Below are 53167 nucleotides of genomic sequence, written 5' to 3' on the forward strand. Positions count from 1 at the left end.
ATTGGCAAAAAGGTCAAGCTGTTATACTCCCGCACCATTGTAGAGATCTACTACAATTATGAGCGTATCGCTTTACACCCGCGCGAAAAGAACCCCTACGGTTATACGACCGACAAAGAACACATGGCCAGCGCTCACCGCTTTAAAAGTGACTGGACGCCAGACATGTTCCTCAATTGGGCGACCTCCATCCATGAGGATGTCAGGCTATATATCCATCAGATACTGGAACGTAAACAACACCCCGAGCAGGCTTACAAATCCTGCCTGGGGATACTTGGCTTTGCAAAAAAAGCAGGGAACGACCGGTTAATAATAGCCTGTCAGCGGGGGCTCAGTTACGGCCTTTATAGCTATAAAACGATACAAACCATATTGGAAAACAAGATGGACAACTATGAGGAAAGCATATTTGCCGATGAGCTGCCCATGCCTGACCATGGTAATATCCGGGGAAAAGACTATTACAAATAACCATTAACAACAATAACATGAACACAAGTACCTTAGAGAAACTGCGGAAGATGAAGTTCTTCGGCATGTTCCATGCCTTTAAAAGCAGCATGGAAACCGGTAAAACAAACGATTACACGGCAGATGAACTGCTGGCCCACCTGGTAGATGCAGAATGGGACGACCGCCAGAACAGGCGCATCGAACGCACGATCCTTTATGCCAGGTTCCGCTATAAAGCCGCTATAGAGGACGTTCACTACCATGCCGATCGAAGTATCGACCGCAACCAGATCATGCGCCTGGCGGATTGTACGTTTGTTGATCGCTTCGAGAACGTGCTGATCACCGGGAGTACCGGCATCGGTAAAAGCTATATTGCTTCTGCTGTGGGTTACCAGGCCTGTGTATTGGGCTACAGGGTATTGTATACCAGTACGCCCAAACTGTTCGCTAAACTGAAGATGGCCAAGGCGGATGGCTCCTACATGAAAGAGCTGGCTAAGATCGAACGCCAGCAACTGCTCATACTCGACGACTTTGGTATCCAGCCATTTGATGCACAAAGCAGGGCGGCACTAATGGAGATCATTGAAGACAGGCACGGAAAGACCTCGCTGATCATCACTTCGCAGCTACCAGTCAGTAAATGGTTTGAAGTGATCGGTGAAAAAACGATTGCTGATGCTATCCTCGACCGGATCGTTCATGATGCACATCGCATCGAGCTAAAGGGAGAATCTATGAGAAGAAAACGTAACGTAGAACCGGAAAACAGCCATTAATGAAATTACCTTTTAAATAACTATTTTTGTACGTGCTTTTATAGCATTTGCTGCAACCCAAAAGTCAGCTAACCCCTGGGTCAATTTGGCCCGAAACAGGGTGGTCAACATCTCCATAATATACACAAGGGCTGTTCCGTCGCGCAATGAGCAGGGCGAGATCACCAACTGGTTCGGCACCAAAACCGAGATCACGGAACAAATCGTCGCCCGTGAGAAACTGGAAACCGTGCAGGAGGAACTCCGGGGATCCCTCCACGAGATCGAACAGATCCGGGAACAGCAGCACATCGCCATATCCCAGGCCAAGCTCGGCACCTTCCGCATTGACGGCGAAAACAAGATCATGACCTCCTCGGAACGTTTGAAGGAAATCTTCGGTTACCGCCCGGATGAAGAAATGTCTTACGAGGCCGCAGTTGCCCAGATCAGCCCGGAACACCGTGACCGCATCGTACAGGCCGTAAAAGACGTCTTTGAAAAAGGTGCGGACTATGACGAGGAGTACACCATCATCAGCCATCATGACGGTAAAAAGCGCTGGGTTAAGGCGACCGGCAAGCTTTATACCTCAGAAGGTTCACCGATGGGCCATTTTTCAGGCACCCTGTTCGATATCACCGAGCAAAAAGAAGATGAATTGCGGAAAAACGACTTTATTGCCATGGTCAGCCATGAACTGAAGACGCCCCTGACTTCTTTAAGCGGCTTTATCCAAATGCTGGATTTGAAAGCCAGGAAAGGCGATCAAAGTCCCTCCGGGACGATCATCGAAAAAGCCATGAACCAGGTCCGGAAAATGACCACGATGATCAACGGATTCCTGAATGTATCCCGGCTCGAGTCCGGCAAGATACACATTGATTCTGTTCGTTTCGACATGAAAGATCTCGTCAGGGAGATCGAGGAAGAAACCGTAGCTGCCAACAGCAGCCATCACATTATCTTCCACCCCGTCCAGACCACCTGGGTCAACGGCGACCGCGACAAGATCGGCCAGGTCATCACCAATTTTCTCAGCAATGCCCTGAAATATTCCCCTGCCGGTACAACCGTCCAGGTAGCCTGCGTCTATAAGGAAGGCAACTCCCAGGTCAGCGTAAGCGATGAAGGCCAGGGTATAGCCCCTAATGATGCGGAAAAAATATTTGACCGGTATTACCGCGTAGAAAACCGCAGCATGCGGGAGATCGCCGGCTTCGGCATCGGCCTTTACCTCTGTGCAGAGATCGTCAGGAGGCACCATGGCAGGATCTGGGTAGCAAGTGAGCTGCAAAAAGGTTCCACCTTCTATTTCGCCATCCCGGTGACGGAATAACCACGTATGTGGCAGGCTGTCATAAAACAGCCTCTGCCAATTCCGGCAGCTCCCGGAACAGCAGCAGTTCAGCCGGCGAAACATCCAGTACCTTTGCGATCTGTAAAAAGCGGTCTACTGTGAGTTTAACATTCCCCAGCTCAATTTTACTAAATGTATTTTGAGATATATTGAGCTTATAAGCCACATAATAATGGCTATAATTTTTGGACTCCCGGATCGTCCGGATACGTAATGCAACGTCTTTTTCGCTGACCATAGATTTCTGCTGACCTGTATACAATAAACGGAAAAGACAGATCATCGGTTTTAGATGGAAACCCATAGCCCCTTTTCTTCCCCACACATCAATATTAAAAGCGGGGCCTTAACCCCGCATCTCATTTACCCGGATCCCTACATCTTCATGCTGGTATCCTTCATCATTTTTTTGTGTTTCATCTTCAGCGGCTTCTCAATCGTGCCGTCCATGTTGACACACTGGCCGTTTTTAAGCATCATGCTTTTACCGTCTTTCATTTTGACCATGCCCCCCGTGGTCACCATCGTACCGTTGGACATCGTCATATCCTTTTCCATCATCATGCTTTTGCCATCCTGCATGACCATCATTTTCCCATCTTTCATCATCACCCCGTCCTTCATTTTCATGTGCGTCTGGGCCATGACACCTGCGCTGAACAGCAGGGCCATCAATGCCATCAATAACTTTTTCAAAATTTTTGATTTACAGTTTTTAACACAACCGGAATCCGTGAGAAATGTTCACAAAATCAACACTCCTATTCAGGATAATTCACTGCAAATCAATTATTTTAAATTATAACTGATAGTTTAAAAAAGCGATAAAAAATGCTATCATGCGTAACTTGAAAGTAAATAAAATAGGTGTCTGCGTTTTATGCAATGGCACGCTTTCTGGAGAAATCAAGACTGAACAGCTTGCAATAAGAATTTGCGGGGTAAAGCGCCACAACAAAATGTAAATGATGATAAATTCGTTCAAAGAATATTTGCTCTTCGATCATCATTTACGCCCGTGCACGGCCGATATTCTGAGGATTGCCGATAAGTTCTCTGAGCGATCGTAAAAAAAGTTGTCGAATTTGTTGACAACTTGCCTAAAATAGTAATCAAACCCGATATCCACACGAACCAATTTTTAGATGACTTGAAACGTTTAGCGGCTTTACATGAGGATTAACGAGGATTTGGTGGATCAAACCCATTTTCGATTGAACCGTAGATTTAATGATTTTTAAAATACATTACTTTCAATCATTACCTTTACCATTAACTATAAATTCTAATGGAAAAGCGTGTAAATTTCGTTGTAACTGATCTCGACGACACAATATGGAATTGGCTTTCCATGAAATCAACGAAGCAGATCCTTATCATTGGATTTGGTACGGAGAAAGGATCGGACCAAAGTTTAGAATTTTAAACCGCGTACTTTATCAGCTTTACGCGAGTGAAGAGCAAATGCCTGATACTACTTTGCTTGACCTTTCAGGATTGGGTTTTCAAAAGATAGAAAATGAGTTTACAGAAATGCGTTACTCAGTTTTTGATGCAAACCACAATTTCGAGACAGCGCGGCGGCTTGCAGAATGGAAAGACCGAGCAGGTATTATGCTCGGCACGGTTATAGATAACATCCTGTCCAAACTTATCGATACAGCTCCAAACCTTGGAGACAAATTGTGGGCAATGCTCAATACCTACAACTCAAGTGAAACGACCGAGCAACTTGCCCAAGTAATGGCCACCTGCAGACGAACTTTTGAATATATCACAGATTGTATTTTCCCGGCAACTAACGATATCATTAACGGCCATTCTCTTAAACAAGATAAGTATAAAAATCGACTATACCAGTTCGCGAGCTCGTAGCTGCCAAAACCGTACCTTACACTTCCGTTGAAATTTCGTTTAAAGGTAATCTTATAAAAATCCAGCACGAACCAATTGCCGGCATCATCGAGCCTGATTGGTGTCTGGTCATAATTAACCAGCGCAATGAGCGGATGGGAAGGCCCGGGCAATCCGATCTGATGCAGCAAATCGCTGATACTGTTAAACCTGGTCGCTTTCTCCATCATCACAAAGGTAGCTATTAGCCCTGAACAGTTGGTCGGATCACAATATCACCGATATCCACATTATCCGGTTGAGCAATAGCATAGGCTACTGCCTCTGCAATGGCAGACGCCGGGATGGAAATTTCATCTGCTTTTTGCTGATTGGCATTTCTCAGCGCCTCATTTTTGATATTGCTCACAAATTCCGATTTAACGTAACCGGGCGAAATACCCGTCACGCGCCAGCTTCCCGCCGATTCCTGCCGCAAAGCTTCGTCAATGGTTCGAACCGCGTTTTTCGTTCCTGCGTATACGCCCATTTGAGGTACAATGGTGATTCCGGCCGTAGAAATGATATTGATGATATGACCGGAGCCCTGCTGTTTGAATATGGGTAAGGCGGCTGCAATGCCATAAAGTGTTCCTTTTAAGTTAACATCGATCATCTGTTCCCAACCGTCCACATCCAGATCTTCCATCGGGTACAACTGCGCTACACCGGCGTTATTGATCATTACGTCTAATCTACCGAACGTTTTTACAGCGAAATCGGCGAGATTTTTTACTTCATTCCGGCTGGTAACATCCACCTGGGCAAATTCTGCGATACCTCCGCTTTGATTGATTTCAGCAGATATGGTTTCCAAACGTTCGGTCCGCCTGGCTGCAAGTACGACTTTTGCACCCCGGGCGGCCAGTAATTCTGCTGTAGCCTGCCCGATGCCACTGCTGGCACCTGTAATAACGATCACTTTTCCTGCTATTCCGTTGTTCATGATATCCTTTTTGATTTGATACAAAGATCCTGAAGCTAAACGGGTTGAATGTAGCCGATATGGTTAAATGTGTAGCCAATCTGGCCGAAGTAAAAGTCAAACGGATTGAATTTTGGCTACAATAATCAGCCATTCGGTTAGCCCGCCTGGCTGGGATATCGACAATTTTGCAGTAACAAAAAATTAAAATTATGAAGATCGTATTAACAGGTTCAATAAGTAATGTAGGAAAACCACTTACCACGTTATTGACCAAGCAAGGGCATGACGTTACTGTAATTACCAGTAAAAAAGAAAGAGAACAAGAAATCGTAGCATTAGGTGCAAAGGCAGCGGTAGGTTCCATGTTCGATGTTAATTTTTTAGCGGACACTTTTAAAGGGGCTGATATCGTATATCTGATGGAAACCCTGGATGCAGTTGGCGGGGATATGATGGACCCAAATATTGATTTTATCGGCGGGATCAGCGTGATCGGCAACAATTACAAATCAGCTGTAGAACGCGCGAAGATCAAAAAGGTGATACACCTGAGCAGCATAGGCGCACATACCGATCAAGGAAATGGATTTTTGGTCTTTCACCATAATGTGGAACAAATTTTAGGGCAACTGCCCGATGATGTAGCTATCAAATTTATGCGCCCGGTCGGTTTTTACACCAATTTGTTCGCTTTTATGCATAGCATCAAAACTACCGGTGAAATCATTTCAAATAATCATGCCGGGAACCAATCTGAGCCATGGGTTTCGCCGGCTGATATCGCAGCTGTAATCGCTGAAGAAATGAACAAACCATTTGCAGACAGAACTGTCCGCTACATTGCTAGTGACGGAGTATCACCCAACCAGGTAGCAAAAGCATTGGGTGAGGCAATTGGCCTTCCTGACCTGAAATGGAAAGTCATATCTGACGAAGAACAATTAGCCATTTATTTGAAAATCGGTTTCAATCCGCAAATCGCCAGGGGCTTCGTGGAAATGCAGGCAAGCCAGGGCAGCGGTCATTTATACGAGGACTACTACAAACATCAGCCGGTATTGGGGAAAGTAAAACTGGCAGATTTTGCCCGTGACTTTGCCGCGGCTTACCAACAACCACAATAAAAAAATCACAGAAGTAATAGGTGAATAAAAAGGAATGATGTTCAAGTCCTTTTTATTCACCATTTTTAACATTCTGTCTAATTCAAGAGATATGCCCATTGAGAGAATTAAAACGATCAGTGAATTTCACCGCACCAGGAGTTTGCCGCCGCCAGAACAACCGCTGATCAGCGTGGTCAATTTCGCGGATGTGAGATTAACCCAGGACCATCAGGGTAATAGCTGGGTTTATGATTTTTATTCGATTTCCCTGAAAAGAAATATTGGCGGCAAAATCAGGTACGGTCAGCAGGAATATGATTTTGATGAAGGGATCATGTTTTTTATCGCGCCGGGCCAGGTCTTCAGTATTGAAAGAGACCCTGAAGTTAAAGGCGAACGCTCGGGCTGGATGCTGATGATCCATCCGGATTTCTTTTGGAATACGACGCTTGCCAAAACCATCAAACAGTACGATTATTTTGGCTATACCACCCACGAGGCGCTGTTTGTATCTAAAAAAGAAGAAGATATACTGAAAGGCATCATTGAGAATATTAAACAGGAGTACCATGCTAATATTGACAGGTACAGTCAGAACATCATTATTTCCCAGATCGAAACACTGCTGAATTATTCAGAGCGTTTCTACAACAGGCAATTTCTTACCCGTAAAAAATCCAATCACCAAATTCTCGACAACCTGGAAAATAAGCTAACCGCTTATTTTAACAGCGAATTGCTGGTGACGAAAGGCCTGCCTTCTGTACAGGATATTGCCGTATCCCTGAATACCTCACCCAAATACTTAAGCAGCGTCTTGAAAATGCTCACGGGACAAACGGCACAACAGCACATCCATGAAAAACTGCTTGATAAGGCCAAAGAGCGGTTAACGACGTCGGAATTGTCGGTCAGCGAAATTGCCTATGAACTTGGGTTTGAACATCCCCAATCGTTCAGTAAATTATTCAAAACAAAGACGGGACTTTCCCCAATGGAATTCCGGCAATCATTTCAATCCAACTGATCAGGATTCATAGCTGAAACCTAATATTTTATTGGAAATTGGATTTATACTAACGAATTACAACATAACATACAAGACACTTAATCAGTGCCCAATATTGTTATGATTGGACTGAACAGTCTCCTACCCTATCTTAATTGCAAAAAAATTATATTATCCGACGACCTTAAACTAAGTGACATTTGAAATGGGAAAATATTGAATTGCGTAATTAGTAGAGTTAAAAGCGTTAAGTCATTTAACTATTTAAACTTCAGATTCTCACAAGCGAAGTTCGGTACTCCCCCTCTCCTGTATTTCTTAAAATGTCGCTTAATGACTGTTAAATGAAAACTTAAGTTAACGAGCAATTTGTCGTCGATCAGTAAGCATTTTAATCAGATCATTGATCCAGGAATTATTGGAAGATAAACACTGATCTGTAATTAAATACATACCACCTGTGCTTTTGTTTTTGCGGCTTTATAACTCTATAAAAGGTAATTGTAATGCCTTTTGAGGATAAAGTCATCGAAGAAGGTTTTCGCCTTCGACGGTCGGACCATTGAATTGTAACCATATTGTCCGTTAATTTTAACAACACTTAAGTGCAGCTGACCGTGGTGAATTTCATATCGGTCAAGCAAATTAATTTAAAATGTTTTTCGGCCTCATTCGTCTTTAAGAGCATGAGCATAAAAGAACTAGCGATCGGTTTGATCGAGGGCCGGATCACGAAAAGCGCCTGGGTGCGAGCCGTACGGGCCTGGCCGGGTAGTGACTTTTACGAGATCGACCTGGAAGCGCCTGACGCGGATTTTAGCGCATTCAAAGGGACGGCGCATATGAAGTGCCGCGTCGCGCCACTGATTTTCCGGGATTACACGATCTGCCGCTGGGACGCGGCCAGCAAAACCTGCACGCTTATGATCGATGCCGGACACCAGGGGCCGGGCAGCAACTGGGCCAAGCAAGTGCAAAAAGCAGGTAGCCTGCCTTATGTGGGGATCGAAGCGCACCGCTGTCCCGTAGCCGCTTACCCGGACTTGTTCTTTTTCGGCGACCAAAGTGCATTGGGGCATTTCCTGGCACTACAGCAGCTTGCCGGCGCAGACAAGCAGATCGGCGGTGCGATCTTTATGCCAGACCATGCGCACCAGGATCATTTCCGGCAGCATTATCCCGCCCTGCCACTGACACCGGTGTATACCAAGGATAATTTATTTCAACGGTTGACGTTGCTGAAATCAAGCGGGCAAGCGCTGGTTTGCCTGGCGGGAAACAGCCGGCTGGTCGCGGACCTCCGCCGGAGCTTACGCAAGGCGGGTTTCGCGGGACAGATCCACGCACAGGGCTTCTGGTAAGGAATTCGTTAAAACCACCTGTGCGCTTGGTTGTTATAGGCTTACTACGTCGAGCCGAAACCGCCCCGTTTACCGGGGCTTTTTTGTCTTTAAACATTTATCATTATGAGCAGTGCATTTGTAAAAGAGGGTGAAAGTGAACAGTTGAAGGATGTGGCGCCAAACATGGCATCCCTGATCCAACACCTGACCCGCGAATACCGCGGGCCGGTCCGCGAGCTGCATACCCTTATGCATCCGAAGCATCAAAAAGAAGTGCATGAGATGAGCGATGGCCTGGGCTATATGCTCAATGATGACCAGCAGTGGCAGGTCATCCTGGATTGAGCCATGAAGATCGCGACCTACAATATCAACAATATTAACAGCCGCCTGGATGTGCTGCTGCGCTGGCTCAAAGAAGCCGGCCCTGATATCGTATGCCTGCAGGAACTCAAATGCGAGCAGAATAAATTCCCCGAGCAACAGTTGAAGAAAGCCGGCTACAATGCCATCTGGCAGGGTCAGAAAAGCTGGAACGGTGTTGCTATCTTGGCCAAAAGCGAGATCCAGCAATTACAGGACGACCTGCCGGGCGAGGATGACGAATTTACGCACAGCCGGTATATCGAAGCTTTCATCGATGGCATGATCATCGGCTGCATCTACCTGCCCAACGGTAACCCCTGGCCCGGCCCGAAATTTGATTACAAACTGCGCTGGTTTCAGCGCCTTACCGACCATGCTAACGGTCTGGTGGACCGTGACCTGCCGGTCATCCTGATCGGCGATTATAACGTCATACCGACCGATCTCGATACCTATAAGCCGGAAAAGTATGTGAATAATGCACTGTTCCGCCCGGAATCAAGAGAGGCTTACAAAAACCTGGTCGATCAAGGCTGGACGGATGCGATCCGCACGCTTTACTCTAATGAACGGGTCTATACCTTCTGGGATTATATGCGGGACGCTTATGGCCGCAATGCCGGCCTCCGCCTGGATCATTTCCTGCTGAATAAAGCGATCGCCAAAAGACTACAAAGCGCACAGGTGGACAGGCATGTGCGCGGCTGGGAACATGCGAGCGATCACGCGCCGGTGTGGATCGAGGTTGCTGACACCGACCTGCCTGAAAAAGAACCAAAGCATACAAGAGAACAGGTCGAAGCAAAACCAGCAAACAGCCAGCCTGCATCCCTGAACATGCTAATGGAAAAAGCACCCAAAGCCCCAATGCCCGCAAAATTGCAGCCGATGAAGGCGACGCTGGTACGCGAACCTTTTGACGATGCCGGCTGGCTGTATGAGATCAAATGGGATGGGTATCGCGCACTGGCCGTCATTGAAAATGATCACGCGGAATTGATCTCCCGCAACAACATTTCCTTCGACCAGTTCCACCCGATAGCAGATCTGCTGGCTAAATGGAAAGTAAATACCGTGATCGATGGGGAGATCGTAGCCTTGGGTGCCGATGGTAAATCCGACTTCAGCGCGATCCAGAACTGGCAGCGGCGCAAGAACGGGCAACTGGTTTATAATGTGTTCGATATTTTGTGGTACGAGGGCCACGATCTGCGGGGACTGGCTTTAACGGAACGCAAAAACATCTTGGAAGCCGTACTGCCGGTTGATGAAACGATCCGGCTTAGCAAAGCTTTTGCTGTGAACGGCATTGAATTCTTCCATGCCGCAGAAAAGGCGAGTATTGAGGGCATCATGGCGAAAAAAGCGGATAGTACTTATGTGGCGGGTGACCGTTCCAAAGAGTGGCTGAAGGTCAAAGTCGAACGCAGGCAGGAAGTCGTCATTGGCGCTTTTACCCGCAATGCCGGCACGGACAAACTGTTCAGCGCGCTGGCCATTGGTGTCTATGAAAAAGGTGTGCTGCGTTACATCGGCAAAGTGGGTACCGGCTGGTCAGAAAAAAAACAACAAGAAATGATGGCGGAATTCGAGCCGCTGATCACCGATGTCTGCCCCTTCGATGTAGAACCGGATGTGGACGAACCTTCGCAGTTCCGCCCGCGAAGGCTTGGGGCAAAGCCGTTCTGGCTGAAACCCGAACTGGTTTGCGAGGTCAACATCGCCGAGATCACCAGCGACGGCAAGGTGCGGCAGGCCTCCTTCAAGGGTATGCGCAAAGACAAAGATCCCAAAGACGTGGTACTTGAAGTGCCCGAGGACACCAGCGAAACGGTGGCCGAAGTCGATAAAAAACCAATGCTGATCAAAACTGAACCTAATCCAAAAAAAGCCATGAGCAAAAAAATCAAACCGGAAGCCAGCTTCCTGGATGCGGAGAAAGACAGCCAGACGGTCAAGGTTGACGGTTGCCCGCTGCAATTCAACCACCTGTCTAAAGTTTACTGGCCGGAAGACGGGATCACCAAGCGGGATATGTTCAACTATTACGACCAGGTCGCCGAATATATGGTACCCTATCTCAAGGACCGGCCTATGTCGCTTAACCGTTTTCCGAACGGCATTCACGGCCCGAGCTTTTACCAGAAAAACGTCAAAGATAAAGTGCCGGATTGTATGGCGACCATGCCGCATACCAATGATAAAGGCGAAGAAAAAGAGTACCTGGTAGCGACCAACAAGGCCAGTTTGCTCTGGATGGCTTCGCTGGGCTGTATCGAGATCAATCCCTGGTTCTCGCGCGTGCAGTCACCTGATAACCCGGATTTCTGCATCATCGATCTCGACCCGGATAAACAGCATTTCGACCAGGTGATCAGCGCAGCCCTGGAAGTAAAAAAGGTATTGGATGCTATTGGCGTAAAAGCTTTTCCTAAAACTTCGGGATCGACGGGGATGCATATTTATATCCCGCTCGGAGCAAAGTACACTTACGACCAGAGCCAGATGTTCGCCAAGATCATTGTGACGCTGGTGCATAAGCAAATACCGGAATACACCAGCCTGGAGCGCATGGTCAAAAACCGTGGCGGCAAAATGTACCTGGACTTTTTACAGAACCGGCCCGATGCCACTATCGCCGGTGTTTATTCCGTGCGGCCTAAACCGGGGGCTACAGTATCCATGCCCGTAACCTGGGACGAGGTAAAACCCGGGCTGACAATGCGGCATTTTACGATCCATAATTCCATTGCCCGGTTAAACGAAACCGGCGATCTGTTCAAAGGCGTTTTGGGTGAAGGGATTGACCTGGCCGCCACCATTAAAAAAGCGCAAAGTATATTTCAGTAATTATGAAGAAACACGGATTAATGATCGATATGGACGGCGTGATCTACGCCGGCGAAGAACTGATCAAAGGAGGTGACGTTTTTGTGCAGCGCCTGCTTGACGAAAATATCCCTTTTACTTTCCTGTCCAACAACAGCGCGCGCAGCCGGCGCCAGGCGGTGGAAAAGCTGGAAAAGCTCGGCATCCGTGGCGTAACCGAAGAACATATTTATACGAGCGCCATGGCCACCGCGGCATTCCTGAAAGATGAATTCCCCGGCTGCAGCGCTTATGTACTGGGTGAGGGCGGTTTGCTCAAGAGCCTGGAACATCACGGCATCCGGTTAGTGGAGGAGCGGCCTGACTTTGTGATCCTGGGTGAAGGCGATGATTTTGACCTGAAGAAGGTGCGTACCGCGATTGACATGATCCTGGACGGCGCGCGGTTTATCGCCACCAACCGCGACCCGACGCCGCGTAAGCCGGGCTGGAACAATTTAGGCATTGCCGCCACGGCCGCGATGATTGAGGAAGGCAGCGGCCGGGAGGCGTTCGTTATCGGCAAGCCGAGCCCGGTCATGATGCGTTCGGCCAGTATTTACATGGGCCTCAAACCGGAAGAAACGACGGTGATCGGCGATACGATGGAAACGGATATCATCGGCGGGCTGTATATGGGTTTCAAAACCATCCTGGTATTGTCGGGCATTGCCGACAAGGAACAGGTTAACCGCTATGCTTACAAACCCAGCCTGGTAGTCGACTCGGTGGATCAGATTAAATTCCCGCTGACCTGGTGGTGAACCAACAAAGTATCCGAAGCTGCAAACAATTAAACTGGAATGCCTTTTGTATTAAAGACATAAATCATCAACAAATGAGCTCTAACAATCAAAGCGATCAAACGACCGAAAAAGGCAAGCAGCCTGGCGTGCAGGATCAACCCGATGATCAGCGCATCAAAACAGTAACGCCCGATAATGACAACGGTGATCCGGGACCGCCGGCAGAAGAGGCTAAAGACAATAAAGATGAGCGAAAATAAATTGCAACGTTTTATCAGCGCGCAGGAAAAAGATTACGAGACCGCCTTGGCAGAGATTACAAGCGGCAAGAAGCGCAGCCATTGGATGTGGTATATCTTTCCGCAGATCGCCGGCCTTGGCTCGACCGATATCTCGAAGCATTATGCTATCCGAGATATTCAGGAAGCGACCGACTTCCTGATGGATCAAACGCTTGGCCTGCGTCTGACCAATATTTGTAAAGCGCTTTTACAACTGGAGACCAATGATGCTTTCGGAGTATTCGGAAGCCCGGACAACCTGAAACTCAGATCTTCCATGACCTTGTTTGATGCCGTGCCGGCTACTTTCCCGGTATTCGGACAGGTGCTCGATAAATTTTATAAGGGGGAGCGCGATCAGCGGACGCTGGAACTGCTCGGCATTAAAACATGAAACTTGGCGATGAAATATTGAAACTGCTCAACCAGACCTATGCGGCGGATTCCATGATCGAGCGCCAGGTAGGCCGCTATCACCTGAACTTTAAAACCGATGCATTCGGCCGGCCGGTATTACTTTTCCTGGGAAAACACAGCCGCAGCGGCAAGATTAAAGGCAAACGTTTCACCCGGCACATCGTTACCGATGCCGCCGGAAAGGTCATCAAGGATCACTGGGATAACAAAGGGAAAACTTAGTTTTCCCCGATCCCTAGAGATAACGACTATTTTTTAAATACCTTTATCCATAACAATAATTGCGATGTTTCCATCAAAATATGCCTTAAGAGTTTTAGAATGCGCGCCCAACAGGTATCTGGTGTTGTCGGTTGACCTTTTTATTCTCACTGCCAGTGACCTGTACCTGGAAGCCACCGAAACCACCCGCGAGACCATCGTGGGGAGGCATATATTTGACGCCTTTCCAGACAATCCTAATATTGCAGATATCGAAGGCGTGAATAATGTAAACTTTTCATTGCAGGAGGTTTTGCGTACTAAAAAGATGCACCAGCTCCCGGTGATCCGCTATGACGTTCCTGACCAGAACAAGCCGGGTGCCTTTATTGAGAAATACTGGCATGCCAGCCATACGCCGGTATTGACCGAAGACGGCGAGATCGAATTTATTATTCAGCTGGCCAATAATGTTACCGAGCAGGTGCTTACCGCCAAAGCCCTGAAAGTAATTGAACAGCAAAACAGCGATACGAAAGCCTTGCTGACGCGCGTCACTAAGGAAATGACCGAACAGGTTAAAGCGCGGCAGGAAACCGAACGGATGTCCAACCAGTTAAGGCTTGCCGTCGAGGCGGCTAAGATCGGCACCTGGTTCATCCGGCCGGAAACCAAAGCACTCACTTATAACGAAAACCTGGCCGTAATCTTCGGTTATGAAGGAACTGCACCGATGACCTATGAGCAAGCGATCGGCCAGGTAACCGAAGAATACCGTTCTCCCATCTTAAATGCAATCGAAGAAGCGATCGCCGGGGGTGGCGATTACGACTTTACTTACCAACAACGGCGGTTCAATGACGATGAACTGATCTGGTTAAGATCGCTGGGCCGGATCAGCCAGGACGAACAAGGTAACCATTCCATATTTTCGGGTGTGGTAATCGACATCACTGAGCAGAAGAAAGACGAACAGCGCAAAAATGACTTTATCGGCATGGTCAGCCACGAACTGAAGACGCCGCTCACCTCACTGACCGGGATCATCCAGATCTCCGGCCTTAAGTTAAAAGGGCATGAGGATGCTTTCCTAAGCGGCGCTATGAATAAAGCCGGGATCCTGGTCAAGCGAATGAGCACGATGATCAACGGCTTCCTGAATATCTCACGGCTGGAGTCCGGTAAGATCCTGATCCATAAGCAACCCTTTGCCATCGATGAACTAATCCGCGAGGTCATTGACGAAACGAATTTGAGCGCTTCACCGGATGTAGTTACGTTTGATCCCTGCGACCGCGTGGAAGTGCGGGCCGACCGCGACAAGATCGCTTCGGTGATGAGTAATTTGCTGAGCAACGCGATCAAGTATTCATTTAAAAGCCCCAAAATACAGGTAAACTGCCGGGCGAGCGCAACTGAGGTACAGGTCAGCGTAAAAGACGACGGAATGGGTATCAATGAAGAAGATGCCAGGCATATTTTTGACCGTTACTACCGTGTTCAAAGCCAGGATATGAAGCATATCTCCGGATTCGGCATCGGCTTATACCTGAGCGCGGAGATCATCGAAAGGCACCAAGGCAGGATCTGGGTGGAAAGCGCGGCCGGCCAAGGATCTACCTTTATTTTCACACTTCCTTTAATACCGGTGATCGATCATTAACAAATAATAAGTGCCGGAGGGATTAATTGAGTTTATTGGAATGCTTTTTGTAAAATTGTCGCAGAACCAACAGCTAAAAGGGATTACCCTAAAATGCGTAGGGTAATTTCATTATGGATCAACAGCACAACACGCAGGGTTTTCCTTTAAACCCTGACCATACCGTCAACCTGGAACTCATCAAAGCAGCATTGGATTCCAGCATTTCCGGCATTATCATTACCGATAACCAACTGCCGGACAATCCCATTATTTATTGCAACAAGTCTTTTGAGGACCTGACCGGGTACCGGCGTGATGAAATTATAGGTCATAACTGTCGTTTTTTACAGGCAAACGACCGAAATCAAGCCGAGCGGGAAATGATCCGAAACGGCATCCAAAAGGGCGAACATGTCGCCGTTGAGATCCGTAATTATCGCAAGGACGGCGAGTTGTTCTGGAATGAACTATTCATCTCGCCCATTCGCTCCGCAGAAGGCACGGTGACACATTTCGTGGGCGTGCAGCACGATATCACCAAAAAGAAAAAAGCGGAGGCCGATCTGCAGCAGGAAAAAGTCCAGCGCGAGCAAAAGATCGCTGACCGCACCGCCGAATTGCGCGAAAGCACGGAATACCTGGACAGCATATTTCAAACCGTCCGGGAAAGTCTGGTCGTATTGGATCCGAAATTTAATGTACTGAGCGTTAACCAGCATTTTCTCAACACCTTTAAAGTCAGCAGCTCCGAAACTGAGAACCTCAGTTTGTACGAGTTAGGGAACGGGCAATGGAATATCCCTAAGCTCAAAGAATTGCTGGAAACGATCCTGCCAACCAATAATCCGGTTTTAGATTTCGAAGTGGAGCATGACTTTCCGCATATCGGTAACAAGCTGATGCTGCTCAATGCGCACCGGATCGAACTGGAGGGCGCCTACAAGGACCGGGTGTTGCTGGCGATCGAAGATATCACCGACCGTCGCGCCATAGAACAGCGGAAGGATGACTTCTTATCGGTTGCCAGCCATGAATTGAAAACACCGCTGACTACGATCAAAGGCTATATTCAAGTGATGGAAAGGTTATTGCCACCGGAAGCGAGTGACAAGCTTAAAGAGGTGGTGAAGAAAAGCGCCACGCACGTGGACCGCCTAAATAACCTGATCAGTGAGTTGCTGGAAGTTTCGCGTATCCAGACCGGAAATATTGAACTGCACCGCGAGCCTTTCAACTTTGACGAGATGGTCAGCGAAACGGTGGAAAGCTTGAAAACCGCTTTACCGAGCCATCAGATCCATATTTCAGGCAAAAGCAACGCGACCTTCAGCGGCGATGAGTCGCAGATCAGCCAGGTGATCAGTAACCTGCTGTCGAACGCGGTCAAATATTCACCTGACGCCGACCGGGTCGAGGTCCAGCTGGCGAAGGTCAATCATCAGATCAAGTTCTCGGTTAAAGATTTTGGTGTGGGGATCAGCCTGGGTGACCAGAAAAAGATCTTCGAGCGTTTCTACCGCGCCAGCGATATTCAGCAACATTTTCCGGGCATGGGGATCGGCTTATATATCTGCGAGCAGATCATCAAGCACCATGGCGGTAATCTCTGGGTAGAGAGTGAATTCGGCAAAGGCTCCACTTTTAATTTTATACTTCCGGCTCAATAAACAGCGCTCATGAAAAAGAAAATTTTGATCTGTGACGATGACCAGGGCATCCTGGAGATGCTGGAACTGATCCTGGATGACGGGGAACACGAAGTGTTAACCGAAAGCAACAGCCTCAAGGTTTATGACCTTCTGAAAACGGAAAAGCCCGATTTGTTGATCCTTGATCTCTGGATGCCTGTGTTATCCGGCGACCAGATCACCCGCCATTTGAGGGCGAACGATACTTACAAAGAGTTGCCCGTACTGGTGATGTCTGCCAGCCGCGACGGTGAAGAGATCGCCCGTAGATCCGGTGCAGATGCTTACCTGGCTAAACCATTTGATATTAATGAACTGGTGGAAAAAGTGAGCAGCCTGACGCAGGCTGCTTAACTGTGTTCGCCTTTATCGGAAATTTCTTTGATGACCTGGTCCAGCTCGTTAGCGCTGGTATCCAGCATATTCAACAGTCGCTCTCTTTCCGTGTCGTCATCAGCTGCGCGCAGCAACTTGTTAAGTCCCATAATATTGGCCAGCGGTTTGCGCACCCCATGTGACTGCATAAAGCTGATCTCGTCCAGGTGTGTTTCAGCCTGGTCAAGGCGTTCCCGTGTATCGACAAATTCGGTGATGTTGTAACCGATACAGAAAATACCTTGCGGCTGGCCCTGTTCATCCAGCATGGCTTGCATCTCCCACTGGGTAACCACAAACCCGCCTTTACCGTCGTGTTTGCGTAAGGTAGCCGGAAATAGACGCCGCGGCTGTTCGAAACACTTCGGGCCAACTTCCTCACAGATGCGAATGTCCTCCGGATGCAGCGTTACCGAGAAAGCCTGTCCTTTCAGCGTGTCTTTACCGAAGCTAAAGTTACGGTCGTAGTTCGGGCTTACATAAATGTATACGCCGTCCATCCCTACAGCGATCGTATAAAAGAAGGCTGAGCTTTCTAAGAAATTATTGATCTGGTCGTATCTATGCATCCGTGCAGCATCAATTAATGCTAAGATTATTACATATAACGTGAGTAAATGTTTGAAAGAGTAGGATCTCCATCATCAGGCGGGCAGCATAAAGTAAACGGTGGTTCCCGGCGCGGGGTTATCTTCTATGCCGATCACGCCGCCATGGCGGACAATGATCTCTGAGCACAGGTACAGGCCGATACCGAGGCCGTCAATCGCGCGGCGTTCGCCCGAACGAAAGAATTTCTGGAAAACCTTGGTGCGGTCCTGCGGCGCGATCCCCAGGCCATGGTCAGTAAATTTTACGGTAACAGCCGAATGTGAAGTATTCAGGGTAATATCGATCTTCAACTGGCCCGGTGAATACTTGATCGCATTATTCAGGAGATTAGTCACCACCTGGCCGATACGAAAACGATCAGCGATAACCGGCGCTGTTTCCAGGTCGGCTTTGATCATAATTTCGTGTTCCGGGTGCAAAAGTGCCGCGTTGGCCGTGATCTCCCTGATCAGGGCCAGCAGGTCAAAAGCTGTTTTTTGTAAGAGAATGTCTCTTTCCTGTGCCAGTACGGGTTGAGCCATTTCATTTAATAAACGGGTGATCCGGTCGGCCGAACCCAGGGCGCGGGTCGCGATCCCCAGAATTTTCGCATCATCCTGTTTTTGCAGATGGCGTTCGAGCAGTTGCAGCGAACCTTTGACCGCCGATAACGGCGTCTTCAGCTCATGCATCGCCACACTTAACAATTCGTCCCGCAGGATTTCCAGGTCTTTCATCCGGGTGATGTCGATGGTCGTGCCAATGATCTTTACCGGAACCTGGGCGTCATAAATGACCTTACCCTGCGCTTCTATCCAACGGACGCTGCCATCCGGGTGCTTCACGCGGTATTGCGCGAAATAGGGTACCTGTTCCTGAATAGCGCGGGCAACGGCCGCCTGCATTGGCGCCTGGTCTTCGGGCACAATAGCAGCCAGCATTTCCTGGTAGCTAAAAGGGAGCTCCGTGTCACGTCCGAAATTACGCTTGCATTGTTCGGTGCAATTCATCTCATGGTCTTCGGACAGGCTCACCTCCCAAAAGCCCAAAGCCGCCTGGTCAAGCGCCACCGCCAGGTGCTCGTTGGAAAGCTGTAAAGACTGTTCGGTGAATGCTGATCTGGAGGCCATTGTTTCAAATTTAAGCAACCAGCCCCTCAAAGCCAAACTTTGTAGCGGATTATTTACCTGCGATCTTGTTCAGCATGCCGCGAAAAATGAAATAATGAAAAGGCAGCATGGCATACCAATACAATCGGCCACCGATGCCCAGGGGGCGAAAAGTGGCGGTTTGCGCTACGCAATTTTTGTCATCGATCTTAAATTCCAGCCAGGCCTCGCCGGGCAGCTTCATTTCAGCATAGAGCAATAAACGTTTTTCTTCTCTACTCGCGTAGATCACCCGCCAGAAATCCAGCGCGTCCCCTGGTGCTACTTCCGCGGCATTCTTGCGGCCGCGCCGAAGGCCGACACCACCGAACAAACGGTCGAGGAACCCGCGAAAACCCCAAAGCCAGTTAGCATAATACCAGCCGTTGCGGCCGCCGATGGAGAAGATCCGCTCCAGGGCCGTAGCCGGATCTTTGGCTTCCTGCGTCTGTCGGTTCGTAAAAACACCGAACTTCGGGATCTCGATATGCGTCGCCAGGCCTTTGGCAAAGATGCGGTTGTCCCCGGCATCGTTCCAGCTGGACAGCACCATGTTCTGCTCGATCTTTTCAAAAGCCATTTTGATGGCCTCTTTGTAAGGAATGAGTTCTATATGTAATCTTTTCGCCAGATCATTTTCCTCAGCGATCACATCGACCTTCATGCTATCCACTAGGTTCTTAGCCAGCGGGTAAGAAGTAGAGGTCACAAAGTAGAGCCAATACGATGACAGCCGGGGAGTAAATAAAGGAACCACGATCACCTTGCGTTTCAGCTTGCGAAGCTGGCCGAACTGCAGCAGCATTTGTTTATAGGTCAGCGTGTCCGGACCGTAAATATCAAAGTGTTTATCATAGGTGTATTTTTTATGCAGCACGCCGGAAAGGAACTGCACCACATTGCGGATGGCGATGGGCTGGCATTTGGTCTTTAGCCAGCGCGGCGCAACCATCACTGGTAGCTTTTCCACCAGATCCCGGATGATCTCGAAGGAGGCGCTGCCGGAACCGATCACAATACCGGCCCGCAAGGCGGTCACCGGCACCTTACTTTTTCGGAGTTCTTCCTCCACTGCTTTACGGCTCTCCAGGTGTTTGCTGAGCTGCTGTTCATTGGTGATCCCACCCATGTAAATGATCTGTTCGGCTTTCGTTCCATCCATAAATTCCACGAAGTGCTCCGCGGATCGCTTTTCCTCTTTGCTGAAATCACCGCCGCTCATGCTCATCGAATGCACGAGGTAATAAGCGGCATCGATGTCTTTCGGCAGCTGCTTCAGCGTTGCGGGCTTCATCAGGTCGGCTTCAACGATGGTCACCTGCTCGGGTTTATATTTTTTGATATCGAGGCGGTCTTTATCCCGCACCATGCAAACGACCTCGTGCCCGTTGTCCAGCAGGGCCGGCAGCAGTCTTTTCCCGATATAGCCGGTCGAACCGGTCAATAGTATTTTCATAGCATTTTAACAGCCTGAGCGCTTAATTGTTAGTGTTCAAATGGATAGTGACGGATCGGTTCCCAGGGACCGCCCAGATAGCGCCATAGGCTCAGTCCGGTGGCGTTCACCAGCACTGGATGAAAATCGGTTCTCAACATAGCAAATAATGCTTTAGCAGTTTCCGGCAGCACCTTATTTTGTATCGTTACATGGGGGCGGAAAGGCTGCCGGTCCTGGGGTATGAGGTTTGGCTGAAAATGACCGCTTAGCGCTTTATGCAAAGCCATTAATATTGGGCTTTCCAGGTGATAAGCCACCCCGGCGCCAAGGAACAAAAGGCCGGTCACCTCCAGCGGAAAAGGTTGCTGGCGGATACCATCTAAATACTCAAAGGTTGCCGGCTCATCGGGCAGTTGGTGAAACAGCGTCAGGTGAGCGGCCAGAAAATTACGTTCCGGTGGAAAGTATTTTTTTCGTTCCCCATCAAAGAAATCCTGGCCGGCTTCATCAAACCGGAGCGTCAGGATCAGTGGTTTTTTTTCTGCTGCCTGCATTTATCTGAACAATATTTTACCTCATTCCAATCTTTTTCCCATTTCTTTCGCCAGCTGAAAGCCCGTCCGCAGGCGGCGCAGCTCTTTTGCGGCAGATCCGTCTTTTTAACCCCTCGCATACTTCCAGTCTTTTTTTAACGCAGCATAGAGCTCATTCGATTCGGCTGCTTTCCAGCAGTCGTAGAATATGCTGGCAGCTTTCGCTTTCTCCGGATCGCCGGTGCCGCGTTCCAGCAGCTCGTAGCTTTTAGCGGCATCATATTTCTTGCCACCCCTATAGTTGGCGTAACGCCGTGCGCGGGTATAACCCATTTGCAGTTATTTGCGCGCTAGGTCTGCGCCGACAAAGTCGCCTGCTTTGAGGTAGGCTTCAAATAGTTCAAATATCTTTTTGCTGCTATCATCCGCAATAGCCGGCGTCCTGAACCGCCAGTGCTGCCCGATCTCGCTTTTGTAAGGTTCACAGATCAATACGCCCTGCTCGCCCTTACCCACGCGATATTCTTCCGGGTGCTGGCGGTAATCTATGTCCGGCTTCCAGGCGTAGCTTTTTACATCAAAATCCAGGTAGCTTGGCTTAGCAGGCATAACAGGTCAATAAAAAAGCCGCCTCAAAGAGACGGGTTTTATGATCAAATTATTCATTATAATTTCGCAGTGTCACGTAGTGCCTTGATCTGGTCATGCGCGGCATTGATCTCCTGCGCCTGGTTCTGCACGACTGCGATAGCCTCGGCAGACAGTTCCTGACCGGACAGCGCATCCTGGTAGGCCTTCTTGATCGCATCCTCGCCGCGTTCGGCTTCCGATAAAATGCTGGCGCGGTCGCTGCCGCCGAAGATCGACTTCAGATCGATCCAGGCACGGTGTAAAGTACCGCCCACACTGGTACCGGTTTCAACTTCACCGGCGTTGCCAACCAAAGCTGCCAGCTCCTGACCGTTTTTGCGGCTTTGCTCGGCATAACCCTGAAATAATTCCTTCAGGTCGATGTTCTCCTCTTTAATATCCGCGATCGCTTTTTCAAAACCGGCTACGCGGTCATTGTTGATCTCGATCAGGTCGTTCAAAACGCCTGCTTGATTTTCTGTAGTTGCCATACTGTTTTTTGTTTTTAAGATAGGTTTGGCATCAAACTAATATCATGCCAGTCTTCTGCACGGCGATCACTGATTTTACTTCTAATTGATAATTTTAATTAAATTTTAAATTTAACTTTGGCGGCTTTTAAATAACCGCTGATGCCCAAGAAGATCTTACTGGTCGAAGATGACGAGGATATTTTAGATATCATGAACTATATGCTGACCGATGAGGGTTATGAGGTACTGCGCTCGAACGGCGAGGATGCGCTGGCTCAGGCCATTAGCGAACAGCCTGACCTGGTGTTGCTGGATCACCGCCTGCAAACGGTCTGGGGCGCTGATATCTGCCGGGCACTGAAAGCGGACGAGCGTACCCGGCATATCCCCGTGATCATGGTCTCGGCCGCGATGAACGTAGAGGCGACCGCGCGTGAGGCCGGAGCCGACCGGGTGATGCTTAAGCCGTTCGGGCTGCTTGAAATGCTGGCTCTGGTGGCTGAAACCCTGCCGTAACGCACGGTACTTACTTTACCTGGCCACGATATATTTTGCAGCGATCAGCAGCATCAGCATACGGTCCGCACGGGCTTCATTGTAGCTTTCCTTCAGCATTTTTTTGATCTGCTTATCCGCAAGTTTCACCGACGCCATTTCCAGGATCTGGAAGGATGCCGTCTCCGCACTCTCTATCTGCTGCATATAATAGGCGATAGAAAGATCCTGTAAGCCATGGTCACGACCCGTGTTGTAATGGATGCTCTTAAAAGCCTCGTCGATCATGCCGATCATCCCTTCGCAGTGTGCCGTAGTGATCTCGCCGTCCAGCAGCGCCATAATGATCTCGATACGGGCGAGCTGCTTTTCGACATCGCTCACCGTTTCCAGGATACCTTCCCGCAGATCTTTATAATGGACATGGCCGGCGATCCCCGGCAGTTTAGCCACGAGGTGGCTTTTGGCGGCATGGATGATATTCAGGTGGCTGATCACGAAAGTCTTTAAATTCTCGGGACCCAGTTTGATGCGGTCAGATGGTTCAGGTTGATTTTCCATAGTTAATCCAGTATTCGGGTTATTTGCGTTAATACATGTTCAATATCAAAAGGCTTGGCAATATAGCCGTCGGCACCGCATTTTTTGGCGATATGGCTAATATCGGTTTCGCCGGAGATCAAAACAACCGGCAGCCGCGCGTTTTTGAACTTTTCTTTGATCTCCGCGCAGATCTGCCCGCCGGTTTTGTCTGAGCCCGTGATCCGGATATCCAGGATCACCAGGTCGGGCCCGATCTCATGGATATGTTCGGCGGTCTCGCTGTGGTTAGAAACCACGACATTATAACCGGCGTCCTGAAATATAATGTTAAAGATCTCCAAGATGTCTTCGTCGTCAATGATCAGGATCCGTTTCATTTTTTGCCCCTTTTTTTGACGCCAACAAAAAGTTTTCCAAACAAGAAAAACGCGGCGTATTTTTTTGATCTTCACTTAATATTCCCTTGAAATGGGAGTCTACTTGCAGGCTAAGACCACGAACACACCGCGGTGTGTTGACCTTTTTCGACGACAAAGTCTAAAAAACAGACAGCCATGGCAAGAGCGATCAACGGGAACGGGGCCGCAGCGCCCTTTTAACGCGGACACGGAAGTAGTCGTAAAATAATACGATCAGCAGCAGTGCGGCCGGAATAAAAAAAGCGCTAAATCGCAGGTTTACAAAGGCGAAACCGCCCCCCAGCCCGCCCAGCAAAAAGAAAATAATAATTACGAGCCGGAGCAGCATCCGGCGCCGGTGGGCCGGATTGAGGTTACGGCGGGAAAGCAGCGCTCCCGCCAGGTCGATGCCCAGATCGGTAAACATACCGGTCAGGTGCGTGGTGCGCACCTCTGCGCCCGACACGATGGAGACCAAAGCATTTTGCATGCCCATCGCAAAAAGCAGGCTCCCGGCGAAATACTCGGTTTGGGGTAAAGTGTGCTGGTAATCGTGTCCGAAAACAGCTACCGTTAGGACGATCAAAACAACGACCATAATCGGCGCGGTGTAGGCTAATGACTTATCCCGGCCAACCTTAGCGATGTACAGACTGGAAGTAAAAGCGCCTGCCAGGAAGAGCAGCAGCCACAATGCCACCATGCGTGCAGCGCGCCATTGACCGGTGCTCAGGTTAACCGCCAGCAAAGCTGCATGCCCGGTCACATTCGTGGTCAGCACCGCAAAGGACATAAACCCGGCGGCGTTGATAAAACCTGCGTTCAGGCATAGCAAAACGGCCAGGCGCAGGTTGTGCGCAAAACTTCTCCTTTCTCCCGTGTGTCGCAGCATTGACAAATATCGTAATTATCCGGCAGGGCAAGGTAACAATTCTCCCGGCTCCGGGTCTTAACCTTAACCAATCCATTGACCATGAGCGACTTTGATACTTCCCCGCGAACTTATGCCCGCCTGGCCGGCTTTTTATATTTGTTCATCATCATCGCCGGGATCTTTGCGCAGTTCTATGTTTGGGACGGCCTGATCGCTTCCGGGAATGCGGCAGCGACGGCTGAACAACTGCGGGCTCATGCCGCGCGCTGGCAGTCGGGCATCGTCGCCGAGCTGCTGATGCACCTTTGCGACATCCCGGTGATGGTGATCATTTACCTGTTGCTGCGCCCGGTCAGCAAACCGCTCGTTTTGATGGCGCTGCTGTTCAACCTCGTTCAAACCGCGGTGCTGGTTGCCGACCGCCTTAACCTGATAGCGGCACTGCTGCCCCTCAGCCAGGCCGCCTACCTGCGAAGCCTGGATTTGCACCAGCTTTATGCCCAGGCCTACCTGTCCATCCGTCTGCACGAGATCGGCTTCGGCGTCGGCCTGCTGTTCTTCGGCGGGACCTGTGTGATTAATGGTTATCTGATCTACCGGTCCGGTGATTTGCCGAAATTCCTCGGTGAGCTACTGATCATTGCAGGAATCTGTTACGGGATCAATACGCTCACGCTTTTGCTGACGCCGGGTTTCCACAGTGTATTATTCCCCTTCGTGCTGCTCCCCAGCTTTATCGCAGAACTATCGTTCTGTGGCTGGCTGCTGTTCAAAGGCGGGCGGGAGAATGCGGGGAACGATAATTGCAGCGCATTTCAAAAATAAAACAATGATCGCCAAACCCATTAACCCTAAATGGCACGCCTTGATCGATTACGCATTGGTGGGCAGCCTGCTGACCCTGCCACCTCTGCTGGACATAAATAAAAAAGCGAAAATGATCTATGCCAGTGAAGCATTGATCTTATTGCCCTATGTCGCCCTGACCAAACAGCCTGTAGCTATCAAAAGACTGATCCCGATCGAGACGCATGGCAAGATCGACCCTTTCAATGTCGCGCAGTTTGCCCTGCAAACTTTTTTGAAACCTTTTCATAAAACTAAAAAGGAGCTGATCTTCAATGTGGCTTTTACGGCTATCGCCGGATTAACAGTGCTGCTGACTAATTATAAAGAGGAACAATACCCTTTTGGTAAGGGACTGTAAGCATATGCAATATATTTACCTGGGCGATCGGCTGACCGACCCGGTGCTCAAAGGACAACGCTGTAAGGCGGTCAGGCGTGCTGATGGCAAATGCATCCGTGGCCGGAATGGCAGCATGCTGGTGAAATTTGCGGGTAATATCAAGTGTGTGGTGATCGGACGGCAATTGCGCAAAATCAAAGCTTAATCCAATTTATTGATTCAGTTTATGATCCTTATGGATGGTGATCACCAGATTTTCAGGTGAGCAGGGCTGCTGACGCAGCCAGGCGACACGCTGCTCCCCGCTGTAGCTGGCGTTGATCTAGGTCTTTACATCGCCGCGCTCTAAAATGGCGGGCATCCGGTCGTCGATGGCGGACATCGCGCTGTTCGGAGACATGGTCAGCAGCACAAAGGTCGGCAGCAGGACATTGGTTTTAATATCCATCCAGATATCCCAGAGCCCTGCGATGTAGAACGGCTGCTAATACTAGTAATCTTAGGTTACTTACATAGACATTGATTTAATACAGTTTGTTATTAACACCGAAGGTTTTATCAAAAAATGTTTCTGCTCTGCAATAGACTGTAATCAGATACTGTGTTAGACAAATTGCTGCTTCATTTATCTGAAGAATGCACTCGGCACCTCACTTTCTAAGTTATAATAATTTCCTCATGCGTAATTCGTAGAGTATTAAATGTTAAACCTCTAAATCATTGAAAGTCAGTTCATAAAAAACTAAGTTTCGAACTCTCCCTCTCCTTATTGTAAGTAATTATCTGAGTCGAATCTCGAACCTTGAGATTGCACGTTCACAATAATATCCAGCATTTTTGAAATGTTTTGGCTATCAACCGGATCAGCCGCCGGCGATCTTAATCCGGACCGGCCCTTTGATATGATCAACATCCACGGGCAGACCCTTTTGGGTGATGAGCACCTTACCTTGCTTGTGCAGATCGATCGCCTCGGCCCGTACTTCCGCCATGTGCCGGCGCCAGGTTTCCGGGAAGAGCGCACGCGCGATTTCCGATGGGCAAGTACTTTTTACTGCCCCGTGTTCAGACGCCATTTTAAGAATGGTTTCTTTAATCATCAGTCCAGCCCGGGCGTTAATTTCTGCGGATCGGTGCTGCCGCTATTGGCCTGCGTGATCTTATGCAGGTTATAGACCAGGTCGCCATCCTTTTCATTAGCCGCCAGCTGTCCGTTCTGATACAGCTGGGTCAGCACTTCGTGAGTAGTGGCGATCACCGGTTTGGGATCGGCTTCCGGATCAAGCTCTTCGATGTGTTTGATCACTTGTTCGGCCGTGCCTTCGCCGAGATCGGCCAGGGCAAAAACGACCTTGTCTTGGATGGTTGCGGCCTCGTCGTACGCAGCGGATACCTGCAGCGGGCCATGCAGCTCGCGGAATTGTTCGTCAGTCAGGCTCATGCTTTTTTCTTTTTTTCCAGGTTGGCAAAATGCGCGCGGGCGTGTTTCAAGCCTGTGGCAATGGCTTCGCCTTCGTTTCCGGTCGTCTTCAATACTTCGTTAGCGATCTCGGTCATTTTGTCCCTGATCTTTTTGGGCTGGTTCTTATAGGATGGCGGATATTCGCCTTTTGGCCATGGCATAAGAGTTGGATTTAATTAGACTTCCGTTTGATTCAGTTCAGAGTCGGTCTGATCAGGCTGCTGCGGCACTTCTACCGGCTCGTTATTCGGCGCTTCCTGCGGGATCTCGGGCGTGCCCGGATCTTTTGGTTGCTGTATTTCCGGTTGTGGCTGCTGAACGGGCGCTTCCTGCGGCTCGTTCGGCATCGTTTCGTGTTGCTTTCCCATCAACTTTTAACAAATAAACAGTCAGGTTGTTAGCGTTTGTTTTAAGGTAATTTAACTTTATAGACCCGGTAAGGATAATCTGTTTTGTCTACACCGTCATTGTACTGCGGCGCCCGGTTGAGCTGCGAGCAGCTGAAGTACAGGTAGCCATCCGGCGAAATTCCCAGCGAGTCCGGCCAGCTGATGCGCGCATCCTGCACCAGCGTGTGTACCTGCCCGTCGGGGCTCACATATTTGATCGCCTGCGCCTGCGAATCGCTGATAAAGATATTGCCTTTGTCATCAGCGGTCATCCCATGGCAAACGCCGGTCCCGGCAACGGTTTCAACCTTGGAAGACAGATTTGTGTTTGCATCGGCCAGCTCGCTGGTTTTGATGCGGTATAATTTGGTTTGGTTGATCGCCCGGAAGTAAAAATACTGGTTATCCGTCGTCAGCGCAATGCCGTTCACGTTGGAGGAAAAAGGTTTACCTTTTTCCTCCACGACATCTTTCCCGTCCAGGTGCAAAACATAGTTGGGATCGGCTTTGGTAAATTTGTCGTTCTGCAGCGCGAGCCTGCTTTTACCGCTTTGAAGATCAAGGATCACGATGGGCAGAGGCCGGGGTCAGATAAATAAGCCAACCCATGCAGGTGATCCACCCGCACGTCGTTCAGGGCGCTTTTGGATCTGTCGAGATCATCAAACGTATAAACCCGCAATAATTTGTTTTTTGCCAGGTCAAAATCATACAGCGCAAATTGCCCGTTCGCGCCGGGTTTGGAATCCAGTACCCACAGCTGGTTGCGCTCATCCCTCCAGAGGTCCTGCACATTGACAAAACGCGATTGAAACTTTGCATCGGGATAAGGAATAAGCTGTCCGTTTTTGATCTCGGTGAGGGCATATAGAAATGGCTCATGGTTGGGGAACGGCACGAACAGGCGGTTGCCTACCGGCGCGACCTTGGTGCCGATGCACTGGTTTTTGCCAAAGCTGGCTATTCCATTACTCAGGCGGATTGCGCCAGACTGATCTTTGTGGTCAATAGCATAGCGGTGAGGATAATGATCGTTCTCATATCCAATTAACCTTTGAAGTTCGTTCAGGTTTGTTCGAAGCAAACATTTCGGGCTGATTTTGCTTTTAATTTATATTTCAGCGATGCAACTATTTGTCCTTATTGCACTGCTGGTGATCGTCAGTGCGATTTATTCCTATATCAACGCCCGCTTTGTCAAGCTGCCGGGCACGATCGGTATTATTACCATTGCCATCATCGGCTCGGTACTGACGGTCATTGCCGATAAGCTGGACCCGGACGTGGGCAAACGCCTGATGGTGATCGCGAAGGATATTAACTTTTCTTCCTTAGTGCTGAACATCCTGCTGGGCTTTTTATTATTTGCCGGCTCTTTTAATGCCAATACCAAAAGGCTGAAAAAGGAAATGCGGCCGGTAGTCATTTTGAGCACGCTCAGCGTCTTGCTGTCGGCAGGTATCTTCGGCGCCTTGTTTCATTTTATCGGGGAATGGCTGCATATCCGCGTGCCGCTGATCTATTGTTTTTTATTCGGTGCCCTGATCTCGCCGACCGACCCGGTCTCGGTGGGTAATATCATTAAAAACTCCAAGTTACCGGTCATCCTTTCCACTATCATCGCGGGTGAGTCGTTGTTCAATGATGGCGTGGGCCTGGTGCTGTTCATCACGATTCTGGAAGCGATCCGTTCGGGAACCGACAACGTCGACCTGGCCAAGACGGCCTTGCTGTTCCTGCGCGAGGTGTTCGGCGGTATCGCGCTGGGCGTGATCCTGGGCATAATCGGTCACTGGCTGATGAAAACGATCACAGATTTCCAGACGATCGTGCTGGTGTCGCTGTCGCTGGTCATGAGCATATCGCTGATCGGCGCCTATTTTGAATTGTCGATCCCGCTGGCCGCGGTCTCGGCCGGCTTATTCGTGGGGGACAATACCATCAATATCGATGACAAGGAGCGCTCGCACGAAGCGCTGGAAAAGTTCTGGCAGCTAGTCGACGAAATGCTCAACACCATTTTGTTCGTCATGATCGGCCTGCAGATGGTCAACCTGCCTTACCTGACCAATTACTGGCTCACCGGAACGCTGTCGATCGTGCTGATCCTGGTAGCCCGCTGGCTGAGCATCTTTCTGCCTTTGATCTTTCTGCGGCGTTCGCTGAACGTCAATTACAGTAACATCCATATCCTGACCTGGGCCGGGGTACGCGGCGGTATCTCCATCGCGCTGGCTTTGTCGCTGCCGGCCAGTCATTACCGGCATATTATTTTGTCGGCTTGTTATTTTGTCGTGATCTTCTCTATTGTGGTGCAGGGCTTATCGCTGAACCGGGTCATCAGGGCCGGGCTGAAGCATGATCAACCATAAGCGGGCGTATTTACTAAAAGAGCTTATGACTTTCTATATAAGCTAAGCCTTCGGTCGTGAGCGCTAACAGGCCGTCCGCGTTCCAACTAAAGTAGCCCTCGTTCTCCAGCTCGTCACCTATCGCATCAAACTCGTCATGGCTGAGTTCGTACTGGTATTTTTTATACAGGTCTTTGATCAGGATCGCCGGTATAACTGCGTCCCCGACCGCTACGCCCTGTGAACCTTTGAGCAGCGTTGCAAAAAACTCCCGCCTGATCTGTTCCTTTGACGCCATCTTTCCCGTCTTTGAATAACTAAACGGCAAAAATACAAAATACATCCATTGGTTAAGCAATAATGGCCGGATCCACGCCTGAACACGCTAGGCCACCTGCGTAAACTCGTAAAAATCCTGGAGCACGTCAAAGGGCTGGCGGTACTGAAAACCGCATTTGGCTAACAGTTTGCTGGCGGCATGGTTCCGCCGGTTGACCACCGCTGCGACTTTCGGGATGCCCTGCGTTTCCAGCGCCAGGAGGATCTTCGGCAGCAGCTTGCTCATCAGCGTTTTGCCTTTGTATTCGGCTTTGAGATAAAACTCGATAAAGAACGGGTACTGGCCGAGATGGTAATGTTCACGGGCGACCGCCGGTGGTATGAGATCGACGACCCCGATCAGCCGGCCTGAGTTTTTTTCGGTGATCAAATGGATCACGTTGCGCCCGGAATGGGCGCTCAGAATGGCGGCCTTTAACCATTGGTCAGCCTCGGCTAAATGATTCAGCTTCTTTTCGGGGATAAAATGCAAAGTTTCTGCATCGGAAAATAGCTCAAACACCTCGGTGACCAGGTCCCGGTAGCGCAGCAGTTCGGCGGCGCCGATGGGGTTTAGCCGCAGCTGGCGGGTTTCGAGGTAAAGCGGATCAAGCATGGGCGGCAAATTTACGCAATGCAATAAACAATGCGAACAAATAATGGTTGTCTTGATATGGAAAATTACGCGATCACGGTGAGTAAGGATAAAGTGGTGCACCGCTTCGAAGTAGGCGAATATGCCCATCACGAAGAAGATAAGTGCAAGTACCGGGTGTATGAGAATGGCAATTATGTCGCCAGCTTTACGCCGGACAGCCATGACTTTTTGCAGATCTGCCAGAACCCGGGCGAGGTCGACGAGGAGGTGCTGCATTTATTGGCCGAAAAGATCGAGGCGCATCATCCGCATGGTATCAACGATAACATTAGAAAACTGAAATTATGAGAAGCATCTGGACCGGTTCGATCGGCTTTGGCCTGGTGAGCATCCCCGTGAAATTATATTCCGCCGTGCAGGAAAGCCGGCTCGATCTGGACATGCTGGACAGCCGCGACCATGCCCATATCAAATTCCAGCGGGTGAACGAGAATACCAAAAAAGAAGTGCCTTACGACAAGATCGTCAAGGGTTATAAATACGATGACGAATATGTGATCATCGAGGATGCCGACTTTGAAGCGGCCGCGCCTGAAAAAAGTAAGGTCATTGAGATCGAGAATTTCGTGGACCTGGCCGCGGTCAACCCGATGTATTACGAAAGCTCGTATTATACCACTCCGGCTACTAAGAAAAATAAGGCTTATGCTTTACTGCTTTCAGCCTTGAAAAAATCGGGCAAAGCCGGACTGGCCCGTTTCGTGTTGCGCAGCACCGAAAGTCTATGCATCGTTCACCCGGTCGAAAATGACCTGGTGATCACCCGCATCCGTTTTGCCCAGCAGATCCGCGATCAAAGCGAGCTGGAACTGGATGAAAAGATCGAGGTCAGCGATAAGGAACTCAAGATGGGCCTGGCGCTGATCGACCAGTATACCGAACCGATGGACCTGGCCAAATACAAAGATGAGTACCATAATGAATTGCTGAAGATCATCGAGCAAAAAGCTAAAGGCAAACGCCCGACCATCAAAAAATTGAAACCGAAAGCAGCCAAAAGTGATGATCTGTATGATCAGTTAATGAACAGTCTGAATGTGAAAAAGGGAGCCTGAAATGATCAACCCGGTACAAACCAGTATTCCGCAGGAAGGCGGCAGCGATCGCCAGGTGACCATTGAACCGATCCTGGAAAAAAATTACCACGGTTACCGCTCAACCGGTGTTTATAAGATCTTTAAAGATGCGTTCGGCGATGAAACACACCTGTTCATCGAGCCACTGGAAAGCGACGCCCCGGCAGATGACTTGCCGGACGAGCAAAACCCGGATTACCTGGGCAAGTTCGTGTTTGAATATGGCAATCTTCAGCATTTCGAGGGTCAGGTACTGAGCCACGCGGAGCAGGCTTATCTCGCGGTGTTCATCGAATCGTATCAGGAACCTGATATTTAAAAAACATTTCAAATTTAAATGATGAGCAATCCATTAGAGAAAGAAGATCATAACGACCTTTTGATCTTGCGTAATTGACGGCCGATAATTACGCATGTTGTCCCGTCTGAAAATTGCACCAGCATGCTCCCGTTCCGGCCGCGGATGCACTTGCCATCTGCACGGCGTACCGCTTTGCAGGACTGCCCTTTGCGTGTAGGATCGGTCAACCGGTCACCGAGGTAAATATATTCCATGAGCGACTACAGCCCTTTGCCGTATAGCTGCTGTTCTGGCCTGTAATCGGTCAGCAGGACCGTAAGCCCGGCGATGGCGGTAAAAGCGACATTAAAGATAAGCTCTTTTTTTGTCTGGTGAAAAGGTTTAAAAAAAGTTTGCAGCGCAAACTGGGCCACATTGAACGGGTCGATCTTCCCATGCGTTTCCATCGGGATCAGCCCTTTGACCGCTACCGGCTGTTTGGTTAAGGCGACATAAGGTAATAAAATCAAAGCTTCAGCAGCGTACAGCTGTTTCGCCTTTTTATTCATGCCAAACAGTGATGGCAAGGTTAGCAGGCTGCCTACCAGCGCATAGTCGATCAGCGCGTGCCATTTGGGGGTTATCGGTTTTTCAGTCATGATCATTATTTTGATGAAAACAAGTAAAGCTATTATCGTACCACAATGCCTATTTATAACAAGGGCTCGATCACCGGCCAAATATTTTCCGCGATGACCCGATAACCGGCGGCATTCGGATGCAGGCCATCCGCCAGGTTGAGGTGCCGCTGACCGGTCACATCCTTTAGGAAGAATGAAACAAAAGCCATCTGGAATTCTTCGGCCAGCGCGTTGTACATCAGGTTAAACGCCTGAGCAGTTTGACCGAATGACTGGGGTAGCTGCATACCCATGAGTACCAACTTGCAGCCGGGATATCTTAATTTTACCGCTGTAATGATACGCCGCAGGTTTTTGGCTATCGCCGCAATATTTACCTTACGGATGAGATCATTGATACCCAGTTCCAATATAAAGATATCGACCGGTTCACGGAGCCAATGGGCAAGGCGCTTAAGGCCGCCGCTCGAAGTGCCGCCGCTTAAGCCGGCATTGCTCACCCGGTAGGAAAACCCCTTTTGCGTGATTTTTTCCTGTAAAAGACCCGGTACCGATTCACGGACAGGATCTGTCAGCTTATAGCCTGCCGTCAGGCTATCCCCGAAAAAAACAATATGCTTCACCAGCAATTAACGGCGCAGCGATCATTTTGTTCAAAGAATAAAACCGGCGAGGTATGGCGCTGTCCGGCTGGCTTTGACTTTTATAATTTCTTTCGGCGTCCCCGCAGCCACGATGTGGCCGCCATCTTCACCGGCACCAGGCCCGATATCGATCACCCAGTCACTGGCCGCGATCACGCTCATGTCATGCTCTACCAGGATCACCGTGTTCCCCGCATCTACCAGCCGGTTGAGCTGCAGCATTAAACGTTCGACATCCGAAGGGTGCAGGCCGGTGGTCGGCTCGTCCAGGATGTAAAGTGTTTGTCCGTGCTGGGCGCGCTGCAGTTCGGTGGCCAGCTTGATCCGCTGCGCTTCGCCACCCGACAGCTCGGTTGCGGGTTGACCTAAGCGCAAATACCCCAGGCCTACTTCGCACACCACCTCCAGCGCGCGGCTGATCGCGGGTTCCTCATCAAAAAAATCAGCCGCTTCGTCCACGGTCAGTGCTAAGACTTCGGCAATGTGTTTATCTTTATATTTTACCTGCAGGGTTTGGGGATTGTAACGCGTACCGCCGCAGGTCGGACAAGGCGTGTACACGCTGGGCAGGAAAAGCAGTTCGACCATGACGAATCCTTCCCCCTCGCAATGCGGGCAGCGGCCTTTTACGACGTTGAAAGAAAAGCGGCCGGCGTCGTACTTTTTAGTTTTGGCCATTGGCGTAGCTGCGAACAGTTTCCGCACATGATCGAACAGGCCGGTGTAGGTGGCCAGGTTGGAACGTGGCGTGCGGCCAATGGGCTTTTGATCGACGACCACCAGGCGTTTGATGTTTTCCGTACCTGCATTGATATGACCGCCCAGCGTCTGCACTTCCGTTTGTTCCAGTGGGTCAGCTTCTGTATCTGCGGTGATATCCACTTGTACCCCCAAATGTTCGGCGACCAGTTCCACCAGTACCTGGCTGACCAGGCTGCTTTTACCCGAACCGGATACACCGGTCACGCTGGTCAGTACGCCCAGCGGAAATTCCGCATTTAACTGGTGGAGATTGTTCCGGGTCACGCCTTCCAGCTTTAACCAGCCTTTGGGCTCCCGGGGATCATTCGCCGGTTTGGCTGCTTCCCCGTAAATGTAGTGCCGGGTCACCGAAGCCTCCACCTTTTTTAATCCATCGGGTAAACCGCTATAAAGGATGTGGCCGCCTTTTTCACCGGCAGCCGGGCCGACATCGACGATCCAGTCGGCATGGCGAATGACATCGATCTCGTGTTCCACCACGAAGAGGGAATTACCCGAGGCTTTTAATTTGTCCAGCGCGCGCAGCAAGGCCTCCGTATCGGCGGGATGCAAACCCGCCGAGGGCTCGTCCAGCACATAGACCACACCGAACAGATTGGAGCGCACCTGCGTGGCAAGTCTTAAGCGCTGCAACTCACCCGGCGATAGGGTCGGCGTGCTGCGCTCGATGGTCAAATAACCCAGGCCCAAATCGAGCATGACCTGCAGCCGCGCCAGGAAATCTTCAGCGATACGTTTAGCGACGATCACTTTTTCCGGGTTTTTCGCCGCTAATTTCTTCAAAGCCGGTGCATCTCCCTTGGCATAAGGTTCAAAGACCGTCGCCAGCTTATTTAGGGCAAGCCCGGAGAGTTCAGCGATATCGTAGCCGGCAAATTTGATACTGAGCGATTCCTGTAGCAGTCTTTTACCCTGGCACAGGGGGCATTCGCTGCTCTGCATATACTGGCTGACGCGCTTTTTCATCAGCGCGCTTTGACTATTGGCAAAAGTATGGCGGACATAGCGGCGGGCCCCGGTGAAGGTGCCCATATAATCCGGCTGACGTTTGTTTTTGATAAAGCGCTGGATCTCGGTATGACTGTAACCGGAATAGACCGGGACAACCGGTTGTTCCTCGGTGAACAGGATCCAGTCACGGTCTTTCTGGGGGATGTCCCTCCAGGGAATATCAATATCATAACCCAGGGTGGTCAGGATGTCGCGCTGGTTCTGTCCCTGCCAGGCCGATGGCCAGGCGGCGATGGCTGTTTCCCTGATGGTCAGCGAGTGATCCGGTACCATGGTTTGTTCGGTGATCTCGTAAACCCTGCCTAGTCCATGACATTCCGGGCAGGCGCCTTCGGGCGTATTGGGCGAAAAGGATTCGGCATAAATGATGCCCTGCCCGGGCGGGTAGTCCCCGGCCCGGGAATACAGCATGCGCAGCAGGTTGGATAAGGTGGTCACACTGCCCACTGACGACCGTGTACTGGCCGCACCCCGCTGCTGCTGTAAAGCCACCGCCGGCGGCAGGCCTTCGATCTCATCGACCTCCGGGATGGCCATTTGATTGAACAGCCGTCGTGCATACGGTGAAACAGATTCAAGATAGCGCCTTTGCGCCTCGGCATAGAGCGTGCCGAAGGCCAGCGAAGACTTACCGGAACCGGAGATGCCGGTGAATACGACCAGCGCGTCCCGCGGGATCTCCAGGCTGACATTTTTTAAATTATGCTCCCTGGCACCCTTTACTTTGACAAATCCCGAAAACCGATCTTTTTTATCCATGTACACGAAACAGGTTGTCAGTTGTCATTGTTTCAGCCGGATAAAACTAACGCTGCAGGTGCTTGTTAAATGGCCATGAAGATCGCCTCCTATAACATCAATGGCATCAATGGCCGTATCGCAAATTTGCTGCGCTGGCTGGCGGAAGCGCAGCCGGACGTGGTCTGCCTGCAGGAGCTCAAATGCGAGGATAACCGGTCCCCGAAACGCGCGTTGCTGGAAGCCGGTTACCATGCGATCTGGCACGGGCAGCAAAGCTGGAACGGTGTCGCGATCCTTTCGCGCTATGGCGAGATCCAGGAAACGCGGCGCGGACTGCCGGGCGACCCGGAGGACAAGCATAGCCGCTATATCGAAGCCTTTATCAATGGCGTTGTGATCGGCTGTTTGTACCTGCCTAACGGCAATCCCTGGCCGGGACCGAAATTCGATTATAAGTTGCGCTGGATGGAACGGCTGCAAGCACATGCCGATAAATTGCTGACTTTTGGTTTACCGGTGGCGCTGGTCGGTGATTATAATGTGATGCCGACGGAACTCGATACCTATAAACCGGTCAAATATTTAAAGAACGCCCTGTTCCGCCCGGAGAGCCGGGAGGCTTTTAAAGCTTTGGTCGACTCGGGCTGGACGGACGCCATACGCAAGCTCTATCCCGATGAGCGGATCTATACCTTTTGGGATTACCTGCGCGACGCCTACGGCAGGGATGCGGGCTTGCGGCTGGACCACTTTTTACTGAACAGGGAGTTGGATGTCCGCTTAAGAGCTGCCGGTGTCGACAAATATGTGCGCAGCTGGGATCATACCAGTGATCATGCCCCTGCCTGGGTCGAGCTGGCGGATGTAACGGGCAACTGATCAGGTGGGAGGCTGAACAGTCTGCGCAAGGCAGGAAAAACATTGACCTTCAGGAAGTATTTTTCTAAAAAAGCAATTTTCTTGAATATGTTGTTACCGAACATGGCCAATATCACCTGCAAAGCCTGCGGGCCATGCATCCAATGGGTATTAAATAAAGTTTCCTGCCCGACCCTGGCAAACGGGCGAACATTTGTTTTTCGTAATGCGCGATGGCTGCGCGGCTATCGCTGAACTTTGGATCGGTCAGCACCTCGCTGAGCTGCAGCGCATCCAGCATGGCCATATTAACGCCTTCGCCCGCGAAAGGCGGCATCCAATGCGCGGCGTCGCCGAGCAATGTAATATTGGATTGGGCTTCCCAGTGCTGGTTCAGCGGCATGCAATATTGCGGCCGGGGGATAAAAATGGTATCCGGGCTGTCGAACAGTTCCCACCAGGTAGCGTCCCATTGCGCATATTCCTTTTTGAACCAGTCGAGCACCTGCCGGTTGTCGATAAAGTTAATGCCGCTGTCTTTTGCCCAGGATTCAGCGGACCGGAAGCTGGCAGCAAAACCGAAACTGCCATCGCCTTTTGAACTGACGAACATCGCTTGGCTGTTACCGAAAGCGAATATTTTCCCATCTTTTAACAATTCATGAATATGGGGCGCCGTTTTCGCGCTGTCTTTAAGGGCACCTTCAAGCAAGGTAACGCCGGTCCATAGGGGTTTGCTGTCCGTGACAAAAGGCCTGATCTTCGAATTCGAGCCGTCTGCACCGATCACAAGGTCGGCGGTGATGTGGCTGCCGTTCCCAAAATAGATCTGCCATTGTGCTCCCAATTGTTCCAGACGAGTGACCTGGCTGTCCCAAACCACGGTACCGGGCTGCAGGGAATTTAAAAGCAAATCGCGCAGGGGCCCGCGGTCGATCTCGGGCCGGTGGCCTTTATCGCCAAAGTCCGTTTTCCGGCCGGAGCCATGCTCGTCCAAACGGATATTCAACTGCTGGTCAGTGATCCGGCACAGTCCGCACCGGGTCGGTAATGCGCTTTGAATTCTTCCATCAGGCCGGCTTTGGTTAAGGCCGCCAAACCCGATTTGGTATGCAGGTCGAGCGCGCCGCCCTGGATGCGTGCTGTTTGATGCAGGTCTCTTTCATATACTCTTACGCTGGCACCTTTGAGTTGTAAAAGCCTGGCCAGTGTTAAGCCGCCCGGGCCGCCACCAATGATCGCGATTTGTTTACCTTGTATACTCATATCAGGGTAGACGAATGAAATGGAAAAATACTTTAACCAGCGCTGAAATTTTGACACGGAAAATGCAAAAATTTCAGCGCTGAACTGAAAATTTTGCAGTACCAATACGCTGGCACAGGGCTTGTTACCGGATTTTTAGTTTAATTAATCTTTTGTTCAACTTTTAAAAAGAGAAGGCCATGACCTTAGTTAAATTCAATCCTGAAAAAAGAAACGGCTCATTACTGCCAGGCTTTAATGACGTTTTCGATTCCATTTTCAACGACACCTTTTTCAATGATCGCCTGGTGACCCGCGTTCCCGCCGTGAACATCAGCGAGACCGAGAACAATTACCATGTGGAGCTGGCTGCGCCGGGCCTGAAAAAAGAAGATTTCAAACTGAACCTCGAACGCAACCAGCTGAGCATCTCGGTAGAACAAAATGCCAACCACGAAGACAACCAAAAGAACTACAGCAAACGCGAATACAGCTACAGCTCTTTTGTGCGTTCCTTTACCTTGCCTGAAAGCGCGGACGACAGTAAGATCGACGCCACTTATACCGACGGCATATTGCGGATCGATATCGCTAAACGCGAGGAAGCCAAAGCGCTGCGTAAACAAATCGAAATTAAATAAAGCCAGTGATTTTATAGTTTGAATGCGAAGGCCCCGCGAGGGGCCTTCTGTTATTTTCGTGCGCTATGAAAAGTGAGTTTGAATTATTGATCAGCTTCCGCACGCCGGACGGGTTTAAGGCCTGCGGGCAATATTTTTTGGGCAAGGACCGCATATTTGCCGAAACGGTGTTTGACGGTTTGAACGGACGGCAGGATATGGCTGATAAAGCCATCCTGCATTTGGATCTGCTGGAGATAGCCGGGGAAATACCGCTAAAAGTAAAAAGCATCAGCTGCAAGCTGAGCGAGCTCTGCGAGAATTGCCAGCATATTACCCGTGAATTGTTCCGCTTACACGCGATCGAGCCGAAATAACTAAACGGCTTCGATCGCGATATGTTGAAAGTGCGGGAACAGCTGCTGGATGTTTAACCGCAATTGCTGCGTCGTAGCGACCAGGTCTTCGCTGTTCAGTCCTGGCCGGAACCGTACCTGCAGCTGCAGCATGACCTCTTCCGGCGACAGGTACATGGACTGGTGATGGCTTACCTGCAAAATGCCGGGCGCGTTCTGCACCAGGTCAATGATCTGGGCTACTTCCTGAGGGCTGGCCGTCTCGCCCATGAGCAGGCTTCGGCTTTCCCGGACCAGGAAAATGGCTACGAAAGTGAGTAACAAACCGATGAGGATCGATGCAATACCATCCGCATAAGGATTGTGAAAGTATTGACCGAGCGCAATACCGGTGAAGGCGAGCAGGATGCCGGTCACATCCGCCGCATCCTCGAAGAGCACTACGAAAGTGGAAGGGTCCTTGCTCTGTTTGACCGCTTGCCAGAAAGGCGCCCCGCCGCGTTGCCGGTTAAATTCACGGAGCGCGGTGATCAGCGAGATGCCGTCAAAGATCAGCGCAAATCCCAGTATGGCGTAGTTCCACTCCGGGTTGCGGACCGGTTCTGGTTCCAGCAAATGATGAATGCCCTCGTAGATCGAAAAACCGCCGCCCAAAGCGAAAAAGAGCAGGGAAACGACAAAGGCCCAAAAGTATAATTCCTTGCCGTAACCGAACGGCCGGTGCTCGTCCGGCGGCAGCCGGCTGCGTCGCATCCCGTATAACAGCAAGACTTCGTTGCTGGTATCGACCAGTGAATGGATGCCCTCGGAGGCCATCGCCGAGCTGCCGGTGAGCAAAGCTGCCGTGAGCTTGGCAGCAGCAATGAGCAGGTTGGCGGCCAGGGCCGTGTAAATAGGTGTCTTCGATGCCGGCATGTTTTAATGTTTAAGTTTGAACAACAAAAAAAGCAGCCGGTTTGGCTAAGATGAATACCACTTATCCTTAACTTAGCGCCCCAACCATCATCAACGGGTCTGCTGATGAGCGGTTTGCATGTAAAGAAAGGAGCTTCCTATGAAAAACGCAATTGATCTGCCCATTATTTTTGATGACGGCCAAAGCCGGAATGTCGCGATAAGTCCTGACAGTGAAAATAAGTTGCACTATACGCTTTCCGTCGGGGCTGCGCCCGCGGGGAGTTTTACATTCGCGCCGGAAATGCACAGCTGGACCTTCCACGGCGAACTATCCGAGGGCGAACAGGCGCAGATCGCCGGTTTTATCCAGAATTACAGCGACCAGGACTGGGATAACTAATCCGCAAGCGGTCGTACGTCGGCTGTAGTCAGCAGGAGATTGAGCCGCTTTTCCATCAACAGTACATCAAACCTTTCCAGGAGTTCGGGATCTGCGCCGGGCAATTCCCGTAACAGACTGCGAAGCTGAAGCTGCATACGATCCTGTACCTCATACATCGCCAGCATGAAGGAATCATCGGGCAGATGATAAACCAGCGCAAGCGACATCAGTCCCGCATAAGCGGCTTGCTGCTCAGCCAAATCCCTGATCAATAAGCATAATTCATCTTTTTGCATCATCTTCGCAGCAAAGTTGCCGTTATAAACCTATAACGCGTTCAAAGGCCAATAGGTTCCGTCAGTGAGGAAGAAGATCCGGTTATCAGCCGGGAAGGCTTTGGGCTCAGACGACCGGTGGCGCTGCCTGTCGACAGTGCGTTCCCTTTTTGCCGCGCTGCGCTTTAACCAGCGCCATGAATTCTAACGCCAAGCCTAAGCCGCTCAGAAAACCTTTTAAGGCATCAGGCATCGGGACATAGCGGCTGAACAGCGGGACACCGGTGGTCAGTAATAGGCCGGCAATTAATAGATACAGTGCTGGTTTGGGGAATATGTTACGTTTCATGGTGATTATTTTAATTGTTCAGTGATCTTTTCCAGTTTGGCTTGAATCTGATCCAGCTTCTGGGCGTTTCTTTTAAAATTACGCGGCCGCACGTAAAACCACATGATGGCCAGGTAAAGCAGGATGCCGCCGTATAGTACATAGAGCCAGCCGCCATGCGCGCGGGCAGGTTCATAGAGATACAGCAGCCAGCCGATCGCCAAGAGGAGCATGATCGCCCGCATGGTCTTTTGGTAATAGCGCTGCTGGTTTTGCCGGGTCTTTTCGATAAAGGCGACGAACTCCAGGTTGCTGCAGTCTTCCAGCTGGTAAAAGCGTTTAAGGGAACGGATATTCGTGATGGCGAGCAAGAGACAGGCTACTGCCATCAGGCTGCCGCCAAGATAAGTGGCTACCAATTCAAAATGCCCCAGGAGCATGGCAAATACCATGATACCGGCCAAGACGATGGAGGCTACAATGATCAGCCATTTGTTACGTAATTTCTGGCTGCGGAAGCCCTTGACCAGGCGCAGCATTTCACCGGCACCGGGCAAGCGGTCCGTATTGGCCGTGTGCCAGAGCGATCTCAAGTCATTCAAATTGTCCATGGGCTTTAAATTTTTTGGTCAGCTTTTCTTTAATGCGGTGGACCCTGATCCGGATATTGCCATGGGTCAGACCCACGATCGCCGCCATATCTGCCTGCGGCAAACCCTCCAGTTCCAGCGAAATAATGATACGCTCGGTTTCTTCCAGCTCCGCGATAAACTGGTATAAAAGCTGAAGTTTGGTTTCCTGAGATACTTCGACGGTTTGCGCCAGGTCGAACGGTAATTCCGCTTTCGGCATCCGTTTGTCTACTTCCAGCGCCCGCAGGCAATGGTTGGTCGCAATCCGGAAGATCCAGGTGCCCAGCTGCGCTTCCTGCCGGAAGCCGGAGAGCCCTTTCCAAACCGAGATGAAAGTTTCTTGTACCAGGTCCTGCGCCTGCGCCGGGTCATTGGTATAACCCAGGCAAACGCGGTAAATCTGCGGCGCGTATCGTTCGTAAATTTCCTCGAAAGGGATCATCCTGGGTCTTTGATTTGCTGGGTTGGATACGGACTTGTCCCTAATGTTACAAAAAATGCTAAAAAGCAGAAACAAGCAGCGAATTTCCGGGGTTCTCCTTTCAGTTCAAACATTAAAATCGACCCTATGAAAAAGTTACGTTTTGCCGGCCTTCCGCTGGCGCTTAGTCTGTTCCTGGTACTGACCTCGGCTTTTGCCGCTGGTAACAAAGAGACCGAACGCATCGATAAAGCCGCATCCGTGTTACGCGATTTCGGTAAGATGAAAGAATCCATCCCGCACCGGCTGATCGCTGAATACTCGGGCATCATCATCGTACCGCGTATGATCAATGCGGGCCTCGGCATCGGCGGTAAGCTGGGCCATGGCGTGGCGATGGTCAAACTAGGTGATGGCAAATGGAGCGACCCGGTGTTCGTTACGCTGGCGGGCGGCAGTATTGGAGCCCAGATCGGCGTGCAATCGGTGGACCTGGTATTGGTGTTCCGTCACAAAGGCGTACTGACGAAAGTAAAGAATGGTGATGTGACCATCGGCGGCGATATTTCGGCGGCAGCCGGACCGGTGGGCCGCAGCAGCTCAGCCAATACCGATTACAAGCTGGAAGCCGAGGTGTACTCTTATTCCCGCAGCCGCGGTCTTTTTGCCGGCATCAGCCTGAACGGCACCAGTCTCTCGATCGATAAAAAAGCGGACGCTAATTATTATGGTGCCGGTGTAAGTTCGCATGATCTTTTCGAAACCTCGAAAAGCAGCAGCAGCGCGATCCGTACATTAAAACGGAACCTGGCCGCGTTGTAAAACTTTCAGTTGTATGCGCTTTTTATGGCATGGTATTGGTCAGTCCATAGGTCTATCTATTAAAAGAAAAACATTATGGAAACTACCCAAGCAACAGGCGTATTGAACGACCTGATCGAAATTAACAATGACCGTGTGGCCGGCTTTGAGAAAGCGATCGCGGATATTAAAGATGAGAACATTGACCTGAAAGAGATCTTCCAGGGCTATGCCGAGCAAAGCCGCAAAAACGGACAGGAACTGGCCGCTTTAGTAGGCAATGCCGGTGAGGTTGAAACCGGCACCAGTGTGAGCGGAACCTTGCACCGCGCCTGGATCGATGTCAAATCCATCTTTGGCGGCAGTGACCGCGCCAGTATTTTATCCGAAGCGGAACGCGGCGAAGATGCCATCAAAAAAGCTTACCAGGATGCTTTAAGCGGCGGCGAACTGCCGGCTGAAGCAGTAGCTGTTGTCAGCAGCCAGGCCGGCGGTATCAACGCAGCGCATGACCAGATCAAGGCTTTGCGCGACGCCAGTAAACAAGACTAATGAACTTAGGTAGCTGCCCCAGCCGGGCGGCTATTTTTTTTTATCTCATCATCATACACCTATGAAAAACATTATTTTTATACACGGCATGTTCCAGAACCCTAAAAGTTGGGAAAAGTGGCAGGCGTTCTTTAGCCAACGAGGCTATAACTTTATCGCACCGGCATGGCCCTATCATGAAGGCGAACCGGCGGCACTGCGCGCGAACCCGGCGCCTGAATTGGGTGACCTGCACCTGAACGAGATCATTGATGAATTTGTCAGCGTAGCATCCGGCGTGGAAAATCCGATATTGATCGGACACTCGGTAGGCGGCCTGGTCGTGCAGATCCTGATCAGCCGCGGCATTGGCGCGGCGGGTGTTTGCATCGATTCGGTAGCGCCTAACGCGATGCTGGCCTTTGACTGGGGCTTTATGAAAAACAGTGCCCTGATCGCCAATCCTTTTAAAGGCAATGAACCATTCTATATGGACCTGGAAAGTTTCCACGGATCCTTCTGCAACACCCTGAGTGAGGAAGATGCTAAAACGGCCTGGGAAGCTTTTGCGACCCATGATAGCCGTAATGTGCTGCGCGATTGCATGGGCGAAGCCGGTCAGATCGACCTGGATCTGCCGCACGCACCATTATTGTTTATCGGCGGCGAGAAAGACGAGATCATCCCGCCTGAGCTGAACGAGAAAAATGCGGAAGCTTATACGGATGAGAACAGCCTGACCTTCTTCGAGGCTTTTCCGGGCCGCGACCACTATATCTGCGGCGAAGCCGGCTGGGAAGAGGTGGCCGAAAGTATCGCCACCTGGCTGAATGAACAGGTATATTTTACTAACGATAATACATTGAGCGATGACCAATAACGGTAAAATGACCCGCCGGCAGGTAGTTGCCGGTTTGGGTACCACGCTGGCCGCAGCAGCTATTTCACCGGCTTTTGCATCAGGAAAAGGTAACGCAGCCGACGGGCCCGCCAAGATCAGCGACCCGACAAAACTTTATCCCAAACCGCCTTATAAAAGCCAGCCGCAGCCCTGGCCGGGACTGCAAAGCAAGATGGACCCGGTACCCGATTGCGGCGAGACCAGCTATAAGGGTTCCGGCAGGCTGATGGGCCGCAAAGCGCTAATCACGGGCGGTGATTCGGGCATGGGCCGCGCCGCGGCGATCGCCTATGCACGGGAAGGTGCCGATGTGGTGATAAATTACTACCCAACCGAGGAACCGGATGCGCAGGAAGTGATCGCGCTGCTCAAAAAAGAGGGCCGTAAAGCCGTTGCCATACCCGGCGATCTGCGGAGCGAAGACTTTTGTAAACAATTGGTACAAAAAGCGATAAGCGCGTTGGGCGGACTCGATATCATTGTGAACAATGCGGGCCGGCAGCAGTCGATCGTTTCGCTGCTGGATGTCACTACGGAAGAGTTCGACGCGACGATGAAGACCAATATTTATGCGCCGTTTTGGATCATCAAGGAAGCGCTGCCGCATTTGCCGCCGGGTTCGGCCATTATCGGCACGACCTCTGAACAGGCTTATGACCCTTCACCGGACTTATACGCCTATGCGCAGACCAAAGCGGCGACGATGAACTACGTCAAATCATTAGCCAAGCAATTAGGGCCCAAGGGCATCCGCGTCAACGGCGTAGCGCCGGGCCCGGTATGGACCGCATTACAGATCAGCGGCGGCGCGCAGCCGGAGAAACAGCAGTTATTCGGCAGCTGGACTATGCTGGGCCGGCCGGGGCAACCGGCGGAGCTGGCTTCCATTTATGTGCAGCTGGCCGCAGCCGACGCAAGTTTTGCGACCGGGCAGATCTATGGTTCATCGGGAGGTGTGGGCATGCCATGAAAGAGACAGCCTTACTTTTATTACTGGCTGTTGGCAGCTTGGCTGCCAAGGCCCAGATACCGCAGCCGGACCCGGATACCACGGCACAGCATTTCCTCATCGTCGCCAGTATCGGCAACCTGCAGGAAGTTAGCGCCAGCCAGCTGGCTGTTCAAAAAGCAAAACGCAGCGAAGTGCGGATGTTCGGTGAGATGATGGTCAAAGAACACGACGAATCCGAACAGCAGCTAGTGGCCCTGACAAAAAGACGCGGCATCATGTTACCCACTGCCGCTACCGGTGGCATTCAGCCAGACATCGCACTGAAAAACGCGGGCGGGAATTTTGACGAGCTGTACGTGCACGGCATGGTGAGCGCGCACGGTGCAGCGGTACAAAGCTTTGCCGCTTATGCCATTAACGGTAAAGACCCCGCGGTCAAAGCCTGGGCCAAGCAAATGCTGCCCAAGCTCAAGACACACCACGATTATATTAGCACGCTGGAAAAAGTGATCAACCAACATCTGGGTTTTATTAATGTGAGCAGCAGCGCTTTTATCGAAGGCGGGATGATCCCGGCCAAATATTCCTGCGAGGGCAGCCAGGCCAGTCCGCCCCTAAACTTTAAAGGTATTCCTGCTAATGCGAAATCCCTGGCGATCATTGTTCACGACCCGGACGCACCTAAGGCCGGTGGGGTGACGCATTGGGTGGTATGGAATATACCTGTTGCTAGCCAGATCAGCGAAAACTTTAAAGGCGGCGTGCAGGGGCAGAACAGCGATCAACAGCCCGGTTATATGGGCATGTGCCCGCCTGATGGCACACACCGTTATAACTTCTTCGTCTATGCGCTGGATAGCCAGTTGTCATTAGACAAAAGCGCCGATCAGGCTGCGCTCGAAAAAGCCATGAAGGGGCATATACTAGCTGAAGGAGTTCTCACAGGACTCTATATGAAAAGCAAATAAAATTAAAAAGCAACACCATGGAAACCAACAACAATTACCCGGGGCCTGAAGAAGAATGAGAAGACCCGGCCAACCAGGATGATTTTCCGGAAACGGACGACCTAGAAAACAATGAGGACGACGATCAGGACATTGACCTCGATAACAGTCATTCCGAAGAGATCCCGGACGGCGATGATGTCGATCTTGACCGCGCCGAATAATGAATAGACAGCGATTGGTATGCTAATTGTATCCTGAATACTTACATCAAAATCAAAACATCATGCCTACAAAAACAAGCAAAAAAACGACCGCAGCAGCTGCGGAACGTACACCCGAAGCCGAAAGCGCTTTGAAAGAATTATTTATCGACGAACTGAAAGACATTTACTGGGCGGAAAAACATTTAGCTACTGCTTTGCCTAAAATGATCAAAGGCGCGACCTCAGAAGATTTGAAAAACACCATCGCAACGCACCTGGAAGAGACCAAGAACCAGATCACCCGCCTGGAAAGCGTGTTTGCTTCGGTCGGCGAAAAAGCCGCAGCGAAAAAGTGCCTGGCCATGGAAGGGCTGTTGAAAGAAGCGACCGAATTGCTGGAAGATACCGATAAAGGCACCGAAGTGCGTGATGTGGCGATCATCTCTGCCGCGCAAAAGGTGGAACATTACGAGATCGCTTCATATGGTACCTTGCGCACTTTAGCCGGTACTTTAGGTTTCAGCGAAGCACAAAGCTTGCTGGACGAGACCCTGGCTGAGGAGAAGAACGCCAATTCGCTGCTGACCCAGGTCGCAGAGAATTACGTGAATGAAGCTGCCGCCCAGGAAACGGAATAAAAGCAGTTCATTATAAAAAGCAAAAAGGGATGCGCGTGCGTATCCCTTTTGTTTTATAGGTCAAGACGGTTTGGCCAACGATCCAATCTGACACCCCTGGCGATCAGCCAGCCACAGAAACTCAGTTCAGCGATAAAGCACGGCAGCAGCGCAAACGGAAAAAGCACGCTGTGAAAGCCCGGCGTCAATAAGAGCGTCAGGCTGTTGACCAGGTAACACAGCCCCGCCAGCTGCAGGAGCGCGCCGATCCATTTTGGGATATAACCTGAGTGGCGGATCAGATAGCCGTTGAGCAGGCAGGTCGCTCCGAAAAATAATAAGCCTAGGCTGAAACCGATATCGTGCAACCTGATAGCAGTGTAGGCTTGTGCCTGCAATAGGTGCGTATCCACACCCTGCAGGTAAGCCGCATTCGACAAGGGAAGCAAGGCGGAAACCAGCTGCAGCCGCACGCTGACCAATACTGCCGTTTGCACGACGTTGAAGAGCAGGGCCATGAAAGCCGTCAGCTTACCGGCCGGCCGCAGCAGGAAATACAGGATGACCATCACCGGGATATCGCACAGGTGCATCAGCAGCTCCGCCACGATCCCCGCCTGCCAGCGTTCGCTGTGTGCGATCAGATTGCGGGCCGTTGCAGCGGCGTCGCCGGAGACCAGCAGGCTGTCGCGCACGTAGATCTGGCCGAAGATGCCGGCGAGAATAATAAAGAGGTAGAACAGCCCGGCCAGCCGGGCATAGGGCTTCGGGCGCTCATGGATGTCAGTAAAAGTGCTCATGGTCAATGGATTGGTTATTCCTAAGACCCAGACATCTGACATTTGTTACAGTTGGACGGGCAGCATGACCAGGCTCATCAGTACAACATGTTTTGCAATTACGAGCATAGCCGCAAGCAGCAGCTGGCGGAACTGATGGATACGCTGAACGACCGTTATGGCCGCGGGACGGTCCGCCTGGGCGCGGATAGCTTTGAGCGGAAATGGGCCATGAAGCAGGAATTTTTAAGCAAGCAATATACAACGAACTGGAAAGATATCATCGTTGTGCGTTGATTGGCTTAACGGCCAGGTTCATCCTTCTCAGGCAGCGGCATAGTACCTGACCTTATTGACCAGGTCGTTGATGTCAAACGGTTTTTCAATATAATCATTGGCCATACACATCTTTTCATGCATGGTATGTCGCCCGTGGCTCGCTGAAATAATGATGACTGGGATCATGGCGGTCAAATCGCTCGATTTGAGCCCTTTGCAGATATCCCGGCCGTCCATATCGCCCAGCATCACGTCGAGCAGGATGACATCCGGATGCCAGTCGTCCACGGTTTGGACCACATCATGCCCGTCAGCCAGCTCACTGATCGTGTACCCCTCTTCATCCAGGATCATCCGGATCACAAACCGGATGTCTTCATCATCATCTACGATCAATATTCTCTTGCCGTTCTCCATCATCAATAATTATATGGCTACAAGTCTAAATATCATGCCAGTAGACCGGGCAGCATATCCGCCCGCATTTTGTTAACTTAAAATACTGAAAGTGTCCACATTGGCCGTTGGGTTGTTCGATTTTGCGGAATTCAAATCAAAGCTGCGATCAAGATGCGACCCTTCAGACCGTCACCGCGATGGCCGGGAGCAATCTTTGGACAGGAGTCGTAATTTGATCAGGCCGGAATAGCCGGAATGTTTGGGCGGGAACAATTTCGCCGGTTTGAAGTTATACCGGTATTATTTATCGCAATTGATCACTTATGGAAAAGCTCAGAAAAATAGGCATGAAAATTTTGAAATGGACCGGCATCTTTGTGGCCTTCATTTTATTCCTGATGTTCATCATCCCTATCCTGTTCCCGGGGACGATCTCCCAGCAAGTCAAGATCTTTGCCAATAAGCGTTTGGCCGGCAAGTTGGATTATAAGCAGGTGCATCTGACCTTTTTTCGGCATTTTCCGTCGCTGACCGTATCGGTGGACGACCTCATTCTCCGGGGCTCAAAACCTTTCGAGCAGGACACGTTACTTGCGGCCAAAGAAGTAGCGGCGGGGATCAATCTTAAAGACCTGATCTTTGGCGGCGGGGTCAAGATCGACGAGATCTACGTCAGCGATGCGATAGCCAATGTGTATGTCAATAGTAAAGGAGAAGCCAATTATAACGTCTATGTATCAAGCCCGGATAAAGGCCCGAAAGACACGACCGGCAAGGGCACCTCGATCAAGCTTGATTTGATCAAATTCAAGAACTGGCAGGTGAAATACATCGACCATACGGCAAAAGTCTACCTGGATGCCAAAGGCTTGAACTATACCGGCCAGGGCGGCCTGAGCCAGGATATCTTTGATTTGGAGACCGATCTGAAGATCGATCAGCTCAATTTCAGCCTGGACCGGGTGTGGTATGCGCAGCAAAAATCCCTGCATGCCGACCTGATCACCCGGATCAATACCAATGCGCTGACCTTCGTGCTGAAAAAGAATGAACTCAAGATCAATGACCTCCCTTTAAAATTCAATGGCTTCGTCAGCATCCTTAAAGATGGCTATGACCTGGACATCAAGGCCGCCTCGGAAAAAACCACGATCCGTGATATGATCTCGGTACTGCCTCCCACTTACCTGGATTGGGCGAAGGATACGAAGATCGAGGGCAAAAGCAGCTTGTTCTTCAGCTTGAAAGGTCAATTCAGCGAGCAGCGGAAACAGAAGCCGCACTTTACCGCGCACCTGCTGGTGAATGATGGCACCATCTCCAATGCCAAGGCCCCGGTACCGATGAATAACTTAAATGTCGATCTGGGTATCGATCTGCCGGCTTTGGATGCGGAACAACTGGGACTTGACCTTAAAAAGCTGAATTTTGACCTGGGCAAGAACAACACTTTCCGCGCGGCGGTCAAAACCAAAGGCTTGAGCGAAATGAATGTGGTTGCCAATATGAAAGGCGGCGTTGACCTGCAAACGCTGGATGCCGCCTTAGGTTTGAAAGACCTGGATATGAAAGGCCTGTTGAACGCCGACCTCCAGGCCAACGGGATCTTCAGTTTTTCAAAAAAGCTGTTCCCGAAAACCAAGGGCTTTATCAAGCTGAACGAAGGCTGGCTAAAGAGTACCGCTTACCCGAACCCGATCCAGCATATCAACCTGGATGCGCAGATTAGCGATACCGATGGCACCTTCAAGAGTTTGGGCGTTAAGCTGTCACCTTTCCAATTCGATTTTGAAGGTAACCCGGTTTTTGTCAGCGCGGACCTGCAGGATTTCCAGGATATGCTTTATCAGGTGCGCGCCAAAGGCGTGTTGAATGTAGGACGGATCTACCAGGTCTTTAGCCGGAAAGGTTTGGATATTACCGGGCAGATCAGCGCCGACCTTTCACTCAACGGCCGGGAAAGTTATGCCACCAGCGGGCAGTATAGCAAGCTGGATAATAAAGGCACCCTGCTGCTGAAAAACATCAAAGCGACCACGAGTTATCTCCCCAAGTCTTTTTACCTGAAAGAAGGTAAATTCCAGTTCGAGAACGAAAAGATGTGGTTCCGCCGATTTAACGCGACCTATGGCCGGTCGGATTTCGCGCTGGATGGGTATTTGCTCAACACCATCAATTATTTCCTGGAACGTAAAGGGACTTTGCACGGAAACTTCGGTCTGCATTCCGATCATATCCTGGTCGACGAGTTCATGGCGCTGAAGAGCGGTGACAATGATGATAAATCCATAGCGGTTGAATACGCCAAAGCCGAGCACCCGAAAAGCAGCGGCGTAGTGATCGTGCCGAAGAACCTGGATGTAGCGTTAAAAGTGGATGCTAAAAAAGTCGGTTTCAAAGGATTGAATATGAATAATCTTCAGGGTACGGCGGCGATCAGCAACGGCCAGATCTTTCTAAAGCATACATCCTTCGATATCATCGGCAGCCGGATGAGTATCGATGCCCGTTACCAGGATGAGTCGCCCCTGGCAGCCAATTTTGATGTGGGCTTTAAGGTACAGGACTTTGATGTGCAGCGGGCTTATAAAGAGATCGATATGGTGCGGACCATGGCGACCTCAGCCAAAGATGTGAGCGGGATCGTCTCGCTGGACTATAAGCTGAAAGGCGATTTTGACCAGAATATGAACCCGATCTATCCTTCGCTGGAAGGCGGGGGTGTGGTAAACTTAAGGGACGTGGCGGTAAAGAACCTGAAGATGCTGTCGGTGGTGGGCGATAATTCCGGGATCGATGGTTTCAACCACCCGGACATGAAAGGTGTGAATATCAGCACGCAGATCAAGGACAACCTGATCCATATTGATAAATTCACGTTCAAGGTCTCTATTCTCCGCCCGTCGATCAGTGGAACGACCAGTTTCAACGGCTTGCTCGATATCCTGGTCAGGGTTGGTTTACCGCCCGGCGGTTTGATCGGTATCCCTGTCGCCGTCACCGGGACCAGTGAAAAGCCGAAACTCAAGTTTTTCAGCCGCAAGGGCCAGGCGATCCTGACCGCGATCTACAACCGCAAGATCAATAAGGTCGTACAAGAGGAAAAACACGATACGGTCAATCCGCGGAAAGTACAAAAACAGGAGAAAAAAGCGGCCAAGAAAGACGCGAAAGAGGCTAAGAAAAAAGTGGACAAAGAGGTAGATAAGATCTGATCGATCATTATCATTTTGATCATTCCCCCCCGACCTATCGTAAACAACCAGCGCTTTCTGCAGGTATATTTAGTGTCGGGCAAACAGCTGAAAAAGGCAGCACCCGCGGTGCGATCCCGCGTTTGCCGCTCTTCTCATCTTTTAGGTTTACAATTGGTTAGAACGCGCCCCTGATTCACAGGGGCGCTTCTTTTATTTTGAATGCCAGGTTTCCTCTGGAATTGTAAAACGTATTTAGAAAGCTAAGCGGCTGTCCAGCGGCCTTTAGCTTTAACAATGTTCCGCGCTGCTGCTGCAAAGCTACGGCCAGTGGCAGTCCTTCGAACTCATCGAACTGCGGGATCGCCAGCTCGTTAAACAGACGCGGGCATAGGTAACCTGGTTAAGTTTCCATTAGCTGGCTGTAGGATCGATCGGCTCGTCCTTGTCACTGCGTTTCAGACGCTCTACGATGCGGCCGGTACGTGCGGCACGCTCGTCCCCGTTGCGGCTCGCCTCGTCGGCCACGATCGTTGAATCGTTACCCCGGTTATAAAAGCGGTCCTCATCAAAGTGTTCGTGCTCATAGAACTGCGGATGATCATAAGGTGCCGTGCTGCCTGCTTCACCCTCGATCGCCCGGCGGATGTTCATTTCCAGTTCCGGCGTCAGTTTCGGACAGCTTTCATACGGCGGTAATTGCGCTAATTGCAGCTCGGTGATGAGCGGCACGACCACCTCATCTTTATCGGTGTGTAAATTGGCGATGCCGATGGGGATCAGCACGCGTCGTTCGTCTTCCAGGTCCAGATCATTACCTTCCATATTCAAGACGATATAACGTACCTTGCGTGCCTGCGGGTCGAAGATCAGCTCGTCCACTTCACCCAGCTTGCCGCCGCCGTTATTCCGTACATCCCAGCCGATGATATCCGGCTCGCCATCCTTGATCTCGTAATCGCTGTTGCTCAGCTCTTCCAGGTGATAGCCCTGGTTGCTATTTTCATTTTCGTAATCCATGATTTGCTTTTTTTATTTATTGGGAAATGCGACAATAGATACATTACGGTTTTCCTGGCGTCCGGCTGCCGTCGCATTGGAGGCTACCGGTTTGTTCTCGCCCAGCGAATGGATCGATACCAGCGTGGAATCCAAACCTCCCGTGGTCACCAGCCAGTTCTTCACGGCTGCGGCACGTTCAGCGCCCAACGCTTTATTATGACCGGCGGTGCCGGTTGAATCCGTGCTGCCGTATACGCCGATGTTCGCTCCTTTAAAGCGTTTGTTCAGCGAAGAAACGATCTGTTTTAATTTATCGCCAGCATCGCTGTTCAGCGTATTCTGATCGGTCGCAAATAGGATATTTTCGCCCAGCGTGTAGATCGTGTAACGATCATTGCCGCTCACCGCGATCGATGTGTCGGTCACGTCTTCATCTTTGGTTCGGGCGCCGTTAAAA

At 50.5% G+C, this 53167-nt stretch carries 71 protein-coding genes and 1 pseudogene (2 of these 72 cut by a window edge); 36 read left to right on the plus strand and 36 right to left on the minus strand.

Features of this window, described 5'->3' with window-relative positions:
• The 3 genes from istA to AAFN85_RS26600 all read left to right on the plus strand — a co-directional run.
• Positions 1 to 474, plus strand: the 3' end of a protein-coding gene (gene istA / locus AAFN85_RS26590; protein ID WP_347530924.1) for an IS21 family transposase. It extends 1059 nt beyond the left edge of the window; 474 of the gene's 1533 nt are visible here — the last part of the coding sequence; its start codon lies off the left edge, out of view; the stop codon is at positions 472 to 474.
• A 17-nt stretch (positions 475 to 491) separates the two neighbouring features.
• The gene (gene istB / locus AAFN85_RS26595) at positions 492 to 1238 is read left to right on the plus strand and encodes an IS21-like element helper ATPase IstB (RefSeq protein ID WP_347530925.1); all 747 of its coding nucleotides are present in this window, start codon (positions 492 to 494) and stop codon (positions 1236 to 1238) included.
• Between the two features lie 85 nt (positions 1239 to 1323).
• Positions 1324 to 2556, plus strand: a complete 1233-nt coding sequence (locus AAFN85_RS26600; RefSeq protein WP_347530926.1) for an ATP-binding protein — start codon at positions 1324 to 1326, stop codon at positions 2554 to 2556.
• A 19-nt stretch (positions 2557 to 2575) separates the two neighbouring features.
• On the opposite strand, the gene AAFN85_RS26605 is transcribed toward AAFN85_RS26600, so the two are convergent.
• On the minus strand, positions 2576 to 2881 hold the full coding sequence (locus tag AAFN85_RS26605; protein WP_347530927.1) for a helix-turn-helix transcriptional regulator: 306 nt from the start codon (positions 2879 to 2881) through the stop codon (positions 2576 to 2578).
• A 71-nt stretch (positions 2882 to 2952) separates the two neighbouring features.
• Positions 2953 to 3273 (minus strand): DUF6799 domain-containing protein, encoded by a 321-nt coding sequence (locus AAFN85_RS26610; protein ID WP_347530928.1) that lies wholly within the window; start codon positions 3271 to 3273, stop codon positions 2953 to 2955.
• 639 nt (positions 3274 to 3912) lie between these two features.
• Between AAFN85_RS26610 and AAFN85_RS26615 the strand changes: the two genes are divergently transcribed.
• Positions 3913 to 4452 carry a hypothetical protein gene (locus tag AAFN85_RS26615; RefSeq protein ID WP_347530929.1) on the plus strand — a complete coding sequence of 180 codons (540 nt, stop codon included), beginning with the start codon at positions 3913 to 3915 and terminating at the stop codon, positions 4450 to 4452.
• Between the two features lie 223 nt (positions 4453 to 4675).
• Here the strand turns inward: AAFN85_RS26615 and AAFN85_RS26620 are convergent, their stop codons facing one another.
• Positions 4676 to 5416 (minus strand): SDR family oxidoreductase, encoded by a 741-nt coding sequence (locus AAFN85_RS26620; protein WP_347530930.1) that lies wholly within the window; start codon positions 5414 to 5416, stop codon positions 4676 to 4678.
• A gap of 191 nt (positions 5417 to 5607) precedes the next feature.
• Between AAFN85_RS26620 and AAFN85_RS26625 the strand changes: the two genes are divergently transcribed.
• The 12 genes from AAFN85_RS26625 to AAFN85_RS26680 all read left to right on the plus strand — a co-directional run bounded on the left by AAFN85_RS26625 (position 5608) and on the right by AAFN85_RS26680 (position 17422).
• On the plus strand, positions 5608 to 6522 hold the full coding sequence (locus tag AAFN85_RS26625) for an NAD(P)H-binding protein (RefSeq protein WP_347530931.1): 915 nt from the start codon (positions 5608 to 5610) through the stop codon (positions 6520 to 6522).
• 91 nt (positions 6523 to 6613) lie between these two features.
• Positions 6614 to 7531, plus strand: a complete 918-nt coding sequence (locus tag AAFN85_RS26630) for a helix-turn-helix domain-containing protein (protein ID WP_347530932.1) — start codon at positions 6614 to 6616, stop codon at positions 7529 to 7531.
• Between the two features lie 587 nt (positions 7532 to 8118).
• Positions 8119 to 8874 carry a hypothetical protein gene (locus tag AAFN85_RS26635; RefSeq protein ID WP_347530933.1) on the plus strand — a complete coding sequence of 252 codons (756 nt, stop codon included), beginning with the start codon at positions 8119 to 8121 and terminating at the stop codon, positions 8872 to 8874.
• A 105-nt stretch (positions 8875 to 8979) separates the two neighbouring features.
• Positions 8980 to 9201, plus strand: a complete 222-nt coding sequence (locus tag AAFN85_RS26640; protein WP_347530934.1) for a hypothetical protein — start codon at positions 8980 to 8982, stop codon at positions 9199 to 9201.
• A gap of 3 nt (positions 9202 to 9204) precedes the next feature.
• Entirely contained in the window at positions 9205 to 12072 is a 2868-nt protein-coding gene (gene ligD, locus AAFN85_RS26645; protein WP_347530935.1) for a DNA ligase D, read from the plus strand.
• 2 nt (positions 12073 to 12074) lie between these two features.
• Complete coding sequence (locus tag AAFN85_RS26650; RefSeq protein WP_347530936.1) at positions 12075 to 12854, plus strand: HAD-IIA family hydrolase; 780 nt, start codon at positions 12075 to 12077, stop codon at positions 12852 to 12854.
• Positions 12855 to 12928: 74 nt separating this feature from the next.
• A complete protein-coding gene (locus tag AAFN85_RS26655) occupies positions 12929 to 13096 on the plus strand; it encodes a hypothetical protein (RefSeq protein WP_347530937.1) in 168 nt (55 codons plus the stop codon).
• A complete protein-coding gene (locus tag AAFN85_RS26660) occupies positions 13083 to 13511 on the plus strand; it encodes a DUF1810 domain-containing protein (protein ID WP_347530939.1) in 429 nt (142 codons plus the stop codon). Before AAFN85_RS26655 ends, AAFN85_RS26660 begins: the two co-directional genes overlap by 14 nt.
• A complete protein-coding gene (locus AAFN85_RS26665; protein WP_347530941.1) occupies positions 13508 to 13756 on the plus strand; it encodes a hypothetical protein in 249 nt (82 codons plus the stop codon). The genes AAFN85_RS26660 and AAFN85_RS26665 overlap by 4 nt, the downstream gene beginning before the upstream one ends.
• Before the next feature lie 64 nt (positions 13757 to 13820).
• A complete protein-coding gene (locus tag AAFN85_RS26670; protein WP_347530942.1) occupies positions 13821 to 15398 on the plus strand; it encodes an ATP-binding protein in 1578 nt (525 codons plus the stop codon).
• 113 nt (positions 15399 to 15511) lie between these two features.
• Positions 15512 to 17047, plus strand: a complete 1536-nt coding sequence (locus AAFN85_RS26675) for a PAS domain-containing protein (RefSeq protein WP_347530943.1) — start codon at positions 15512 to 15514, stop codon at positions 17045 to 17047.
• 9 nt (positions 17048 to 17056) lie between these two features.
• Positions 17057 to 17422: a response regulator gene (locus tag AAFN85_RS26680; protein ID WP_347530945.1), complete on the plus strand. Its 366-nt coding sequence runs from the start codon at positions 17057 to 17059 to the stop codon at positions 17420 to 17422.
• On the opposite strand, the gene AAFN85_RS26685 is transcribed toward AAFN85_RS26680, so the two are convergent.
• The 7 genes and pseudogenes from AAFN85_RS26685 to AAFN85_RS26715 form a co-directional block, all read right to left on the minus strand.
• Positions 17419 to 18012 (minus strand): PAS domain-containing protein, encoded by a 594-nt coding sequence (locus AAFN85_RS26685; RefSeq protein ID WP_347530946.1) that lies wholly within the window; start codon positions 18010 to 18012, stop codon positions 17419 to 17421. The genes AAFN85_RS26680 and AAFN85_RS26685 overlap by 4 nt on opposite strands.
• Before the next feature lie 75 nt (positions 18013 to 18087).
• Positions 18088 to 19164, minus strand: coding sequence for a PAS domain-containing sensor histidine kinase (locus tag AAFN85_RS26690; protein WP_347530947.1), 1077 nt, complete (start codon positions 19162 to 19164; stop codon positions 18088 to 18090).
• A 49-nt stretch (positions 19165 to 19213) separates the two neighbouring features.
• Positions 19214 to 20638: an SDR family oxidoreductase gene (locus AAFN85_RS26695; protein WP_347530949.1), complete on the minus strand. Its 1425-nt coding sequence runs from the start codon at positions 20636 to 20638 to the stop codon at positions 19214 to 19216.
• A 29-nt stretch (positions 20639 to 20667) separates the two neighbouring features.
• Positions 20668 to 21174, minus strand: a complete 507-nt coding sequence (locus tag AAFN85_RS26700; protein ID WP_347530951.1) for a 2'-5' RNA ligase family protein — start codon at positions 21172 to 21174, stop codon at positions 20668 to 20670.
• Positions 21147 to 21293 carry a DUF2256 domain-containing protein gene (locus AAFN85_RS26705; protein ID WP_347530952.1) on the minus strand — a complete coding sequence of 49 codons (147 nt, stop codon included), beginning with the start codon at positions 21291 to 21293 and terminating at the stop codon, positions 21147 to 21149. The genes AAFN85_RS26700 and AAFN85_RS26705 overlap by 28 nt, the downstream gene beginning before the upstream one ends.
• Positions 21280 to 21762: pseudogene (locus AAFN85_RS26710) on the minus strand (DUF4385 domain-containing protein). Before AAFN85_RS26710 ends, AAFN85_RS26705 begins: the two are co-directional and overlap by 14 nt.
• Before the next feature lie 56 nt (positions 21763 to 21818).
• A complete protein-coding gene (locus AAFN85_RS26715) occupies positions 21819 to 22274 on the minus strand; it encodes a PA2169 family four-helix-bundle protein (RefSeq protein WP_347530953.1) in 456 nt (151 codons plus the stop codon).
• A gap of 141 nt (positions 22275 to 22415) precedes the next feature.
• Between AAFN85_RS26715 and AAFN85_RS26720 the strand changes: the two genes are divergently transcribed.
• Positions 22416 to 22772: a response regulator gene (locus AAFN85_RS26720; RefSeq protein WP_347530955.1), complete on the plus strand. Its 357-nt coding sequence runs from the start codon at positions 22416 to 22418 to the stop codon at positions 22770 to 22772.
• A gap of 15 nt (positions 22773 to 22787) precedes the next feature.
• Here the strand turns inward: AAFN85_RS26720 and AAFN85_RS26725 are convergent, their stop codons facing one another.
• The 3 genes from AAFN85_RS26725 to AAFN85_RS26735 all read right to left on the minus strand — a co-directional run bounded on the left by AAFN85_RS26725 (position 22788) and on the right by AAFN85_RS26735 (position 24584).
• On the minus strand, positions 22788 to 23312 hold the full coding sequence (locus AAFN85_RS26725; RefSeq protein WP_347530957.1) for a DUF892 family protein: 525 nt from the start codon (positions 23310 to 23312) through the stop codon (positions 22788 to 22790).
• 2 nt (positions 23313 to 23314) lie between these two features.
• Positions 23315 to 23671, minus strand: coding sequence for a response regulator (locus tag AAFN85_RS26730; RefSeq protein WP_347530958.1), 357 nt, complete (start codon positions 23669 to 23671; stop codon positions 23315 to 23317).
• A 190-nt stretch (positions 23672 to 23861) separates the two neighbouring features.
• Positions 23862 to 24584 carry a YoaK family protein gene (locus AAFN85_RS26735; protein ID WP_347530959.1) on the minus strand — a complete coding sequence of 241 codons (723 nt, stop codon included), beginning with the start codon at positions 24582 to 24584 and terminating at the stop codon, positions 23862 to 23864.
• An 81-nt stretch (positions 24585 to 24665) separates the two neighbouring features.
• Here AAFN85_RS26735 and AAFN85_RS26740 point away from each other — a divergent pair, with 81 nt between their 5' ends.
• Genes AAFN85_RS26740 through AAFN85_RS26750 form a run of 3 tightly spaced genes read left to right on the plus strand, consistent with a single transcriptional unit; the run spans position 24666 to position 25960 of the window.
• A complete protein-coding gene (locus AAFN85_RS26740) occupies positions 24666 to 25391 on the plus strand; it encodes a DUF4386 domain-containing protein (RefSeq protein ID WP_347530960.1) in 726 nt (241 codons plus the stop codon).
• Between the two features lie 4 nt (positions 25392 to 25395).
• Positions 25396 to 25773 carry a hypothetical protein gene (locus AAFN85_RS26745; RefSeq protein WP_347530961.1) on the plus strand — a complete coding sequence of 126 codons (378 nt, stop codon included), beginning with the start codon at positions 25396 to 25398 and terminating at the stop codon, positions 25771 to 25773.
• Between the two features lie 4 nt (positions 25774 to 25777).
• Positions 25778 to 25960, plus strand: coding sequence for a hypothetical protein (locus tag AAFN85_RS26750; RefSeq protein WP_347530962.1), 183 nt, complete (start codon positions 25778 to 25780; stop codon positions 25958 to 25960).
• A gap of 117 nt (positions 25961 to 26077) precedes the next feature.
• Here the strand turns inward: AAFN85_RS26750 and AAFN85_RS26755 are convergent, their stop codons facing one another.
• The 7 genes from AAFN85_RS26755 to AAFN85_RS26785 form a co-directional block, all read right to left on the minus strand.
• Positions 26078 to 26227: an SOS response-associated peptidase family protein gene (locus AAFN85_RS26755; protein ID WP_347531109.1), complete on the minus strand. Its 150-nt coding sequence runs from the start codon at positions 26225 to 26227 to the stop codon at positions 26078 to 26080.
• A gap of 391 nt (positions 26228 to 26618) precedes the next feature.
• Entirely contained in the window at positions 26619 to 26855 is a 237-nt protein-coding gene (locus AAFN85_RS26760; RefSeq protein ID WP_347530963.1) for a DUF3253 domain-containing protein, read from the minus strand.
• The gene (locus AAFN85_RS26765) at positions 26855 to 27196 is read right to left on the minus strand and encodes a hypothetical protein (protein ID WP_347530965.1); all 342 of its coding nucleotides are present in this window, start codon (positions 27194 to 27196) and stop codon (positions 26855 to 26857) included. Before AAFN85_RS26765 ends, AAFN85_RS26760 begins: the two co-directional genes overlap by 1 nt.
• Positions 27193 to 27378 (minus strand): hypothetical protein, encoded by a 186-nt coding sequence (locus tag AAFN85_RS26770; protein ID WP_347530967.1) that lies wholly within the window; start codon positions 27376 to 27378, stop codon positions 27193 to 27195. Before AAFN85_RS26770 ends, AAFN85_RS26765 begins: the two co-directional genes overlap by 4 nt.
• A 15-nt stretch (positions 27379 to 27393) precedes the next feature.
• Positions 27394 to 27585, minus strand: coding sequence for a hypothetical protein (locus AAFN85_RS26775; protein ID WP_347530969.1), 192 nt, complete (start codon positions 27583 to 27585; stop codon positions 27394 to 27396).
• 41 nt (positions 27586 to 27626) lie between these two features.
• Entirely contained in the window at positions 27627 to 28175 is a 549-nt protein-coding gene (locus tag AAFN85_RS26780; protein WP_347530970.1) for an L-dopachrome tautomerase-related protein, read from the minus strand.
• Entirely contained in the window at positions 28172 to 28690 is a 519-nt protein-coding gene (locus AAFN85_RS26785; RefSeq protein ID WP_347530972.1) for an L-dopachrome tautomerase-related protein, read from the minus strand. The genes AAFN85_RS26780 and AAFN85_RS26785 overlap by 4 nt, the downstream gene beginning before the upstream one ends.
• Positions 28691 to 28730: 40 nt before the next feature.
• On the opposite strand from AAFN85_RS26785, the gene AAFN85_RS26790 reads away from it, so the two are divergent.
• Positions 28731 to 29978, plus strand: coding sequence for a sodium:proton antiporter (locus tag AAFN85_RS26790; protein ID WP_347530974.1), 1248 nt, complete (start codon positions 28731 to 28733; stop codon positions 29976 to 29978).
• A 13-nt stretch (positions 29979 to 29991) separates the two neighbouring features.
• Here AAFN85_RS26790 and AAFN85_RS26795 read toward each other — a convergent pair whose 3' ends face one another.
• Positions 29992 to 30255, minus strand: coding sequence for a hypothetical protein (locus tag AAFN85_RS26795; protein WP_347530975.1), 264 nt, complete (start codon positions 30253 to 30255; stop codon positions 29992 to 29994).
• 87 nt (positions 30256 to 30342) lie between these two features.
• Positions 30343 to 30891 (minus strand): GNAT family N-acetyltransferase, encoded by a 549-nt coding sequence (locus AAFN85_RS26800; RefSeq protein WP_347530976.1) that lies wholly within the window; start codon positions 30889 to 30891, stop codon positions 30343 to 30345.
• Positions 30892 to 30921: 30 nt separating this feature from the next.
• Here AAFN85_RS26800 and AAFN85_RS26805 point away from each other — a divergent pair, with 30 nt between their 5' ends.
• From AAFN85_RS26805 to AAFN85_RS26815, 3 genes are read left to right on the plus strand one after another with little or no spacing between them, the layout of a single operon-like run.
• On the plus strand, positions 30922 to 31221 hold the full coding sequence (locus AAFN85_RS26805; RefSeq protein ID WP_347530978.1) for a hypothetical protein: 300 nt from the start codon (positions 30922 to 30924) through the stop codon (positions 31219 to 31221).
• Positions 31218 to 31988, plus strand: a complete 771-nt coding sequence (locus tag AAFN85_RS26810; protein WP_347530980.1) for a Ku protein — start codon at positions 31218 to 31220, stop codon at positions 31986 to 31988. Before AAFN85_RS26805 ends, AAFN85_RS26810 begins: the two co-directional genes overlap by 4 nt.
• A gap of 1 nt (position 31989) precedes the next feature.
• Positions 31990 to 32328: a hypothetical protein gene (locus tag AAFN85_RS26815; RefSeq protein WP_347530981.1), complete on the plus strand. Its 339-nt coding sequence runs from the start codon at positions 31990 to 31992 to the stop codon at positions 32326 to 32328.
• 242 nt (positions 32329 to 32570) lie between these two features.
• On the opposite strand, the gene AAFN85_RS26820 is transcribed toward AAFN85_RS26815, so the two are convergent.
• From AAFN85_RS26820 to uvrA, 3 genes are read right to left on the minus strand one after another with little or no spacing between them, the layout of a single operon-like run.
• Positions 32571 to 32948: a hypothetical protein gene (locus tag AAFN85_RS26820; RefSeq protein WP_347530983.1), complete on the minus strand. Its 378-nt coding sequence runs from the start codon at positions 32946 to 32948 to the stop codon at positions 32571 to 32573.
• A 53-nt stretch (positions 32949 to 33001) separates the two neighbouring features.
• Complete coding sequence (locus AAFN85_RS26825; protein WP_347530984.1) at positions 33002 to 33553, minus strand: GDSL-type esterase/lipase family protein; 552 nt, start codon at positions 33551 to 33553, stop codon at positions 33002 to 33004.
• Positions 33554 to 33583: 30 nt separating this feature from the next.
• On the minus strand, positions 33584 to 36106 hold the full coding sequence (uvrA, locus tag AAFN85_RS26830; RefSeq protein WP_347530985.1) for an excinuclease ABC subunit UvrA: 2523 nt from the start codon (positions 36104 to 36106) through the stop codon (positions 33584 to 33586).
• Positions 36107 to 36181: 75 nt separating this feature from the next.
• On the opposite strand from uvrA, the gene xth reads away from it, so the two are divergent.
• Complete coding sequence (xth, locus tag AAFN85_RS26835) at positions 36182 to 36967, plus strand: exodeoxyribonuclease III (RefSeq protein ID WP_347530987.1); 786 nt, start codon at positions 36182 to 36184, stop codon at positions 36965 to 36967.
• A gap of 112 nt (positions 36968 to 37079) precedes the next feature.
• On the opposite strand, the gene AAFN85_RS26840 is transcribed toward xth, so the two are convergent.
• Both AAFN85_RS26840 and AAFN85_RS26845 read right to left on the minus strand, forming a co-directional pair.
• A complete protein-coding gene (locus AAFN85_RS26840; RefSeq protein ID WP_347530989.1) occupies positions 37080 to 37955 on the minus strand; it encodes an FAD-dependent monooxygenase in 876 nt (291 codons plus the stop codon).
• The gene (locus AAFN85_RS26845; RefSeq protein ID WP_347530991.1) at positions 37952 to 38212 is read right to left on the minus strand and encodes an FAD-dependent monooxygenase; all 261 of its coding nucleotides are present in this window, start codon (positions 38210 to 38212) and stop codon (positions 37952 to 37954) included. The genes AAFN85_RS26840 and AAFN85_RS26845 overlap by 4 nt, the downstream gene beginning before the upstream one ends.
• Before the next feature lie 179 nt (positions 38213 to 38391).
• Here AAFN85_RS26845 and AAFN85_RS26850 point away from each other — a divergent pair, with 179 nt between their 5' ends.
• Positions 38392 to 38832: an Hsp20/alpha crystallin family protein gene (locus tag AAFN85_RS26850; protein ID WP_347530993.1), complete on the plus strand. Its 441-nt coding sequence runs from the start codon at positions 38392 to 38394 to the stop codon at positions 38830 to 38832.
• Positions 38833 to 38897: 65 nt separating this feature from the next.
• Positions 38898 to 39188 (plus strand): hypothetical protein, encoded by a 291-nt coding sequence (locus AAFN85_RS26855; protein WP_347530994.1) that lies wholly within the window; start codon positions 38898 to 38900, stop codon positions 39186 to 39188.
• On the opposite strand, the gene AAFN85_RS26860 is transcribed toward AAFN85_RS26855, so the two are convergent.
• Positions 39189 to 40082 carry a cation diffusion facilitator family transporter gene (locus AAFN85_RS26860; RefSeq protein WP_347530995.1) on the minus strand — a complete coding sequence of 298 codons (894 nt, stop codon included), beginning with the start codon at positions 40080 to 40082 and terminating at the stop codon, positions 39189 to 39191.
• Positions 40083 to 40221: 139 nt separating this feature from the next.
• Between AAFN85_RS26860 and AAFN85_RS26865 the strand changes: the two genes are divergently transcribed.
• Positions 40222 to 40464 (plus strand): hypothetical protein, encoded by a 243-nt coding sequence (locus AAFN85_RS26865; RefSeq protein ID WP_347530996.1) that lies wholly within the window; start codon positions 40222 to 40224, stop codon positions 40462 to 40464.
• On the opposite strand, the gene AAFN85_RS26870 is transcribed toward AAFN85_RS26865, so the two are convergent.
• The 4 genes from AAFN85_RS26870 to AAFN85_RS26885 form a co-directional block, all read right to left on the minus strand.
• Positions 40461 to 40745, minus strand: coding sequence for a hypothetical protein (locus AAFN85_RS26870; RefSeq protein ID WP_347530998.1), 285 nt, complete (start codon positions 40743 to 40745; stop codon positions 40461 to 40463). The genes AAFN85_RS26865 and AAFN85_RS26870 overlap by 4 nt on opposite strands.
• Before the next feature lie 103 nt (positions 40746 to 40848).
• Entirely contained in the window at positions 40849 to 41070 is a 222-nt protein-coding gene (locus AAFN85_RS26875) for a hypothetical protein (protein WP_347531000.1), read from the minus strand.
• A gap of 5 nt (positions 41071 to 41075) precedes the next feature.
• Positions 41076 to 41660, minus strand: a complete 585-nt coding sequence (locus AAFN85_RS26880; protein WP_347531002.1) for a hypothetical protein — start codon at positions 41658 to 41660, stop codon at positions 41076 to 41078.
• Positions 41644 to 42123, minus strand: a complete 480-nt coding sequence (locus AAFN85_RS26885; protein WP_347531003.1) for a sigma-70 family RNA polymerase sigma factor — start codon at positions 42121 to 42123, stop codon at positions 41644 to 41646. The genes AAFN85_RS26880 and AAFN85_RS26885 overlap by 17 nt, the downstream gene beginning before the upstream one ends.
• 126 nt (positions 42124 to 42249) lie before the next feature.
• Here AAFN85_RS26885 and AAFN85_RS26890 point away from each other — a divergent pair, with 126 nt between their 5' ends.
• The 6 genes from AAFN85_RS26890 (at position 42250) to AAFN85_RS26915 (ending at position 47078) form a co-directional block, all read left to right on the plus strand.
• Complete coding sequence (locus AAFN85_RS26890) at positions 42250 to 42924, plus strand: lipid-binding SYLF domain-containing protein (protein WP_347531004.1); 675 nt, start codon at positions 42250 to 42252, stop codon at positions 42922 to 42924.
• A gap of 75 nt (positions 42925 to 42999) precedes the next feature.
• Positions 43000 to 43455: a PA2169 family four-helix-bundle protein gene (locus AAFN85_RS26895; RefSeq protein WP_347531005.1), complete on the plus strand. Its 456-nt coding sequence runs from the start codon at positions 43000 to 43002 to the stop codon at positions 43453 to 43455.
• A gap of 61 nt (positions 43456 to 43516) precedes the next feature.
• Complete coding sequence (locus AAFN85_RS26900; RefSeq protein ID WP_347531006.1) at positions 43517 to 44314, plus strand: alpha/beta hydrolase; 798 nt, start codon at positions 43517 to 43519, stop codon at positions 44312 to 44314.
• The gene (locus AAFN85_RS26905; RefSeq protein WP_347531008.1) at positions 44304 to 45305 is read left to right on the plus strand and encodes an SDR family oxidoreductase; all 1002 of its coding nucleotides are present in this window, start codon (positions 44304 to 44306) and stop codon (positions 45303 to 45305) included. Before AAFN85_RS26900 ends, AAFN85_RS26905 begins: the two co-directional genes overlap by 11 nt.
• The gene (locus AAFN85_RS26910; protein WP_347531009.1) at positions 45302 to 46255 is read left to right on the plus strand and encodes a YbhB/YbcL family Raf kinase inhibitor-like protein; all 954 of its coding nucleotides are present in this window, start codon (positions 45302 to 45304) and stop codon (positions 46253 to 46255) included. Before AAFN85_RS26905 ends, AAFN85_RS26910 begins: the two co-directional genes overlap by 4 nt.
• 265 nt (positions 46256 to 46520) lie before the next feature.
• Complete coding sequence (locus tag AAFN85_RS26915) at positions 46521 to 47078, plus strand: ferritin-like domain-containing protein (protein WP_347531010.1); 558 nt, start codon at positions 46521 to 46523, stop codon at positions 47076 to 47078.
• Between the two features lie 53 nt (positions 47079 to 47131).
• On the opposite strand, the gene AAFN85_RS26920 is transcribed toward AAFN85_RS26915, so the two are convergent.
• Complete coding sequence (locus AAFN85_RS26920) at positions 47132 to 47857, minus strand: DUF4386 domain-containing protein (RefSeq protein ID WP_347531011.1); 726 nt, start codon at positions 47855 to 47857, stop codon at positions 47132 to 47134.
• Positions 47858 to 47899: 42 nt separating this feature from the next.
• On the opposite strand from AAFN85_RS26920, the gene AAFN85_RS26925 reads away from it, so the two are divergent.
• The gene (locus tag AAFN85_RS26925; protein WP_347531013.1) at positions 47900 to 48133 is read left to right on the plus strand and encodes a DUF4113 domain-containing protein; all 234 of its coding nucleotides are present in this window, start codon (positions 47900 to 47902) and stop codon (positions 48131 to 48133) included.
• 27 nt (positions 48134 to 48160) lie between these two features.
• On the opposite strand, the gene AAFN85_RS26930 is transcribed toward AAFN85_RS26925, so the two are convergent.
• Entirely contained in the window at positions 48161 to 48535 is a 375-nt protein-coding gene (locus AAFN85_RS26930; protein ID WP_347531014.1) for a response regulator, read from the minus strand.
• 302 nt (positions 48536 to 48837) lie between these two features.
• Here AAFN85_RS26930 and AAFN85_RS26935 point away from each other — a divergent pair, with 302 nt between their 5' ends.
• A complete protein-coding gene (locus AAFN85_RS26935; protein ID WP_347531016.1) occupies positions 48838 to 51729 on the plus strand; it encodes an AsmA-like C-terminal region-containing protein in 2892 nt (963 codons plus the stop codon).
• Between the two features lie 393 nt (positions 51730 to 52122).
• Here the strand turns inward: AAFN85_RS26935 and AAFN85_RS26940 are convergent, their stop codons facing one another.
• Both AAFN85_RS26940 and AAFN85_RS26945 read right to left on the minus strand, forming a co-directional pair.
• Positions 52123 to 52728, minus strand: coding sequence for a PRC-barrel domain-containing protein (locus AAFN85_RS26940; RefSeq protein WP_347531018.1), 606 nt, complete (start codon positions 52726 to 52728; stop codon positions 52123 to 52125).
• Positions 52729 to 52740: 12 nt separating this feature from the next.
• Positions 52741 to 53167: the 3' portion of an OmpA family protein gene (locus tag AAFN85_RS26945; RefSeq protein WP_347531020.1), read on the minus strand. 194 nt of this gene lie beyond the right edge of the window; only the last 427 of its 621 coding nucleotides appear in the window; its start codon lies off the right edge, out of view; it ends in the stop codon at positions 52741 to 52743.

This window comes from Mucilaginibacter sp. CAU 1740 (assembly GCF_039839285.1).
Taxonomy (GTDB): domain Bacteria; phylum Bacteroidota; class Bacteroidia; order Sphingobacteriales; family Sphingobacteriaceae; genus Mucilaginibacter.

Excerpts from the sequence above, each read along its gene's own strand:
- istB (WP_347530925.1), top strand. The coding sequence starts at position 492 with ATGAACACAAGTACCTTAGAGAAACTGCGGAAGATGAAGTTCTTCGGC.
- AAFN85_RS26605 (WP_347530927.1), bottom strand. The coding sequence starts at position 2,881 with ATGGGTTTCCATCTAAAACCGATGATCTGTCTTTTCCGTTTATTGTAT.
- AAFN85_RS26615 (WP_347530929.1), top strand. The coding sequence starts at position 3,913 with ATGGAATTGGCTTTCCATGAAATCAACGAAGCAGATCCTTATCATTGG.
- AAFN85_RS26620 (WP_347530930.1), bottom strand. The coding sequence starts at position 5,416 with ATGAACAACGGAATAGCAGGAAAAGTGATCGTTATTACAGGTGCCAGC.
- AAFN85_RS26625 (WP_347530931.1), top strand. The coding sequence starts at position 5,608 with ATGAAGATCGTATTAACAGGTTCAATAAGTAATGTAGGAAAACCACTT.
- AAFN85_RS26630 (WP_347530932.1), top strand. The coding sequence starts at position 6,614 with ATGCCCATTGAGAGAATTAAAACGATCAGTGAATTTCACCGCACCAGG.
- AAFN85_RS26640 (WP_347530934.1), top strand. The coding sequence starts at position 8,980 with ATGAGCAGTGCATTTGTAAAAGAGGGTGAAAGTGAACAGTTGAAGGAT.
- ligD (WP_347530935.1), top strand. The coding sequence starts at position 9,205 with ATGAAGATCGCGACCTACAATATCAACAATATTAACAGCCGCCTGGAT.
- AAFN85_RS26650 (WP_347530936.1), top strand. The coding sequence starts at position 12,075 with ATGAAGAAACACGGATTAATGATCGATATGGACGGCGTGATCTACGCC.
- AAFN85_RS26655 (WP_347530937.1), top strand. The coding sequence starts at position 12,929 with ATGAGCTCTAACAATCAAAGCGATCAAACGACCGAAAAAGGCAAGCAG.
- AAFN85_RS26660 (WP_347530939.1), top strand. The coding sequence starts at position 13,083 with ATGAGCGAAAATAAATTGCAACGTTTTATCAGCGCGCAGGAAAAAGAT.
- AAFN85_RS26665 (WP_347530941.1), top strand. The coding sequence starts at position 13,508 with ATGAAACTTGGCGATGAAATATTGAAACTGCTCAACCAGACCTATGCG.
- AAFN85_RS26670 (WP_347530942.1), top strand. The coding sequence starts at position 13,821 with ATGTTTCCATCAAAATATGCCTTAAGAGTTTTAGAATGCGCGCCCAAC.
- AAFN85_RS26675 (WP_347530943.1), top strand. The coding sequence starts at position 15,512 with ATGGATCAACAGCACAACACGCAGGGTTTTCCTTTAAACCCTGACCAT.
- AAFN85_RS26680 (WP_347530945.1), top strand. The coding sequence starts at position 17,057 with ATGAAAAAGAAAATTTTGATCTGTGACGATGACCAGGGCATCCTGGAG.
- AAFN85_RS26685 (WP_347530946.1), bottom strand. The coding sequence starts at position 18,012 with ATGCATAGATACGACCAGATCAATAATTTCTTAGAAAGCTCAGCCTTC.
- AAFN85_RS26690 (WP_347530947.1), bottom strand. The coding sequence starts at position 19,164 with ATGGCCTCCAGATCAGCATTCACCGAACAGTCTTTACAGCTTTCCAAC.
- AAFN85_RS26695 (WP_347530949.1), bottom strand. The coding sequence starts at position 20,638 with ATGAAAATACTATTGACCGGTTCGACCGGCTATATCGGGAAAAGACTG.
- AAFN85_RS26700 (WP_347530951.1), bottom strand. The coding sequence starts at position 21,174 with ATGCAGGCAGCAGAAAAAAAACCACTGATCCTGACGCTCCGGTTTGAT.
- AAFN85_RS26705 (WP_347530952.1), bottom strand. The coding sequence starts at position 21,293 with ATGCGAGGGGTTAAAAAGACGGATCTGCCGCAAAAGAGCTGCGCCGCC.
- AAFN85_RS26715 (WP_347530953.1), bottom strand. The coding sequence starts at position 22,274 with ATGGCAACTACAGAAAATCAAGCAGGCGTTTTGAACGACCTGATCGAG.
- AAFN85_RS26720 (WP_347530955.1), top strand. The coding sequence starts at position 22,416 with ATGCCCAAGAAGATCTTACTGGTCGAAGATGACGAGGATATTTTAGAT.
- AAFN85_RS26725 (WP_347530957.1), bottom strand. The coding sequence starts at position 23,312 with ATGGAAAATCAACCTGAACCATCTGACCGCATCAAACTGGGTCCCGAG.
- AAFN85_RS26730 (WP_347530958.1), bottom strand. The coding sequence starts at position 23,671 with ATGAAACGGATCCTGATCATTGACGACGAAGACATCTTGGAGATCTTT.
- AAFN85_RS26735 (WP_347530959.1), bottom strand. The coding sequence starts at position 24,584 with ATGCTGCGACACACGGGAGAAAGGAGAAGTTTTGCGCACAACCTGCGC.
- AAFN85_RS26740 (WP_347530960.1), top strand. The coding sequence starts at position 24,666 with ATGAGCGACTTTGATACTTCCCCGCGAACTTATGCCCGCCTGGCCGGC.
- AAFN85_RS26745 (WP_347530961.1), top strand. The coding sequence starts at position 25,396 with ATGATCGCCAAACCCATTAACCCTAAATGGCACGCCTTGATCGATTAC.
- AAFN85_RS26750 (WP_347530962.1), top strand. The coding sequence starts at position 25,778 with ATGCAATATATTTACCTGGGCGATCGGCTGACCGACCCGGTGCTCAAA.
- AAFN85_RS26760 (WP_347530963.1), bottom strand. The coding sequence starts at position 26,855 with ATGATTAAAGAAACCATTCTTAAAATGGCGTCTGAACACGGGGCAGTA.
- AAFN85_RS26765 (WP_347530965.1), bottom strand. The coding sequence starts at position 27,196 with ATGAGCCTGACTGACGAACAATTCCGCGAGCTGCATGGCCCGCTGCAG.
- AAFN85_RS26770 (WP_347530967.1), bottom strand. The coding sequence starts at position 27,378 with ATGCCATGGCCAAAAGGCGAATATCCGCCATCCTATAAGAACCAGCCC.
- AAFN85_RS26775 (WP_347530969.1), bottom strand. The coding sequence starts at position 27,585 with ATGGGAAAGCAACACGAAACGATGCCGAACGAGCCGCAGGAAGCGCCC.
- AAFN85_RS26790 (WP_347530974.1), top strand. The coding sequence starts at position 28,731 with ATGCAACTATTTGTCCTTATTGCACTGCTGGTGATCGTCAGTGCGATT.
- AAFN85_RS26795 (WP_347530975.1), bottom strand. The coding sequence starts at position 30,255 with ATGGCGTCAAAGGAACAGATCAGGCGGGAGTTTTTTGCAACGCTGCTC.
- AAFN85_RS26800 (WP_347530976.1), bottom strand. The coding sequence starts at position 30,891 with ATGCTTGATCCGCTTTACCTCGAAACCCGCCAGCTGCGGCTAAACCCC.
- AAFN85_RS26805 (WP_347530978.1), top strand. The coding sequence starts at position 30,922 with ATGCGAACAAATAATGGTTGTCTTGATATGGAAAATTACGCGATCACG.
- AAFN85_RS26810 (WP_347530980.1), top strand. The coding sequence starts at position 31,218 with ATGAGAAGCATCTGGACCGGTTCGATCGGCTTTGGCCTGGTGAGCATC.
- AAFN85_RS26815 (WP_347530981.1), top strand. The coding sequence starts at position 31,990 with ATGATCAACCCGGTACAAACCAGTATTCCGCAGGAAGGCGGCAGCGAT.
- AAFN85_RS26820 (WP_347530983.1), bottom strand. The coding sequence starts at position 32,948 with ATGACTGAAAAACCGATAACCCCCAAATGGCACGCGCTGATCGACTAT.
- uvrA (WP_347530985.1), bottom strand. The coding sequence starts at position 36,106 with ATGGATAAAAAAGATCGGTTTTCGGGATTTGTCAAAGTAAAGGGTGCC.
- xth (WP_347530987.1), top strand. The coding sequence starts at position 36,182 with ATGAAGATCGCCTCCTATAACATCAATGGCATCAATGGCCGTATCGCA.
- AAFN85_RS26845 (WP_347530991.1), bottom strand. The coding sequence starts at position 38,212 with ATGAGTATACAAGGTAAACAAATCGCGATCATTGGTGGCGGCCCGGGC.
- AAFN85_RS26850 (WP_347530993.1), top strand. The coding sequence starts at position 38,392 with ATGACCTTAGTTAAATTCAATCCTGAAAAAAGAAACGGCTCATTACTG.
- AAFN85_RS26855 (WP_347530994.1), top strand. The coding sequence starts at position 38,898 with ATGAAAAGTGAGTTTGAATTATTGATCAGCTTCCGCACGCCGGACGGG.
- AAFN85_RS26860 (WP_347530995.1), bottom strand. The coding sequence starts at position 40,082 with ATGCCGGCATCGAAGACACCTATTTACACGGCCCTGGCCGCCAACCTG.
- AAFN85_RS26865 (WP_347530996.1), top strand. The coding sequence starts at position 40,222 with ATGAAAAACGCAATTGATCTGCCCATTATTTTTGATGACGGCCAAAGC.
- AAFN85_RS26870 (WP_347530998.1), bottom strand. The coding sequence starts at position 40,745 with ATGATGCAAAAAGATGAATTATGCTTATTGATCAGGGATTTGGCTGAG.
- AAFN85_RS26875 (WP_347531000.1), bottom strand. The coding sequence starts at position 41,070 with ATGAAACGTAACATATTCCCCAAACCAGCACTGTATCTATTAATTGCC.
- AAFN85_RS26880 (WP_347531002.1), bottom strand. The coding sequence starts at position 41,660 with ATGGACAATTTGAATGACTTGAGATCGCTCTGGCACACGGCCAATACG.
- AAFN85_RS26885 (WP_347531003.1), bottom strand. The coding sequence starts at position 42,123 with ATGATCCCTTTCGAGGAAATTTACGAACGATACGCGCCGCAGATTTAC.
- AAFN85_RS26890 (WP_347531004.1), top strand. The coding sequence starts at position 42,250 with ATGAAAAAGTTACGTTTTGCCGGCCTTCCGCTGGCGCTTAGTCTGTTC.
- AAFN85_RS26895 (WP_347531005.1), top strand. The coding sequence starts at position 43,000 with ATGGAAACTACCCAAGCAACAGGCGTATTGAACGACCTGATCGAAATT.
- AAFN85_RS26900 (WP_347531006.1), top strand. The coding sequence starts at position 43,517 with ATGAAAAACATTATTTTTATACACGGCATGTTCCAGAACCCTAAAAGT.
- AAFN85_RS26905 (WP_347531008.1), top strand. The coding sequence starts at position 44,304 with ATGACCAATAACGGTAAAATGACCCGCCGGCAGGTAGTTGCCGGTTTG.
- AAFN85_RS26910 (WP_347531009.1), top strand. The coding sequence starts at position 45,302 with ATGAAAGAGACAGCCTTACTTTTATTACTGGCTGTTGGCAGCTTGGCT.
- AAFN85_RS26915 (WP_347531010.1), top strand. The coding sequence starts at position 46,521 with ATGCCTACAAAAACAAGCAAAAAAACGACCGCAGCAGCTGCGGAACGT.
- AAFN85_RS26920 (WP_347531011.1), bottom strand. The coding sequence starts at position 47,857 with ATGAGCACTTTTACTGACATCCATGAGCGCCCGAAGCCCTATGCCCGG.
- AAFN85_RS26930 (WP_347531014.1), bottom strand. The coding sequence starts at position 48,535 with ATGATGGAGAACGGCAAGAGAATATTGATCGTAGATGATGATGAAGAC.
- AAFN85_RS26935 (WP_347531016.1), top strand. The coding sequence starts at position 48,838 with ATGGAAAAGCTCAGAAAAATAGGCATGAAAATTTTGAAATGGACCGGC.
- AAFN85_RS26940 (WP_347531018.1), bottom strand. The coding sequence starts at position 52,728 with ATGGATTACGAAAATGAAAATAGCAACCAGGGCTATCACCTGGAAGAG.